The 57,671-nt window shown below is 44.2% G+C and carries 55 protein-coding genes and 2 riboswitches (2 of these 57 only partly in view); of the genes, 42 read left to right on the forward strand and 13 right to left on the reverse strand.

Going from position 1 to position 57,671, the window contains the following annotated elements:
• The 3 genes in view from ACDJ59_RS08160 to ACDJ59_RS08170 are tightly spaced (each overlapping or abutting the next) and all read left to right on the forward strand, a layout consistent with a single transcriptional unit that may run on beyond the window.
• Nucleotides 1-923 carry the 3' portion of a hypothetical protein gene (locus ACDJ59_RS08160; protein ID WP_143781232.1) on the forward strand. It extends 397 nt beyond the left edge of the window, so 923 of the gene's 1,320 nt are visible here — the last part of the coding sequence; the start codon falls outside the window, past its left edge; its stop codon occupies nucleotides 921-923.
• Nucleotides 916-1,614 carry a response regulator transcription factor gene (locus ACDJ59_RS08165; RefSeq protein ID WP_017688086.1) on the forward strand — a complete coding sequence of 233 codons (699 nt, stop codon included), beginning with the start codon at nucleotides 916-918 and terminating at the stop codon, nucleotides 1,612-1,614. The genes ACDJ59_RS08160 and ACDJ59_RS08165 overlap by 8 nt, the downstream gene beginning before the upstream one ends.
• Nucleotides 1,611-3,110, forward strand: coding sequence for an ATP-binding protein (locus ACDJ59_RS08170; protein WP_413408297.1), 1,500 nt, complete (start codon nucleotides 1,611-1,613; stop codon nucleotides 3,108-3,110). The genes ACDJ59_RS08165 and ACDJ59_RS08170 overlap by 4 nt, the downstream gene beginning before the upstream one ends.
• A 123-nt stretch (nucleotides 3,111-3,233) precedes the next feature.
• Here ACDJ59_RS08170 and ACDJ59_RS08175 read toward each other — a convergent pair whose 3' ends face one another.
• Entirely contained in the window at nucleotides 3,234-4,460 is a 1,227-nt protein-coding gene (locus ACDJ59_RS08175; protein WP_340905152.1) for a glucose-1-phosphate adenylyltransferase, read from the reverse strand.
• 193 nt (nucleotides 4,461-4,653) lie between these two features.
• Between ACDJ59_RS08175 and glgB the strand changes: the two genes are divergently transcribed.
• Nucleotides 4,654-6,660: a 1,4-alpha-glucan branching protein GlgB gene (glgB, locus tag ACDJ59_RS08180; protein ID WP_413408298.1), complete on the forward strand. Its 2,007-nt coding sequence runs from the start codon at nucleotides 4,654-4,656 to the stop codon at nucleotides 6,658-6,660.
• On the forward strand, nucleotides 6,657-8,099 hold the full coding sequence (glgA, locus tag ACDJ59_RS08185; RefSeq protein ID WP_413408300.1) for a glycogen synthase GlgA: 1,443 nt from the start codon (nucleotides 6,657-6,659) through the stop codon (nucleotides 8,097-8,099). Before glgB ends, glgA begins: the two co-directional genes overlap by 4 nt.
• Nucleotides 8,100-8,240: 141 nt before the next feature.
• Here glgA and ACDJ59_RS08190 read toward each other — a convergent pair whose 3' ends face one another.
• Together ACDJ59_RS08190 and ACDJ59_RS08195 are read right to left on the reverse strand one after the other, a co-directional pair.
• A complete protein-coding gene (locus ACDJ59_RS08190; RefSeq protein WP_413408301.1) occupies nucleotides 8,241-10,007 on the reverse strand; it encodes an alpha-glycosidase in 1,767 nt (588 codons plus the stop codon).
• A 267-nt stretch (nucleotides 10,008-10,274) separates the two neighbouring features.
• Nucleotides 10,275-11,450, reverse strand: a complete 1,176-nt coding sequence (locus ACDJ59_RS08195) for a M20 family metallopeptidase (RefSeq protein WP_047843367.1) — start codon at nucleotides 11,448-11,450, stop codon at nucleotides 10,275-10,277.
• A gap of 183 nt (nucleotides 11,451-11,633) precedes the next feature.
• Between ACDJ59_RS08195 and ACDJ59_RS08200 the strand changes: the two genes are divergently transcribed.
• The 3 genes from ACDJ59_RS08200 (at nucleotide 11,634) to ACDJ59_RS08210 (ending at nucleotide 14,898) form a co-directional block, all read left to right on the forward strand.
• Nucleotides 11,634-13,097, forward strand: coding sequence for an ABC transporter substrate-binding protein/permease (locus tag ACDJ59_RS08200; protein ID WP_413408302.1), 1,464 nt, complete (start codon nucleotides 11,634-11,636; stop codon nucleotides 13,095-13,097).
• Entirely contained in the window at nucleotides 13,084-13,806 is a 723-nt protein-coding gene (locus ACDJ59_RS08205; RefSeq protein WP_413408303.1) for an amino acid ABC transporter ATP-binding protein, read from the forward strand. Before ACDJ59_RS08200 ends, ACDJ59_RS08205 begins: the two co-directional genes overlap by 14 nt.
• Before the next feature lie 219 nt (nucleotides 13,807-14,025).
• Nucleotides 14,026-14,221: riboswitch (cyclic di-AMP (ydaO/yuaA leader) on the forward strand.
• A gap of 2 nt (nucleotides 14,222-14,223) precedes the next feature.
• Nucleotides 14,224-14,898: a 3D domain-containing protein gene (locus ACDJ59_RS08210; protein ID WP_413408305.1), complete on the forward strand. Its 675-nt coding sequence runs from the start codon at nucleotides 14,224-14,226 to the stop codon at nucleotides 14,896-14,898.
• A gap of 107 nt (nucleotides 14,899-15,005) precedes the next feature.
• Here the strand turns inward: ACDJ59_RS08210 and ACDJ59_RS08215 are convergent, their stop codons facing one another.
• A complete protein-coding gene (locus ACDJ59_RS08215) occupies nucleotides 15,006-15,797 on the reverse strand; it encodes a polysaccharide deacetylase family protein (RefSeq protein WP_413408307.1) in 792 nt (263 codons plus the stop codon).
• Nucleotides 15,798-15,950: 153 nt separating this feature from the next.
• Here ACDJ59_RS08215 and ACDJ59_RS08220 point away from each other — a divergent pair, with 153 nt between their 5' ends.
• The 5 genes from ACDJ59_RS08220 (at nucleotide 15,951) to ACDJ59_RS08240 (ending at nucleotide 18,854) form a co-directional block, all read left to right on the forward strand.
• A complete protein-coding gene (locus ACDJ59_RS08220; protein ID WP_413408308.1) occupies nucleotides 15,951-16,292 on the forward strand; it encodes a hypothetical protein in 342 nt (113 codons plus the stop codon).
• A 111-nt stretch (nucleotides 16,293-16,403) separates the two neighbouring features.
• Nucleotides 16,404-17,075 (forward strand): PspA/IM30 family protein, encoded by a 672-nt coding sequence (locus tag ACDJ59_RS08225; protein WP_253509079.1) that lies wholly within the window; start codon nucleotides 16,404-16,406, stop codon nucleotides 17,073-17,075.
• A gap of 95 nt (nucleotides 17,076-17,170) precedes the next feature.
• Complete coding sequence (locus tag ACDJ59_RS08230; protein ID WP_036613690.1) at nucleotides 17,171-17,572, forward strand: DUF350 domain-containing protein; 402 nt, start codon at nucleotides 17,171-17,173, stop codon at nucleotides 17,570-17,572.
• A 23-nt stretch (nucleotides 17,573-17,595) separates the two neighbouring features.
• Nucleotides 17,596-18,102 (forward strand): DUF4178 domain-containing protein, encoded by a 507-nt coding sequence (locus ACDJ59_RS08235; protein ID WP_076317633.1) that lies wholly within the window; start codon nucleotides 17,596-17,598, stop codon nucleotides 18,100-18,102.
• 11 nt (nucleotides 18,103-18,113) lie between these two features.
• The gene (locus ACDJ59_RS08240; protein ID WP_017688102.1) at nucleotides 18,114-18,854 is read left to right on the forward strand and encodes a DUF4247 domain-containing protein; all 741 of its coding nucleotides are present in this window, start codon (nucleotides 18,114-18,116) and stop codon (nucleotides 18,852-18,854) included.
• 112 nt (nucleotides 18,855-18,966) lie between these two features.
• Here ACDJ59_RS08240 and ACDJ59_RS08245 read toward each other — a convergent pair whose 3' ends face one another.
• Nucleotides 18,967-19,257, reverse strand: coding sequence for an HNH endonuclease (locus tag ACDJ59_RS08245; RefSeq protein WP_413408310.1), 291 nt, complete (start codon nucleotides 19,255-19,257; stop codon nucleotides 18,967-18,969).
• Between the two features lie 221 nt (nucleotides 19,258-19,478).
• Between ACDJ59_RS08245 and glp the strand changes: the two genes are divergently transcribed.
• Together glp and mobB are read left to right on the forward strand one after the other, a co-directional pair.
• Nucleotides 19,479-20,747 carry a gephyrin-like molybdotransferase Glp gene (gene glp, locus ACDJ59_RS08250; RefSeq protein WP_413408312.1) on the forward strand — a complete coding sequence of 423 codons (1,269 nt, stop codon included), beginning with the start codon at nucleotides 19,479-19,481 and terminating at the stop codon, nucleotides 20,745-20,747.
• Between the two features lie 6 nt (nucleotides 20,748-20,753).
• Complete coding sequence (gene mobB / locus ACDJ59_RS08255) at nucleotides 20,754-21,314, forward strand: molybdopterin-guanine dinucleotide biosynthesis protein B (RefSeq protein WP_413408314.1); 561 nt, start codon at nucleotides 20,754-20,756, stop codon at nucleotides 21,312-21,314.
• A gap of 218 nt (nucleotides 21,315-21,532) precedes the next feature.
• Here the strand turns inward: mobB and xerS are convergent, their stop codons facing one another.
• Entirely contained in the window at nucleotides 21,533-22,624 is a 1,092-nt protein-coding gene (xerS, locus tag ACDJ59_RS08260) for a tyrosine recombinase XerS (RefSeq protein ID WP_256975421.1), read from the reverse strand.
• A 193-nt stretch (nucleotides 22,625-22,817) separates the two neighbouring features.
• Between xerS and ACDJ59_RS08265 the strand changes: the two genes are divergently transcribed.
• The 4 genes from ACDJ59_RS08265 (at nucleotide 22,818) to ACDJ59_RS08280 (ending at nucleotide 27,233) form a co-directional block, all read left to right on the forward strand.
• Nucleotides 22,818-23,306 carry a GNAT family N-acetyltransferase gene (locus ACDJ59_RS08265; RefSeq protein ID WP_413408316.1) on the forward strand — a complete coding sequence of 163 codons (489 nt, stop codon included), beginning with the start codon at nucleotides 22,818-22,820 and terminating at the stop codon, nucleotides 23,304-23,306.
• 163 nt (nucleotides 23,307-23,469) lie between these two features.
• Nucleotides 23,470-24,243: an SDR family NAD(P)-dependent oxidoreductase gene (locus tag ACDJ59_RS08270; protein ID WP_127550538.1), complete on the forward strand. Its 774-nt coding sequence runs from the start codon at nucleotides 23,470-23,472 to the stop codon at nucleotides 24,241-24,243.
• Nucleotides 24,244-24,371: 128 nt separating this feature from the next.
• A complete protein-coding gene (locus ACDJ59_RS08275) occupies nucleotides 24,372-25,265 on the forward strand; it encodes an aldo/keto reductase (protein WP_413408317.1) in 894 nt (297 codons plus the stop codon).
• Between the two features lie 621 nt (nucleotides 25,266-25,886).
• Nucleotides 25,887-27,233 carry an amino acid permease gene (locus tag ACDJ59_RS08280; protein ID WP_413408318.1) on the forward strand — a complete coding sequence of 449 codons (1,347 nt, stop codon included), beginning with the start codon at nucleotides 25,887-25,889 and terminating at the stop codon, nucleotides 27,231-27,233.
• A gap of 56 nt (nucleotides 27,234-27,289) precedes the next feature.
• Here the strand turns inward: ACDJ59_RS08280 and ACDJ59_RS08285 are convergent, their stop codons facing one another.
• The 6 genes from ACDJ59_RS08285 to ACDJ59_RS08310 form a co-directional block, all read right to left on the reverse strand.
• Nucleotides 27,290-28,051 carry a YqcI/YcgG family protein gene (locus ACDJ59_RS08285; RefSeq protein ID WP_413408320.1) on the reverse strand — a complete coding sequence of 254 codons (762 nt, stop codon included), beginning with the start codon at nucleotides 28,049-28,051 and terminating at the stop codon, nucleotides 27,290-27,292.
• Between the two features lie 82 nt (nucleotides 28,052-28,133).
• Nucleotides 28,134-28,760, reverse strand: a complete 627-nt coding sequence (locus tag ACDJ59_RS08290) for a LysE family translocator (RefSeq protein ID WP_091029439.1) — start codon at nucleotides 28,758-28,760, stop codon at nucleotides 28,134-28,136.
• A 116-nt stretch (nucleotides 28,761-28,876) separates the two neighbouring features.
• Nucleotides 28,877-29,494 (reverse strand): DUF1989 domain-containing protein, encoded by a 618-nt coding sequence (locus tag ACDJ59_RS08295; RefSeq protein ID WP_413408321.1) that lies wholly within the window; start codon nucleotides 29,492-29,494, stop codon nucleotides 28,877-28,879.
• A 148-nt stretch (nucleotides 29,495-29,642) separates the two neighbouring features.
• Nucleotides 29,643-31,136 (reverse strand): amidase, encoded by a 1,494-nt coding sequence (locus tag ACDJ59_RS08300; RefSeq protein ID WP_413408322.1) that lies wholly within the window; start codon nucleotides 31,134-31,136, stop codon nucleotides 29,643-29,645.
• A gap of 317 nt (nucleotides 31,137-31,453) precedes the next feature.
• Nucleotides 31,454-32,434, reverse strand: a complete 981-nt coding sequence (locus ACDJ59_RS08305; RefSeq protein ID WP_413408323.1) for a DMT family transporter — start codon at nucleotides 32,432-32,434, stop codon at nucleotides 31,454-31,456.
• 144 nt (nucleotides 32,435-32,578) lie between these two features.
• A riboswitch (FMN riboswitch) is annotated at nucleotides 32,579-32,732 on the reverse strand.
• 84 nt (nucleotides 32,733-32,816) lie between these two features.
• Nucleotides 32,817-33,317, reverse strand: coding sequence for a DinB family protein (locus ACDJ59_RS08310; RefSeq protein ID WP_017688116.1), 501 nt, complete (start codon nucleotides 33,315-33,317; stop codon nucleotides 32,817-32,819).
• Between the two features lie 143 nt (nucleotides 33,318-33,460).
• On the opposite strand from ACDJ59_RS08310, the gene ACDJ59_RS08315 reads away from it, so the two are divergent.
• From ACDJ59_RS08315 to ACDJ59_RS08335, 5 genes are all read left to right on the forward strand, one after another.
• A complete protein-coding gene (locus tag ACDJ59_RS08315) occupies nucleotides 33,461-34,012 on the forward strand; it encodes a CGNR zinc finger domain-containing protein (protein ID WP_413408326.1) in 552 nt (183 codons plus the stop codon).
• A gap of 111 nt (nucleotides 34,013-34,123) precedes the next feature.
• Nucleotides 34,124-35,503, forward strand: coding sequence for an amidohydrolase family protein (locus tag ACDJ59_RS08320; protein ID WP_413408327.1), 1,380 nt, complete (start codon nucleotides 34,124-34,126; stop codon nucleotides 35,501-35,503).
• A gap of 519 nt (nucleotides 35,504-36,022) precedes the next feature.
• Complete coding sequence (locus ACDJ59_RS08325; protein ID WP_413408328.1) at nucleotides 36,023-37,459, forward strand: amino acid permease; 1,437 nt, start codon at nucleotides 36,023-36,025, stop codon at nucleotides 37,457-37,459.
• Nucleotides 37,460-37,717: 258 nt separating this feature from the next.
• The gene (locus ACDJ59_RS08330; RefSeq protein WP_413408329.1) at nucleotides 37,718-38,797 is read left to right on the forward strand and encodes a hypothetical protein; all 1,080 of its coding nucleotides are present in this window, start codon (nucleotides 37,718-37,720) and stop codon (nucleotides 38,795-38,797) included.
• Between the two features lie 275 nt (nucleotides 38,798-39,072).
• Nucleotides 39,073-39,993: a tyrosine-type recombinase/integrase gene (locus ACDJ59_RS08335; protein WP_413408330.1), complete on the forward strand. Its 921-nt coding sequence runs from the start codon at nucleotides 39,073-39,075 to the stop codon at nucleotides 39,991-39,993.
• Nucleotides 39,994-40,266: 273 nt separating this feature from the next.
• Here ACDJ59_RS08335 and ACDJ59_RS08340 read toward each other — a convergent pair whose 3' ends face one another.
• Nucleotides 40,267-41,196 carry an L-lactate dehydrogenase gene (locus ACDJ59_RS08340; protein WP_036613729.1) on the reverse strand — a complete coding sequence of 310 codons (930 nt, stop codon included), beginning with the start codon at nucleotides 41,194-41,196 and terminating at the stop codon, nucleotides 40,267-40,269.
• A 337-nt stretch (nucleotides 41,197-41,533) separates the two neighbouring features.
• Here ACDJ59_RS08340 and ACDJ59_RS08345 point away from each other — a divergent pair, with 337 nt between their 5' ends.
• The 18 genes from ACDJ59_RS08345 to ACDJ59_RS08430 all read left to right on the forward strand — a co-directional run.
• Nucleotides 41,534-42,811: a YCF48-related protein gene (locus ACDJ59_RS08345; protein WP_413408332.1), complete on the forward strand. Its 1,278-nt coding sequence runs from the start codon at nucleotides 41,534-41,536 to the stop codon at nucleotides 42,809-42,811.
• A gap of 146 nt (nucleotides 42,812-42,957) precedes the next feature.
• Nucleotides 42,958-43,167 (forward strand): hypothetical protein, encoded by a 210-nt coding sequence (locus ACDJ59_RS08350; protein WP_091029464.1) that lies wholly within the window; start codon nucleotides 42,958-42,960, stop codon nucleotides 43,165-43,167.
• Between the two features lie 197 nt (nucleotides 43,168-43,364).
• Nucleotides 43,365-43,871 carry an IS200/IS605 family transposase gene (gene tnpA / locus ACDJ59_RS08355; RefSeq protein WP_413409746.1) on the forward strand — a complete coding sequence of 169 codons (507 nt, stop codon included), beginning with the start codon at nucleotides 43,365-43,367 and terminating at the stop codon, nucleotides 43,869-43,871.
• Nucleotides 43,872-44,146: 275 nt separating this feature from the next.
• Nucleotides 44,147-44,569: a hypothetical protein gene (locus ACDJ59_RS08360; RefSeq protein WP_413408333.1), complete on the forward strand. Its 423-nt coding sequence runs from the start codon at nucleotides 44,147-44,149 to the stop codon at nucleotides 44,567-44,569.
• Nucleotides 44,570-45,186: 617 nt separating this feature from the next.
• Entirely contained in the window at nucleotides 45,187-46,980 is a 1,794-nt protein-coding gene (locus ACDJ59_RS08365) for a serine hydrolase domain-containing protein (RefSeq protein WP_413408336.1), read from the forward strand.
• 57 nt (nucleotides 46,981-47,037) lie between these two features.
• Nucleotides 47,038-47,817, forward strand: coding sequence for a phosphotransferase (locus ACDJ59_RS08370; protein WP_413408337.1), 780 nt, complete (start codon nucleotides 47,038-47,040; stop codon nucleotides 47,815-47,817).
• Between the two features lie 57 nt (nucleotides 47,818-47,874).
• A complete protein-coding gene (locus ACDJ59_RS08375) occupies nucleotides 47,875-48,300 on the forward strand; it encodes an NUDIX hydrolase (RefSeq protein WP_340914311.1) in 426 nt (141 codons plus the stop codon).
• A gap of 119 nt (nucleotides 48,301-48,419) precedes the next feature.
• Nucleotides 48,420-49,490: a CHAP domain-containing protein gene (locus tag ACDJ59_RS08380; RefSeq protein WP_405169880.1), complete on the forward strand. Its 1,071-nt coding sequence runs from the start codon at nucleotides 48,420-48,422 to the stop codon at nucleotides 49,488-49,490.
• A 95-nt stretch (nucleotides 49,491-49,585) separates the two neighbouring features.
• Complete coding sequence (locus tag ACDJ59_RS08385) at nucleotides 49,586-50,008, forward strand: NUDIX hydrolase (protein WP_413408339.1); 423 nt, start codon at nucleotides 49,586-49,588, stop codon at nucleotides 50,006-50,008.
• Nucleotides 50,009-50,042: 34 nt separating this feature from the next.
• Nucleotides 50,043-50,789 carry a class I SAM-dependent methyltransferase gene (locus ACDJ59_RS08390; RefSeq protein WP_413408340.1) on the forward strand — a complete coding sequence of 249 codons (747 nt, stop codon included), beginning with the start codon at nucleotides 50,043-50,045 and terminating at the stop codon, nucleotides 50,787-50,789.
• A gap of 133 nt (nucleotides 50,790-50,922) precedes the next feature.
• Nucleotides 50,923-51,417, forward strand: coding sequence for an AAA family ATPase (locus ACDJ59_RS08395; RefSeq protein WP_413408341.1), 495 nt, complete (start codon nucleotides 50,923-50,925; stop codon nucleotides 51,415-51,417).
• A 43-nt stretch (nucleotides 51,418-51,460) separates the two neighbouring features.
• Nucleotides 51,461-52,003 carry a GNAT family N-acetyltransferase gene (locus ACDJ59_RS08400; protein ID WP_253437016.1) on the forward strand — a complete coding sequence of 181 codons (543 nt, stop codon included), beginning with the start codon at nucleotides 51,461-51,463 and terminating at the stop codon, nucleotides 52,001-52,003.
• A 42-nt stretch (nucleotides 52,004-52,045) separates the two neighbouring features.
• Nucleotides 52,046-52,639 carry a C39 family peptidase gene (locus ACDJ59_RS08405; RefSeq protein ID WP_413408342.1) on the forward strand — a complete coding sequence of 198 codons (594 nt, stop codon included), beginning with the start codon at nucleotides 52,046-52,048 and terminating at the stop codon, nucleotides 52,637-52,639.
• 316 nt (nucleotides 52,640-52,955) lie between these two features.
• Entirely contained in the window at nucleotides 52,956-54,032 is a 1,077-nt protein-coding gene (locus ACDJ59_RS08410) for a collagen-like protein (protein WP_413408343.1), read from the forward strand.
• Nucleotides 54,033-54,285: 253 nt separating this feature from the next.
• On the forward strand, nucleotides 54,286-54,855 hold the full coding sequence (locus ACDJ59_RS08415) for a hypothetical protein (RefSeq protein ID WP_413408345.1): 570 nt from the start codon (nucleotides 54,286-54,288) through the stop codon (nucleotides 54,853-54,855).
• Between the two features lie 208 nt (nucleotides 54,856-55,063).
• Nucleotides 55,064-55,456: a DUF2500 domain-containing protein gene (locus tag ACDJ59_RS08420; protein WP_017688132.1), complete on the forward strand. Its 393-nt coding sequence runs from the start codon at nucleotides 55,064-55,066 to the stop codon at nucleotides 55,454-55,456.
• A gap of 147 nt (nucleotides 55,457-55,603) precedes the next feature.
• Nucleotides 55,604-56,353, forward strand: coding sequence for a glucose 1-dehydrogenase (locus ACDJ59_RS08425; protein ID WP_017688133.1), 750 nt, complete (start codon nucleotides 55,604-55,606; stop codon nucleotides 56,351-56,353).
• Between the two features lie 204 nt (nucleotides 56,354-56,557).
• Nucleotides 56,558-57,671: the 5' portion of a hypothetical protein gene (locus ACDJ59_RS08430; protein WP_413408347.1), read on the forward strand. Its footprint extends 572 nt past the window's final position; only the first 1,114 of its 1,686 coding nucleotides appear in the window; the start codon lies at nucleotides 56,558-56,560; the stop codon falls past the right edge of the window.

Here is a 57,671-nt window from a genome sequence, read left to right on the forward strand (position 1 = left end):
TTACGAATGACGGAAATCCGGATATTATTCTTGGTGTAAGTCTGCAGGAACAGAAGGCCCTGACTGCATATTCCTACAAGGGCGGGGCACTGGAGCAGGTCTTGGGTGGAGTTCCGTATAATCAATATATCATTGATGATGCGCAGGGAAACACACTGGATTTGAGCGGAGATGGTAAGAGTGATTTTGTTATCATTTCGCTGAACAACAGCGGTTTTGCAACGATTGCGTTATACCAGTACGAAGATGGCAGCTTCAAGGAAGTTGATCGGGTGCAGACCGATTATACCGTTAAAGAAGTTTATAATGCTCTGGGCGGAGAGATCGCCAAAGGACAGATGGGCATTGTACTGGATGCCGAGCTGGATGATCGGAGTTCCTTCTCGCAAATTATGTATGTTAAAGATAACAAGTTAGTCAATGCTTTCAAATCACCGGATCAAACGTATAGAGATGACAAAATTTTAAGCGGTGATGTCGATAATGATGGTATTATTGAGTTTGGACTTAAAGAGACTCCAAAAGGCTGGGAGCATTACGTATTTGACTCTCGGTTGTGGTTTTACACCTATTATCAGTGGGATGGCAAAGACAGCAAGAAATTTGTCTCATTCCAATTCCGGGATGATGCTGATTTATTTCATCTAAACCTTAAGCCAGAGTGGTACGGTAAGATCACTATTGACACCAAATCGGAAAAGGAAAAATATATTCGATTTAAAATGATTGATACGGACGAAACCGTAGCAGAGATCAAATATTTCACCCTTTCCAAGTGGGAACAGGAGAAGGGTAAAAGCTGGAAGGAAATTACGCGTACCAAAGATCGGGTTATTGCTTCACGAGTAGCACAATCAGAGGCGGGTAAAGATGCACTGAGCAATACTTCTCAGCTGAATAGAAAGGGAGAACTTAATGAGTAAAGTACTTATTCTTGAGGATGAAGAATCCATCCGCAGTTTTATAGTGATTAATTTAAAGAGAAACGGATTCGAAGTGCTTGAAGCGGGTGACGGTCATGAAGCGCTTCGCATACTGCAGACAGTACCGGATATTGATCTGGCTCTGCTGGATGTCATGGTACCAGGTATTGATGGATTCGAGGTGTGTCGACGGATCCGTGAAACCAATGAACGTCTGGGCATCATCTTTTTGACCGCGAAAGTGCAGGAACAGGACAAAGTGTATGCACTTTCCGTTGGTGCAGATGATCACGTCAGCAAGCCTTTCAGCCCAACAGAGTTGATTGCACGTATTCAGTCATTGTTACGCCGCGTGAACGTGCATCGGGAAACTGCGGCAAAGGTTACGTTCCAGTCCGGGCCATTTTCCCTGGATCTGATCTCGAAGCAATTCAAAAAACAGAATGAAGCTATTGAGTTGACTCCAACGGAGTTTTCCTTGATTCAGTTTTTCCTGGAAAAAGAAAACACACCGCTCAGCCGTGATGTATTGTTAGATCACGTATGGGGAAAAGAGTACATGGGTGATCCGAAAATTGTGGATGTCAACATTCGTCGTTTGCGTCAGAAAATTGAGAACAATCCTTCCGAGCCCGAATACCTGCAGACAGTATGGGGTCACGGGTACAAATGGAAGGGCCGGGAGCAATGATTAAAAAAGGCATTACACGGCAGATCGTACTACATTATTTCTTTGTAGTTTTTCTCGCTCTGCTGTTGGTCGAATTCGTATTTATGTTGGCAGTTCAAAGGTATTATTATGAGAGTATCTACAATACGATTAGTACCCACATTTCTAATTCAAAGGACTTTTTCGAGCCGATCGCTCGTGAGAATACTACGGAGGATGGCAATAATCTGTCTAGACTCCTTGTGAACTTGGCATTGTCCAATACTGAATTGGAAATTTTGGATCTGAACGGGCGCGTATTGGCGAGTTCGACTGCTTTTGAATCTGACCGTGCTGTGCTGCAAACCAGTGATATTATGCAGGCTCTGAATGGGGATATGGGACGCTGGATTGGAAGACAACCAGGTACTGGAGAATCCGTCATGGCCGTTTCACACAAGTTTGATCTGGGCGGCGAAAATACTTATGTTATTCGATATTTGACATCACTTGAAGATGTGAATTCAAAGCTGTTGAATATGGGACTACTCGCCGCTGCCGTCGGTGTTGGAGTGCTTGCTATAGTGTTGATCATCAGTATTGGTATGGCAAATTCCATTGTACGTCCAATTAACAACATCACCGCAGTATCTGCCCAAATGGCTAGAGGACGGCTGGATGTCAGGGTTAAAGGGAATTATAAGCACGAACTGGGCGAATTGGCATCAACACTTAACTTCATGGCACATGAGATTGTGCGGAGTAATCAGATCAAAGATGATTTTATCTCTTCGATATCACATGAATTAAGAACACCTCTGACCAGTATCAAAGGCTGGAGCGAGACACTGGATTCAGGCGGTTATGATCCGGAAGAAACCCGTATCGGTATGGGTATTATCTCCAAGGAAACCGAACGACTGATTGGACTTGTTGAAGAGATGCTGGATTTCTCCAAATTGCAGCAGAATCAGATGAAGCTGGTCAAAGGAACCGTCAACATTCGTGAAATTGTACAGGAAACGATGTTGAATGTCTGGGCCAAAGCGGAACAAAAACAGGTCCATCTCAAGTTGGAAACGGACGAGACTCGTGCTTATAATGTCCATGGAGACGGCAACAGACTGAAACAAGTCTTCTTAAACGTTGTGGATAATGCGATCAAATTTTCACATGAGAATTCCTGGATCTTCTTGTCCGTCAAAGAGGAGAATGGTCAGATTATTGCAGCTGTTCAGGACACCGGTATCGGAATTAGTGAAGAACACCTAATCAAAGTACGGGACCGTTTCTTCCAGGTAAATCATCAAAATGGGGGAACGGGACTGGGTCTTGCGATTACGCAGGAACTGGTAGAACTGCATGAGGGAACCATCACGATGCAAAGTGAACTCGGATCGGGGACAACCGTTACGGTTACGTTACCGGCTGTGGCTGAGGAGATGGGTCCAGAAGAATCTGTAACCGCGTCTGGTGATGCTGAAGTCACAGATGAGCGAACAGCAAGCGATGCTAAATCGGATCTAGAAAAGTCTTAAGGTTTTAAAAGATAAGAGATTTTTCTACCTGATGATCGAGCATGTACGCTTTATAACATCCATATCAACACAAAAAAAGGCGAGCCATCTGAGGCTCGCCTTTTACATCCTATGTTTACTTCATTATGAAGAAAGTTCACCAGCGCGCAGGCGCCCACTTTTCTCATATACTTCTTTCAACATACGAACAGGTTGCGTACGGACTGCTGGTTTGGCAGAGACGATCTCGTTTGGTCCAACGACCACAATTTCATCCGCCGTACCTTTAACGATTGCACCATCCTTGATTATTGCACCTTCACCGATGATGGCGCGTTCGATGTGAACCCCACGGCCTATGCGTGCGTTAGGCATAACGACACTGTCTTTAACCTCAGAGCCTTTACCCACTTCAGCACCGCAGAAGATAACGGAACGTTCTGAACGACCTTCAATTGCACAAGAGTCGTGAATCATGGAAGTAACATGTTCTATCTTTGTATGTCTTGCTTTGTAAGCACTTGGTTTGGAGCGCCAGTCGCGAGTAAACATCGGCCAGTTTTCTTTTTGCAGACTCCAGTCTTCCTCGTTGTGTAACAGATCCATATGTGCATCCCAAAGGCTCTTAACCGTACCTACGTCTTTCCAATAACCATTAAAGTTATAGACAAAGAGGGGATTATTTTCGTTCAACATTTGAGGAATAACATCTTTACCGAAGTCATGGCTGGATTCAGGATTAGCGGCATCTTGCAAGAGATGGCGTTTCAGATAATCCCATTTGAACATGTAAATGCCCATTGAAGCCAGATTACTTTTTGGTTCAGCCGGTTTCTCGGCAAACTCGGTTACACGCAAATCAGCATCGGCAGCCATAATCCCAAAGCGATGTGCTTCATCCCATGGAACTTCCATAACTGAAATGGTTGCTGCGGCATTATTGGCTTGATGAGCCTCCAACATATCACGATAATTCATATGATAAATATGGTCACCCGACAAAATTAGAACATTTTCGGGGTTTTGTTGATCAATATAGTCGATATTTTTATAAATAGCATCCGCCGTTCCCAAGTATTCGTCATTTCCTGTATGATAAGATGGAAGCAAGGATATTCCTGCCTCACTTGAGTTGCCATGTCCCCATGGTTCTCCTCCACCGATGTGATCGTGTAAAGATTCCGCCTGGTACTGCGTCAGTACACCTACAGTGTCAATTCCTGAATTAACGCAGTTACTGAGAGGAAAATCGATGATCCGGTAGTGCCCGCCAAACGGTACAGCGGGTTTTGCGAGACTTGAGGTTAAAGGGGCTAATCGTTTCCCTTCTCCTCCCGCCAACAGCATAGCGATGCAATCTTTATTAAACATAATCGTTTCCCTCCCAAAATATTGTGCATTGTAGTACATCATTAACGCAAAGTAGAGCAGATGAAACGATTGTTACTGTAAAAATTCTGAAAATGTACAACATTTTCTAATTCACCGCATTTTTCTTTTCAACTTGGCTAGAATGGGGTAATGGTTACTGTTATATCTATTTTCTTGAGAAGAAGGTGATCTCTTGGCCATTCAACCGTTAGCACACCCGGACATATTGCCGGAGCATATTTATTTATTTCATGAAGGTAACCTTCATCACAGTTATCGAATGTTGGGCGCGCAGCCTGAGACTTGCGATGGCCTTCAGGGGTATCGCTTTACCGTGTGGGCACCAAACGCCGTAGAAGTAGGACTGGCTATGGACCGCAATGAATGGAAAGGCGAAAAGGAACCTTTATATAAGATACCCGAATCAGGATTTTGGAGTCGTTTTTTCCCGGAAATTAGCGAAGGAACTTTATACAAGTTCCGTATATTAACGGAAGATGGAACAGAATTGCTCAAAGCGGACCCATATGCGTTTCAAGCAGAGGTTCGACCTCAGACAGCCTCTGTCACCAGTTCAATCGAAGGGTACAAATGGAATGATGGAGCCTGGAGACGCAAACAACGTGCCATGTATAACAAACCTCTACATATTTACGAAATGCACATGGGAACCTGGAAGCGCAAAGAAGATGGAAGCCTCTATAGTTATCGCGAGATGGCTGATTTGCTTGTTCCTTATTTATTAGAAATGAAATATACACATGTTGAAATGATGCCCCTTAGTGAGCATCCATATGACCTTTCGTGGGGCTACCAAAACACAGGTTTTTATGCGCCAACCAGTCGTTATGGGCATCCAAAAGATCTGATGTATCTAGTGGATACACTACATCAGGCCGGGATTGGCGTATTGCTGGATTGGGTACCTGCACATTTTGCCAAAGACGCTCATGGGTTGCGTATGTTTGATGGTACGCCTTTGTATGAGTATGCAGATCCGATGTTAGCAGAGAAGCCAGGCTGGGGTACACTTAGCTTTGACTACTCTAAACCTGAGATTCGTTCATTTCTGATCTCCAATGCATTATATTGGATGGAGATGTATCATTTTGACGGACTCCGTGTTGATGCGGTTACGAGTATGATTCGGCTTGATTTTGAGAAACAGCCAGGACAATATCGTACCAATGATGAAGGTGGTCTTGAGAACAAGGAAGCTGTAGCCTTTTTGCAGCAGCTGAATGAGACGGTGTTCAAGTATTTCCCTTATGCGTTGATGATGGCTGAAGAATCTAGTGCATGGCCAATGGTGACTTTACCTGTAGATGAAGGTGGTCTGGGTTTTAACTACAAATGGAACATGGGCTGGATGAACGATACGCTTGATTACATGGAATCTGATTTTCATGAGCGTCCTTCCAAACATCATTTGCTGACTTTCCCGGTCGTATACTCCTTTGCTGAAAATTATGTGCTACCTCTGTCACATGACGAGGTTGTTCATGGCAAAAAGTCGCTCCTCGACAAGATGCCAGGAACCTATGAGCAGAAATTTGCCGGCATGCGTGCTTTTCTGGGTTATTTTATGACTTTCCCAGGGAAAAAGCTGTTGTTTATGGGTGGAGACTTTGGCCAGTTCATCGAATGGAAAGATGAGGATCAACTGGATTGGTTCTTGCTGGATTATGACAGTCACCGCAATTTGCATAAGTTTGAGCGTGAGCTGTCTAACCTGTACTTGAGTGAAAAAGCTTTGTGGGAGCTTGATCATTCCTTGGACGGTTATGAATGGATCACTCCGGATGATCAGGACCAGAGTGTCATTTCATACGTACGCAAAGGAAAAAAACCTGCGGATACACTCCTTGTGCTCATTAACTTTCAGCCGGTCAAGCGGGAGCGTTACCGGATTGGTGTCATGCGTCCCGGTATGTATACCGAAGTACTGAACAGTGACCATTCCGTTTACGGCGGTTCAGGCATTACTAATGATATGCAACTGCCTACCGAAAAGATTCCTTTTCATGGGCATCCGCATAGTCTCGAATTGGTATTACCTCCGCTGAGCATCGTGATTCTAAAAAAGAACACACGTCGGAAAACGGATGAATCACCTGCGAGTATAACTTCCGTCAGTTCAAAAACGAAGAATAAAAATGAAAGCAACACGCTCAAACCGAAGAGGAGGACAAAGGCATGAATATTCTATTTGCTGCTGCTGAAGTACATCCATTTATCAAAACAGGAGGCCTTGCTGACGTAATCGGTGCTCTCCCGTTTGCATTGAAGAAGAGCGGGGCAGATGTGCGGGTGATTATGCCTAAGTACAAGGGGATTCCCGCTGAGTATAAAGACGCGTTACAGCCCGTAATTACAACGGATGTGCCTCTTGGCTGGCGCAGACCCTATTGTGGAATAGAAATGCTGGTTCATGATGGGATTCCAGTATATTTTGTAGATAATGAGTATTATTTTGGGCGTGATGGAGTGTACGGTTATATGGATGATGGCGAGCGTTTCGCCTTCTTCAACCGTGCAGTTCTCGAAGTGTTGCCACAGATTGAGTTCAAGCCTGACGTGCTGCACAGTCATGACTGGCATGCAGGAATGATTCCTTTGGTGCTTGAAGCGCACTACAGACACGATCCATTCTACAGTGATATTCGTACGGTATTCACCATACATAACTTGTTGTACCAAGGGGTATTCCCGCATGAGTTATTCAGTGAAATCCTTGAGCTGGACGATCGATATTTCACCGTGGATGGAGCCGAATATTACGGTAACGTCAATTTTTTGAAAGCAGGAATTGTGTATGCTGACCATGTGACAACCGTAAGCCCAACATACGCACAGGAAGTGCAAACGTCTTATTATGGATATGGTCTGGACGGACTGCTCAGTTCACTTGGAGATCGATTCAGCGGGATTGTAAATGGTATTGATACCAAGAGCTACAACCCGGCTACAGACACCAAGATCCCGGTGAAATACAGAACAAGTCTGTCCAAGAAAACGGAGAACAAAATTGAGCTGCAAAAGGAACTTGGACTTCCTGTTCGTCCTGATGTACCACTCATGGTGATGGTGACAAGGCTCGTGGACTCTAAGGGGCTTGATCTGGTCTGCCGTATCCTGGATGAATTGCTGTATTATGATGACATTCAATTCGCGGTACTTGGAACAGGGGAGCAGTCCTATGAACACTGGTTCCGTGAAGCTGCGAATCGTTATCCGCTCAAAATGTCTGCTCAGATCACGTTTAATGATGGGTTATCCCGCCGTTTCTATGCAGGCAGTGATATCTTCCTGATGCCATCGAGGTTCGAGCCATGTGGTATTAGTCAGCTACTGGCCCTGCGGTACGGTAGTGTGCCTCTCGTAAGGGAAACAGGCGGTCTGAATGATACTGTGCAGGCATACAACGAGTTTACTGGAGAAGGGAATGGTTTCTCATTCACAAGCTTTAACGCACATGACATGATGAATACCATTCGGCGTGCTGAAGAGATCTACAAACAGCCAGAACACTGGAAGAAAATTGTGAAAAATGCAATGGGCGGAGAATACAGCTGGAATGTCTCAGCTGAAGAATATATGGACATTTATCGTCGGATCACACTTGACCCTGTAAACTGATGCAATCCTGAAAAAGCCACAGCATATTATGCTGTGGCTTTTTTTAATCAAATAAAGAAAAACACTTCCGTCTCAGATGATGACTTTCATTCTGAACTTTTGGAAGTGTTTTTCTTTTATATGACTGTCTGAATTTAAACCTCAGTTGTGTAGGATAGTTGCCGGATCAAGCTGTCTGTACAAAATGCGGTACCCATAGGGGTCAAGCTTAATATTCATCATCCCTTCGGTTGGAAACACAGGCTCTTCAGTTAATGCATCTTTCCAGTCTTTTGTTTCCATAGGATGAGAAAGCGTTCGATCTTGAGGTGTATTGTTCATCCATACAGTAAAGTGAAGGTTGTCATCCACACGCTCGTACACGATACAGGGATCATTGTGATCAGCCTTGAGGAATCGGAAGCGTCCTTTGCGCAGGGCTTCATTGCTTTTGCGTAAATCGATCATCAGACGATAGAAATCATACAATTCTCTGTCTTGCTTGGCCGGATCCCACTCCATACATTTTCGACAATCCGGGTCAGCATCACCACTAATTCCCACCTCATCGCCGTAGAAGATACAAGGTGTACCGATATAGGTGAAAAGAAATACAACCGACAATTTTAAACGGCGTTTGTCTTCTCCTAACCGGGTGAGTAGTCGTGGGGTATCATGGCTGCACAGCATATTAAAGATCACTTCGTTGGTTTGTTGCGGATAGCGCATAATCAGTGAACCCATCTCGTTGGCAAAGTTATACCCATCCATTGAACCGCAGAAGAACTGAAGTACTTTGTCGGCAAATGGATAATTCATGACGGAATCGAATTGATCCCCCATGAGCCATGTCAGGGAGTCGCTCCATACTTCACCAACAATATAGGCTTCAGGATTCGCTGCCTTAACAACCTTGCGAAAATCACGCCAGAAATGGTTGTCCACCTCATTTGCTACATCCAGACGCCACCCATCCAGCTTAATTTCCTTGATCCAGTACTCAGCTACATCGAGTAGATATGCCTTAACCTCAGGGTTGGCTGTATTGAACTTGGGCATGTTGCCATAGAACCCAAATGTATCGTAGGTTGGTATACCATCCTTGATCTGAACCGGATATTCATTGATGTGGAACCAATCGGCATACTTAGAGTTTTTTCCATTCTGGAGAACGTCTTGAAAAGGAGGGAAGTCTTCGCTGCAATGGTTAAACACCGCGTCAAGCATGACACGTATACCCAAGCGATGACATTCTTCTGTCAATTGTTTGAGCAGGGCATTATCACCGAAATGGGGGTCGACTTTTTTATAATCAATCGTGTCGTATTTGTGGTAGGAATTGGCCTGGAATAACGGGGTAAAGTAAATGGCGTTCACGCCAAGTTCAGTTAGGTCATACAGATGATCCAGCACACCTTGCAGATCTCCACCAAAATAATTGTCCAACTCAGGTTTGCCACCCCAGTCATGGGTTTCTTTTGGATTCAGCTTAGGATCTCCATTAGCAAACCGTTCCGTCATGATCTGATAAAAGACGGCTTCTTTGGCCCACTCGGGCACCTTAAACACATCAATTTCATGTATATACGAGAACTCATAATATCCTCCAGTTGGATAGGGGGTCTCATAATGAATTCCATTATCCGCTAGAAACACATCTTCTGAACCGGCAGTTATCCGAAATATATAGGTGAGACGTTTGAATTGTGGCTTGACGGCAGCCTCCCAATAATCAAACATGTTGTCTGAAGCAGCCTTCTCCAATTGAATTTCCTTGTACGTTCCATTCCAATCGTACTTATCTCCGGTCAGTGCAGTCACGTATTGCACATCATTACGTTTGGTTCGTACGCGCAGATGTATGGTAGACGAATTATAAGCATAAGCCCATTTGTCACGAGGAACATGATACATGGCTTCGAGCAGCATGACAGCACCTCCTGAATATAGGATAAGTTATGAAAACCAGTCTTTTTGAACACGCACTTATAGTTATAATTAACCAAGTTAGACAGCAAACGAATCACATTTACTGTAATAAAATGTATTATTTTCATCGTTTTCAAAGGTTTCTTTCACAGCATTTCCAGCTTTGTGTTGAATATACTTACAGCTAATTTAGAAAAAGGGTGCCCTGAACAGCTTGGAATTCAAGATTGTTCAGGGCACCCCTATATAACATGTTGAAAGTGAATTTTAGCGAATAGCTTGCTCAAACTCCGTGCGGATGGTTTGAAGCAGCTCTGGCTGGCTCAGTACGTCATAGGCTGTTGTAGCAAGTGCCTTGGCTCCCAGAATCATGCCATCCAGCGCACGCTCCTGTAGTGCAAGGTCACGGAAGGCTATGGAGTGCAGTGTATGCACCTCGTCTACAACACGAATGTAGGGATGGATTGCAGGACATTTCAGGGAAACATTACCGATGTCCATAGAGCCGTGATCATTACCACTCACAATCTCTTCTTGCGGGATACCGAGTTCCATCAGATTTTGACTAAACGCAGCTGAGAATGCTTCATTGGTAACCATCTCGTCATAGGATGTTTCATAGTTGGATGTCACGAGCTTACAACCTGTCTGCAAAGCAGAGCCTTCAGCGATCTGAATCACACGTTCTGTGAGGATATTCAGTTCTTTACGAGTTGCTGCCCGTACATAAAATTGCGCAGAAGCATAGTCAGGAATGATATTTGCTGCCTGACCTCCGTTGTTGATCACACCATGAATCCGAACGGTGCTTTTCACTTGTTGACGGAATGCATTAATCCCGTTGAACGTTTGAATGACAGCATCAAGTGCATTAATACCTTCGTGCGGACTTGCAGCAGCATGTGAAGATCGGCCATGGAATTCAAATTGCACAGCATCAATAGCCAGCGAGCTGCCTGACTTTTCGTAGGCATAATATGGATGCGCCATGAGAGCGACGTCACAGTCATCGAACAAACCTGCTTCAGCCATCGGAACTTTGGCACCACGTGTCTCTTCAGCGGGGGTACCAAACACTTTAATGGTTCCACCTACTTCATCCAGAATAGATTTTAGCCCAACAGCGGCCCCAAGACTCATCATACAGATCAGATGGTGACCACAAGCGTGACCGATCTCCGGCAAGGCGTCATATTCGCACAATAAAGCAATGGTAGGGCCGGGTTTGGCGGCTGAATAGGTTCCGATAAAGGCTGTCTCCAGACCGAGGATTGGAGCCTCTACAGTGAAACCGTGGAAGAGCAGTTCTTCTTTCAAACGGGCAGAAGCGAGATACTCTTCATTTCCCAGTTCGGGGTTGGCACCGATATATGATGAAATGGCTTTAAAACGGGAAGCATATTGATCAATAACCGTCAGAATTTGTGATTTGTTAGCTGTCATTAGTAAACTCCTTATGCAAAAATGAAAATAATTTATTGATTATATCATGTTTGCTTTATTTTTTCAGAAACAAGTCAAGATTTGTAATGTCAAAATGCATTGCATAATCATGCATTGTACTTTATAATGACTCAGTCATCAACATGAGAAGCATACAAAGTATTGTAAGGGGAGAGAAAAAGGTTGAAATTAATAAGTCGTTACACCATGATGCTGTTGACCTTTGTTATTCTGCTGACGACTGCCGTTCCTGTGGCACTTGCAAGTGGAACTACAGATAATTCAAGCAGTAAAAAGCTGGTGCTCGGTACAAGTGCCGATTTTGCACCATACGAATTCCATAAAGTGATTAATGGCAAAGATGAAATCGTCGGCTTCGATATTGAGATCGCCAAAGAGATTGCCAAAGATCTTGGCGCTGAGCTTGTGATTGAGGATATGGGCTTCGACGGTCTTCTGCCTTCATTGCAGAGCGGGCGTGTTGATCTGGTGATTTCAGGTATGACACCGACGGATGAGCGGAAGAAAAGTATTGATTTTTCCGACACCTATTATAAATCAAAACAAGTGATTATGGTTCGCAATGTGGATAAAGACAAATATCCAACCATGGCAGAACTTGAAAATGCGAAGATTGGCGTTCAGAAAGGCTCCATTCAGGAAACGATCGGACAGAGTATTCCAGGAGCGAAGCTTACTGCGCTGGATAAAATCTCGGATATCGTGCTTCAACTGCAAACAAAACGCATTGACGCGGCAATCGTTGAAGATACCGTTGCTGCAGGTTATCTGGACGATATCATTGGACTTGCTGCTGCTGTTCCGGACGAAGAGCAAGCAGAAGCGGCAATCGGGATTCGTAAAGGTAATACCGAGCTGCTAGCTACAGTAAATGGAACACTGGAGCGACTGAAAAGCGAAGATAAAATCAATCAGATGGTGACGGACGCAAGCCTCTTGATGGCGGATAAAGCGAACAAATCACAAAATATTTTCCAAGTATTCTGGGAGTACAAAAGTTTCTATGCTACAGGTGTAGGATACACACTTCTGTTGTCTGCACTTGGGGTTATCTTCGGGGTAATTATTGGATTGATCATCTGTTTGTTCCGTTTGCATGACGCTGCAATCTTGCGCTGGATCGGTACGGCTTACGTTGAAGTGATCCGTGGCACACCGATGCTGGTACAATTGATGATTATTTACTATGGTTTTTCCCTGAGCTTTGGCATTAACTTCACTGCACTTCAGGCAGGTATCATTACACTTTCAATCAATAGTGGTGCCTATCTGGCAGAGATTTTCCGTGCAGGTATCCAAGGTGTGGATCGTGGTCAGCTGGAGGCAGCGCGTTCATTAGGTATGGGAAGAGGCGCCGCGATGCGTTATATCATATTGCCACAAGCCTTCAAAGCTGTATTACCAGCGATCGGTAATGAATTCATAACTATCATTAAAGAATCCTCCATTATCTCAGTTATCGGTATGGTGGATATTATGTATCAGGCAAGTGTAGTCAAAAACATTACGTATCAAGGCTTGAGTCCATTTTTGATTGCAGCAGCCATCTACTTTGTAATGACGTTCATTTTGTCCAAGCTGCTGGGACGACTGGAAAGGAAGTTGAGTGCAAGTGATAGACGTTAGACAATTACACAAATCTTATGGAAATAACGATGTGCTTAAGGGCATAAACGTGACAATTGGCAAAGGTGAGGTTGTCGTGGTCATCGGTCCTTCCGGTTCAGGTAAAAGTACATTCTTACGTTGTCTGAACCTGTTGGAACAGCCTACCTCGGGTGAGATTGATTTTGAAGGCGTGTCAATCACCGATCCAAAGCACAACATTAATGCAACTCGTGAGAAAATGGGCATGGTGTTCCAGCACTTCAACCTGTTCCCACACAAAACGGTAGAGCAGAACATCACGATTGCTCCGATTAAAGTGAAGAAACAATCCAATCAGGAAGCGGAGAAAATTGCTGCTGATCTGCTTAACACCGTGGGCTTGTACGATAAAAAAGATACATTCCCGAATCAGCTGTCAGGTGGACAGAAGCAGCGGATCGCCATTGCTAGAGCATTGGCCATGCAACCGCATGTGATGCTGTTTGACGAGCCTACTTCGGCACTGGACCCCGAGATGGTCGGTGAAGTGTTGGATGTCATGAAACGTCTTGCAGAAGGCGGGATGACCATGGTCATCGTGACACATGAGATGGGTTTTGCACGTGAAGTGGGAGACAGAATCCTGTTCATGGATGGCGGGGTTATTGTGGAAGAAGGAACACCTGATGAGGTGTTTGGAGCACCCAAAAATTCACGTACACGTGATTTTCTTGCCAAAGTACTCTAAACGATGTGATCAAATAGCGTTACTGACTTCGAGTCGGTAACGCTATTTTTTTATGGATAATAATGACGTATGCATTCGGAAAAGTAACTATTCTGTTACCAGATGTAAAGGAATCGGGTCGTCCAACTTTTCTGAATTATCCAGTATTCTTATAGTTGCTGACATGCTAAAAACCATTTGGTAAGAATTACTACAAGTTCAGGTTACAAAATTGTGATATATTGAACTCTGCCGAAACTTCCGGACAGGAAGTGCGGGGGATGTAACGATGCAGATTGTGCAGGGGGAAGATCTACGGCACACTGCTTGGGGTGAATTAGGGGTACATAACGTTTCAAATGTAATGAAGAACCTATAGGGTGGCTCCTCATCCGAATCCGACAACTAACTTCGCAGGCACAATGAGGGAGGAAGACCATGATTAACAAGAAACGTATAGCCAAAACAGCAGTAGCATTAATGACAACAGCAATGCTCATTCAAGCCGTTCCGGCTCACGCCGATTCAGTTCATGTGGCCAAAGAAGGGGATACCTTCTACACCTTATCAAAACAATATGGAGTAGCACTAAACACGATGGTTAAAGCAAACAACGACATTTCGGCTTACAACATTTATGGTGGTTTGAAAATTAAAATTCCCGGTAAGGCAAACAATGTAGCAGCCGCTGCGGCTACGGAGAGCAAGTCCCAAGCGAAGACTGTTACTACAGCAAGCTTGGACGTTAACGCTGATAACAAAGTTGTTCAAGCCTGGGGTAAAACATTCGATTACAGCAAAGCTGTGAACGTAAAAGCAACGGCATACTCTGCAGATCCGTCTGAAAATGGAGGCTGGGGTGCAGTCGATTATTTCGGAAATGACCTTGAACTGGGTACGATTGCAGTTGATCCAAGTGTAATCCCACTTGGAACCAAAGTACTGGTAACTGGTCACAGCCATCCAGGATTGCCAAAACAGGCTTTTGTAGCCACAGCGCGAGATGTGGGCGGTGCAATCAAAGGTCACCGGATTGATATCTTTATCCCGGGTAGCAAACAGTCTGTAAGTTCATTTGGTTTTCAGGATATCGAGCTGTACATTCTGAAGTAGAGAGAAAATAACATTTAAAATGAATTCAAACAGGGTGTCTGCCAGTCGCTAATTTGCGATTGAACAGCACCCTTTTAATATTCTCATTATTTGTTATCACGGTCATCCTAATCTTTGGCCTTTGGCAATCCCAACATTTCGTCCAAGGTGACCAGTTCATATCCCCGTTTACGTAGTTCCTCAATAATTTCAGGCAAAGCCTCAATCGTGCCGTTCAGGTTTGATCCTACACCGCCTCCAGCATGTTGCAGAACGATGGAGCCAGGTTTCACGGCGGACAGGATGTTATCTTTCACCTGTTCCTTTGAAAGGCCTTTCCAGTCCAGGGAGTCTACATTCCAGTTCACAATGCTATAGTGTTGTTTGGCAGCCCATCTCAGCTGTTCTTCATTAATATCTCCATAAGGCGGCCGAATCATCTTGGGCGTATATCCCGCCAAACGTCGAATAATATCCCCGGTATGTAAAATTTGTTTGCGAAAGGCATTCATCGACAGCTTACTGAATTCAGGATGATTGTAGCTGTGATTACCAACCATATGCCCTTCCTTAACAATGCGTTTCACCAGATCCGGATGTTTCTCAGCACGACTACCCACGATGAAGAATGTAGCTCTGACATTGTATTTCTTCAATACATCCAGCACTTGTGGAGTAAACCGTGGATCAGGTACATCATCAAAAGTCAGTGCAACCTTCTTTGTTGAAGGACCATTGGTTTTGAACGTATCGGCATATTTTTGACGTAACTGTCCCAATGTCAGTTGTTCTTCTTCCGTAGAATCCGAACCTGATACTGATTCACTTGGCGGGCTTGAAACATCCCGCGATGAAACTGGAGCATGATATCCTCCGAGAAAAATAACGATAACCATCAGCATAATGAGGCGTACGCGCATAATAACGGCCTCCTTTTCCAAAATGACGTTCTCCTTGGTATGCCCGGGGGTTCCATAAAATATGCGCAGTGTGAGAAGTTTCATTGCCGATTTAGCTCATGACAGCCATAATTCCTCCATATATAACATATAGAAAAGGATAGGTGGATGGGTATGAGTACATATGATTTAAAATCCATACGTTTACAGGTGATTGAAGCAGGAAAAGATAAGGTTTTTCTCGTTACCGGAGGAAAGGCGCATATTGGCGCCGTAGCCACGTTCTACGTGGATCATGAGCGCGTAAGCGGGACGACGGTACATATTCCTGGGCATAAAGAACAAGAGCTGTGTGAGCGGCTTGCCCGAAAGGCTGCCTTGCAGCTGAAAGTAACCGTTACGGTGATCATGGGTATTCATTTTGATTCCATCACGCGGATGCAGATCGACGAAATCGTGCAGACTGCAGAGAGGTTGATGGAGGATCATCTGAACAAAGATAAACGATCTTCCTGACATAAGAGCCATCGAATGTTTTGATTTTATTTGCTAAAATTGAAACGAGTTGTAGATTGTTACGTATGTATGTTTATATACGATGTAATATCGACTAGGAGGAATAACATAATGTCCATTTTCAAACGTTTGCGTGATCTAACTATGTCTAACGTCAACGCCATTATTGACAAGGCGGAAGATCCAATCAAGATGACGGACCAATATATCCGTGACATGCAAGAGGATCTGGAAGATGCGGAGAAAGCAGTAGCTCAACAGATCGCCATTGAGAAGAAATTCAAGCAGTTGTTCGAAGAGCAGGAAGCTCTTGTGAAGAAACGTGAAGAGCAGGCGCATACGGCGGCACGTGCTCAGAATCTGGATTTGGCTCGACGTGCTCTGGAAGAGAAAAAGGCTGCTGAAGAGAAGATGGCTGAGTACAAAACCAGCTATGACCAAAACAAGGCTTCTGCAGATAACCTGCGTGGCAAGCTCGACGAGATGCGTAAGCAACTGACTCAAATGAAGAACAAACGCGAAACACTGGTAGCCCGTTACAATGCAGCAAAAGCCCAAACGGAAATCAACAAAGCGTTGAATGGGTTTGGCTCTGATACCGCAAGTGCTGGTATGAAGCGTATGGAAGAGAAAATGATGCAGATGGAAGCACAGGCAGAAGCAAGCAACGAAATGTCTTCCAAAGGAAAGTCTTTGGATGATGAGTTCGAGAAGTTGGGTAAAGATCAGGCTGTTGAAGACGAACTCGCAGCATTGATGAAACAGTACGATAATAAGAACTAATATCTTGGTTGTCAACAAGGTTAACCAGCGGAGGAGAAGAGTATTTCTCCTTCGCTTTTAAATGCGGTTCATGTTGATATGTGGGGGCTGTGTAAATGGATTTGAACATTTTGGCGATGCTGGTCTGGACCGGATCTGGTTCGGTTTTGCTGTTTGTCCTGATGTATGTTGATTCACTGTTCACTAAATATAAGGATTTTGCTGAAGTTAAAGCCGGCAATATGGCCGTTACTACACGTATGGTTATGAAATTATTTGCACAAGGATATGTACTCGCTACGTCCATTTCTACGGCCGGTCACCTGGGAGAAGCACTGCTGGTCTCCGTTGTATCCTTTATCATTTTGTTGATTCTGGAGAGTGTTGTACACTTTATGATTCGCAAATGGGCCAATCTGGATCTGGATACGGGAATTCAGCAAGGGAAGACAGGGTACGGGTTGTTCTCTGGCGCTTTACATATCGTGGGCGCACTGATTATTGCAGCTTGTTTATAAGATAAGGAACAGGAGTAATTCTCATGAGTGTATGGAAACGAATTAAAGGAATACTAACGAAACCTGAACCACCGCAGGCAGAGAAAACGATGCTTCAGCTTGCACCTGGTGATATCTGTGAGGTTTCTCTGGTCACTTATGAAGTCGTTGGTCGGGTGCAAAATCGTGCTCGAAATGCAGTTGTGCTCACACTGCAGGATGGTACCGCATTTCGATATTTGCATATCGAAGAACGGGAACTCACACGTTACGCCCTATATACACCAATTGATGGCAGGCTTGATGCGCCTGATGAGGTGCCTACATTGCTGGACCTGGATGGACGCGCATATCATCTGGAGGAAGAGTATGGAGGCATGGTATCAACGGCAGGTAGAACTCCATATGGCCAGGCTGGAGAACAATTGGTATGGCAGTATCAGTCGGATGATAATATGCTTCTTCGCGTGGAGTGGCAAGACAGAAGATTTACACTGTATGAGGGTGAGTCCATTCTTCCTGCGGATATCAAAGTGATTCGTTCGAGCTAGGAGAGGTTCCAATGAAAAAACGCTTGGCACATGGATTAAAATTAATGCTGGTCCTCAGCCTTGTCATGTCTCTGTTGTCCGCGTGCGGAGCAGCACCTTCTGTTCAGGACACATATCCGCTTGAATCGGTTAACGGCAGTGGTAACTCAACGTCCTATGTGTACCGGGCTTCGGACCGCACCGTTCCGGAAGTGGCTCAGGAATTGTCTGACCAGCGGCAACCGGATCAGATCTCGGCAGAGAACACAGAGCGTATGTTCCTCGTCTATCAGGACGAGTATTATCACCTGCAACAAGACCCGAACAAGCCGGAGGATACCTTGGTTGAGGTGGACTCCAAGGAATATGTTCGGCAGAACTACGATTCATCTTTTTTACAAGGTTACCTCACCGCTACATTAATTGGTAATCTGTTCGATTCTTTTGGCGGGCGAGGTTATGGCAACTATCGGGGATACACCAATAAAGATACGTATAAACCGAGTGCAGGATCTTATCGTGCACCAACAAGTAATGACAAGAAGCTTGCTCCACCTATTACTGTTGATCGGAAAGGTACGATTACAAGGCGCGGAAGCGATAAAGATTCAAGCGTGGGATCTGGCGGAGGATTATTCAACCGCAACAAGGATCAGAGCAAGGGAACCATTGATCGCAACAAGAGCAGTGGTGGGTTGTTTGATTCACCTAAGAAATCCTACAAAAAACCAAAAACCAGAGTGGGCGGCGGCCGAATCAAGAGGCGAAGATAATAAACATCTAATCATAAGCATCGTTGTTAAACGCAAAGTTCATTTAAGAACAGTGACAAGGGAAGGCGGATTCACCTCGCCGGCACATGACCTTGGAGCTGTTCTTTTTGGTTTACGATTTGCGAACATGATTGGATTTGCGTACACGTGGAATCGTTGTAGCAGGCTGTTTGCGAATCCAGCGGATAAATGGAATCATTCGTTCATCCTGTCTCAGGGATTGAAGGTCCGTGAGACCAAGGGTTACAATGTCGCAATTGGTGTATAGCGAATGAATCTGTTTGTGACAGGGGATACACAGGTTGGCCGTTGGCAGAAATGTTCCGCCCATTTCTTTGGGTGTCAAATGATGAACGGTCGTATTCACAGGTTCTCTTCCGCATAATTCACATCGTTTACTCATGATCATCGCCTCCCTTTGTCAATTATATTATGGGCAGACAAGATGCCTTTCATGTTGAATATAGATCAAGGGATGTTACACCTGTAAGAAATAAGATTTTGTCACAGGATTCAATAAGTGATGTACTTGTTATCTTACAGTATTCGGGCTACACTTTCTTAAAGGATGATAGTCTTTAGGAGGTAAGAATACTTTTGAAAATGAACTCACATTCACATGATATGACAACTGCCAAATTCAATCGTACAGCTGTACAGGTACCGGATGCCCAGGCCCAAATAGCTGCAAGAGTTACTGTAGGCTCCATAGAGAAAGTTCACCTTGAATCTGCTCATGGCCGCACACTTGCAGAGACGATTCAGGCACCCCATCCGTATCCATTCTTCCGGAGATCGGGTATGGATGGATTCGCGATTATAAGTACAGACACCATAGATGCATCGAGTGATCATCAAGTTTGGTTTCGAGTAATTGATGAAATTCCTTGCGGCTACACCTCGGATCACACCATTGTTTCAGGTACGACGGCTCGCATCATGACCGGTGCACAGGTTCCGGAAGGTGCGGATGCGGTAGTTATGATGGAGATGACCGAGAGCAAGGTAGAGAATGGAGAACAATGGATTGCATTGAAACGGCACATATTGTCGGGTGCTAACATCACCCCAATCGGACTGGAAGTCCAAGAGGGACAGCAACTGCTCGAAGCAGGAACGATCATCAGGGCAGGAGAGCAGTCCGTGTTAGCTACTTTTGGCATAGCAGAAGTTCCTGTATTTCAACGTCCAAAGGTGGCGATATTCGCAACCGGCACGGAATTGCTTGATGTAGATGAGCCATTACAACCAGGTCGAATTCGGAACAGCAACAGTTACATGCTGCGCTCTCTGGTTGTTGAAGCAGGTGGAGAGCCTGTGATGTACGGTTCTATTGCAGACGATGTGAATACGGCAAGGGCCAAACTGGAAGAAGCCATTCAAGATAATGATATCGTGGTGACCACAGGCGGTGTATCCGTCGGGGATTATGATATTATGGGTGAACTTGTGCTGGAAGAACATGTGGAGATGTTGTTTAACAAAGTGACGATGCGACCAGGCAGTGTGACCACAGCTGCTATATATAAAGATAAATTGCTTTTTGCACTTTCGGGTAACCCGGGGGCTTGTTTTGTAGGTTTTGGTCTGTTTGTTCGTCCAACCATTCGTTCCATGCAGGCGGATGCTCATCCTTATATGGAAGAATGGACTGCGATATTGGAAGAAGAGTACACCAAAGTTAATAATTTTACACGGTTCGTACGTGGAACCACAGAGATCCGCAACGGCATGGTGTACGCGATACCGGCTGCTGCCCGTGTAGATGAATCCAGCGTGATGATCACCATTAAGGACAGTGATTGCCTGATTGTTGTTCCACCTGAGAAAAAAGGCATTCCTGCGGGTGAGCAGGTACGCATTCTCAAACTGCCCTCAGGTCATGTGAGGTAGTGGTAGATGACTACAATGAGTGATACAAAGCCACATATTATACAGATTGTTGGATACAAAAACACGGGCAAGACAACCCTGACAGCCGCGCTGATCGGGCACTTTTCTTCTATGGGACTTAAAGTAGCAGCAATTAAGCATGATGGACACGACCACTTTGAGATGGATCAAGAAGGAACGGATTCGTATCAATTTGGGGAGGCAGGGGCCTCGGCGGTGGTTGTTATGTCGGAGAAACGTACTGCAATTATGGAGCGACAGGCAACCAAGCTGGAGGATATGCTGAGCTATCTGTCGGGTTATGATTGGATTGTTGTTGAAGGATTCAAGGATGCTTCTTATCCTAAATTCGTGATGGTTCGAGAAGAGAAGGATCTGACCTTGATTGATCAGCTTAAAGGGGTAGTGGGTATGATCTCATGGTTACCTTCAGAGCAGTTTATAGAGCGGAGCACCGTAAGCAGAGATATAACATGGTACTCAGTTCATGTCACGGAGGATATAGCCAAAGCATTGTTAGCGATGGTTGAGAGCGAGTGTAGGCAGAATGGTGAAGTCGAATCGTAGAAACGTCAAGAAGTGGGATATTATGGTGGCTAGACATGATTGAATTTACAGAGAGCGTGATTGATTGCTTACGGATATAACGTAATTATTATTATGTAAACCTAATTATTTCTGCTTATGCTTTTCTCCTTGAATAATGCAAAAAAACAAAAAAGCAGCAGACCTTACTCGGATCGAAATCCTTGATGTGGTTTGCTGCTTTTATTATGTTCGGGATGTTACATCCCGTCTTCGGTACGACGTTCGATGGCTTCTGACATCGTTTTGTCGGTAAGGTGGGCATAGATCTCGGTCGTTTCCGTAGAAGCGTGTCCAAGCTGCTCCTTTGTTTTGTAAATATCATTTTGCAGATAATAGTCAGTTGCGAATGAATGGCGTAATTTGTGCACGGTCAAGAATGGTTTTCCAAAGCGCTTGGCGTATTTCATAATCATGGCCTGGATCGCTCTTTTGGTCATTCGACTGCCTTCTGAATCTCCGTTACGCAAAGCAATGAACAGACCTTTCTCCCGCTTGGGCGTACGGTAACGTGATTGCCGCAGGTTCATATAAGTTGCGAGTTCGTCCTTGGCCTGTTCCCTGAAATAAACGGGAGTTTTGTACGTCTCATCATTGTTACCTTTGCGATAGACATACAGGAGTTTGTTGTTCAGATCGAGGTCATCAACGTTCAGGTTCACAACTTCCGACACCCGTAAACCTGAATTGAGAATCAGGCTGGCAATGCAGGCGTCCCGCTCTTTGTTGAGCTCATGGGAATACAGTGCCTGTTTGTTCTTTTCCATATCGACAGCGTAACCTTCAAGGATATAGCCGATAAATTCCAGCAGTTCCTCTTCCTCCAGGATTTTACCTTTGAGTTTGGCAGCGGTGTCCTTGGGTTTATGGGTACGCTTGATCTCAATTTTGGCCATAATGTTTCGCTTCAGCAAAGGATAAAAGTCTTCATCTTCCGCAATCTGGCTCAGGTAATGAAAAAGGGAGCGAAGGGAAGAGAGTTTGCGAGATACGGTAATTCTGGAATTGGTTCCTTCCCGTTTGGTTGTGAGAAATAACCGATAGGCGGTAACCGAATCCATGCGGAGGACTTCCAGTTCAGTCAAGGTAACTTCTTTATTAGAGCTTGCCTCGGACAGCCCTTCTGCTCGCAACCATCCGAAGAAAGCTTCGTAATCTCTCAGATATTCGAGCAGGGTAGAGGGGGACAGGTCAGGCAGCTTGTAGTCCATGAATTGCTGAACGAACCAAGGCATGGAAGGTAGTTTATCATCCAGCTTGCGTCGATCAATCTCTTTTTGCACGTTGGTCAAGTTCGACACCTCCATGTGAAAAACATATAAAATAAATATTCAATTTAATAGTATTCTATGCTCTAGTGTACCATAATTTACATGCTCACAGCTTGTTCACCAAAGCAGGCAGTAAGTAGGGTATGCTTCCTTGCCCTTCGGCGCGTAAACCTTTAAAGTAATTAGTATACGTAAAGCAGAGGAGGTGAACCGGATGAATATGAAAATAGAACTGGTTCCCCAGGAACGCAGTCAGGTGATTCGGCATTTAATGCAATTTTATCTATATGATTTTACCAAATATCTGAATATTGATGTGGATAGTAACGGTATTTTTCCGGAATATCCCGGTCTGGAGGCATTCTGGGCAGAAAAGGACCGTAAGTTTCCTTTTTTGATAACAAGTGATGGGGCACCTGCAGGGTTTGCTCTGGTGGAGAAATTGGAGCCTGGTAGTAAGGATAATGACTACTATTTGACTGAGTTTTTTGTGATGCAAAAATATCGACGCAGTGGGGTGGGTACTCGGGCAGCCTATGAGCTGTTCAAACGTTTTCCAGGAAGATGGAAAGTGACCCAGGTTCGTAACAATGTTATTGCGCAGGCGTTCTGGCGAAAAATTATAGGGGATTATACCGGAGGCCGTTTTCGAGAGAAGTTCCATCCGGAGCTAGGCAATCCAAGCCAGTATTTTGTAACCTGATTCCCATCAGGGTTCACCTACATATAAAGCATTTGCATGATTGCGATATAAGTTGAACTAATCATTTACACGATAACAGCGATTGGAAGGTTATTCTTTCATCGTAGTGTCAGTGTAAATAATCTTTAGTTCAACTTCTAAATCTGATGAAGGAGTGAGTAACATGAACGTACCCACATTCCATCTCGATGGACAGACAGCACTGGTGACAGGTGCGGGGAGAGGAATCGGAAAAGCAATTGCGATTGGACTTGCCCAGTCAGGTAGTGACGTTGTACTTGTATCCCGAACGATGAAAGAAATTGAGGAGACAGCCGCCTACATCTATGAACAGACAGGGCGTAAAGCGCTCGCTCTGACTGCGGATGTGACATCAAAAGAACAAATGGAAGAGACGTTTCAAGAGGCGATCTCGGAGATGGGTAGTCTGGACATTCTGGTGAATAACGCAGGTATGAACATACGGACACCAGCACTTGAAGTAACAGACGAGCAGTGGGAGACCATCATGCAGACAAACTTAAAATCGGCTTTCTTCGCTTCGCAATTGGCGGGTCAGCATATGAAAGAACGTGGGACTGGGAAGATCATTAACATCTCTTCGGTAGGCGGTCACACGGCTTTGCGGACAGGGGTTGTATATGGCGCGACCAAAGCTGCGTTAATTCATATGACCAAAGTGCTCGCACTGGAATGGGGCAAGTATGGAATCCGTGTCAATTCAGTAGGGCCATGGTATTTCCGAACACCTCTGACTGAAAAACTGCTGGATGATCCCCAGTATTTGCAGGAAATTGTAAGCCGCACACCGCTACAGCGAGTGGGAGAACTGGAAGAAGTGGTAGGGCCGGTTGTATTCCTGGCATCAGATGCAGCGGGATACATAACGGGTCAGACGTTATTGGTTGACGGTGGAATGTCCATTTATGGCTTTTAAATAAATGAAGTTGGTTGCAGTTTGGAAAAGTGGGTGACATAACCAACTCATGGGTAATAACATAGGGAAAGTTAATCTGTATTTCTATTTATCTGTACCCAATTCACTGAACTTGGAGGAAGATAACCATGGAAACGCGCAAGTACGGTAATACTGGCATGAACGTAAGTACACTTGGATTTGGCGGAGCGGAAATAGGCAAAAATGTATCCAAAACGGATGTAGCGACATTGCTGAATAGTGCCCTGGATGCTGGATTAAACGTGATAGACACGGCTGAATGTTACGGTGACAGCGAGGAATTAATCGGTGAGGTGCTGTCACATCGGCGTGATGACTACTATTTGTTCACCAAATGTGGACATGCTGCCGGGATCGAAGGTCCGGATTGGGATGCCAAAGTACTGGAGCAAACGATTGACCGTAGTCTGAAACGGCTGAAAACGGACTATGTGGATGTTATCCATTTGCATAGCTGCTCCGAAGAAATACTCCGACAAGGAGCAGTAATCGAAGTACTACAGCGTGCCAAGGAAGCAGGAAAAACCAGATTTATTGGATATAGTGGGGATACAACAGATGCGCTATATGCGATTCAGACCGGAGTATTTGACAGCCTGGAGACTTCATTAAATATCGCAGATCAGGAAGCAATCGATCTTACGTTGCCTGAGGCAAGGAAGAGAAACATGGGTGTCATCGCGAAAAGACCAATTGCCAATGCGGCCTGGACGTATGATACACTTTCGGAAGAGGCTTATCCATTTATATACTGGAAGCGCTTAAGCGAACTTAACTATGGTTTTCTGGGTGAAGATGCCCAGGCAGCGGTGGAGACAGCACTGCGTTTTACGCTGAGTACCGAAGGTGTAGATACGGCTATTGTAGGAACAGCCAAGCCCAATCGCTGGCAGCAAAATGCCGACCTTGTGGCTAAAGGCGCACTTCCACAGGAATTATATGATGAGATTAGAGCACGATGGAAAGAAATCGCCGGAGCAGATTGGACTGGCCGGACTTAATTTGGGGTATTAGCGAAGTCGCCATTATGGCGGCTTTTTTTATGACCAACATAAAATATTTTCATCATATGAAAAATTCACAACAATGACTGGAAAAGAGGCTGTAAAAATACTAGAGAACAATACCTATACGTCAGCTTAGTCCGAAACGGGTGAAAAAGGATGAAAGAGGAAAAATCCCAGGAAATGGCCCTTCTTATAAACGACTAAATTTATAAAAAACGACGAAGATATTGAGAAAATACGAAAAATAGGTAATCTACGTTCAATTTAAAAGAAATAATGACCAAGTTATAATATTTCAACATATGAAAAATTCACAATAGAAAGATCATTTTCTCATCTTAGTTACCATTTCTCATATAGCTACATTGACGCACCACCAGTTTAAAAGGAAAACCATTCTAAGCGATTGAAGTCAACCGCTTTTTTGCGGATTTAAATAGAATTGAAAATATATCTTTATTCTGATGCTTAGAAAGCATACAGCTTAAATTTATCCTTAGAATGATTTTAACATATTCAATATTATGTAAACTAATAATATTTCTTTTGGCAATACAGACATAAAACCTCCATGACCTGTAAATCGTAAGGGGATAAGGTAGAAGGAGGAGCTTCATGAAAAGTCAGCAACACCGTAAAAACGACGACGAAAAACTAAGTTGGGTCAGCCTATCCTTGTTTGGCGCGGGTTGCACACTGGGAACGGGATTTTTTCTAGGAACGAGTCTGGCGATTCATTGGGCTGGCATATCCGTACTTATATTGTTGGTGCTGGCGGCAGCAGGTACTTACTTTGTATTTGGTGCGCTAGCACAGATGACGGCAGATGATCCAAAGGAAGGCGCTTTTCGAACGTATGCGGGCGAAGCATACGGACCTTGGGCTGGTTTTGGTAGTGGATGGATGTACTGGTTCTCTGAAATGCTCATCATGGGCAGCTCATTAACGGCACTTGGGCTGTTCTCTCAATTCTGGTTTCCGAAGTTTCCGCTGTGGGCATTTGTTGCGATCTATGCCGCTATAGGTCTGTTCATTGCTGCACTGGGAGCGAAGGGATTAACCAAAACGGAGAATATTCTTGCTGTAATCAAACTTGCTGCAACGGTTGCATTTATAGCTATAGCAGGAGCGGCTTGTCTGGGTTGGTTACCTGTAAAAGTAACACCAGAGCAATTGAAGAATGAATGGTTCCCGCATGGGGGTAAAGGGGTATGGACCGGTTTCATCTATGCATTCTTTGCTTTTGCCGGGATCGAGGTTATGGGCCTGATGGCAGCTAACCTGAAAGAACCAAAAGATGCAGTGAAATCTGGTCGAGTAATGTTATTATCGGTGAGTACACTCTATGTGATTTCAATTGCGTTGATCCTGTTGCTTGTGCCTTCAGCTCAGTTAACTCCAGATGAAAGTCCGCTTGTCAAAGCCATGTCAACCATTGGATTCACTGTTGTGGTCCACATTCTCAACGGAATTCTGATTATAGCCGGATTCTCGACGATGGTGGCTTCGTTATATGCCATTACGTCCATGTTGGTGAAACTCGCGGAAGATGGAGATGCACCAAAGCTGTTCACAAAGACCTGGGGAAAAAAGGACATGCCACTTCAGGCGTTGTGTTGCACAGCGGCCGGATTAGTCCTGTCTACGTTGATGGCATTATGGATGCCCAAGAGTTTGTTTGAATATGTGACGACAGCAGGTAGTCTGGTATTAATGTATACATGGCTGCTCATCTGCATCACGTACATTAAAAAAATGAAACCCGTGAAGTGGAATCGCATCAAAGTGTGGATTGCCATAGTATTAATTGTGGCTGCTGTGGCTGGGACAGCGATGGAAAAAGCCAGCAGAACGGGTCTGCTGGCAAGTGTGGGACTTTTGGTGTTCCTTGGGATCATCACGTATGTTGTTCATAAGGTACGTGGCTCGAAAACACCGCAGTCAGCACCATCCAAACCATAAGCAACTCTCAGCAACTTTCGTGGAGGTCGTAGAACGGATTAATGAGTGCTTTAAGATTATTTCGTCAACTTGCCTATGGCTTGCTTCATCCGCATGAATGGACATTTGGAAGGTGTCTGCTCATCATCAGGAAGGAAATACTGTTTCCATTCCAGATTATCTTGCTGACCATACCACATCAGCGAAGGGTGAGCAGGTACAGCATCATACGCAGCGAGACGTTTGCGAATTAAGGTTTTCATTTTACGGCCAAGAGGGGTGTTGTCATTAATGGATTCGAATACCCACCGTGGTTGAAAAGCAAACATGAGATAAGGAAAATGCCGGCTGGCTCGGAGTTCATGTGCAGGAGTTGCACAGAAACAAAAGTAAGGCTCTCCGCCAAAGCAAAACTCCCATGATGAATCATGAGGATCGGTTGAAATATGTTCCGGCCACGGCTCGGTATCGTGTGAACTTACCCGATTAAGCATTTGCCAGAATAACGTCTGATATTGCTCCACCGTTGTATGATCTTTCAGATCGCTTGGTGTCTCACAGATTACCACCATGGAAGCGTAGTGACCTGTGTCTCTGGAGACAGGACCATACTGTCTGAGCAGATCAGCCATATCTTCAGCAGCGTGTTCAGATCGGGGGTCACACGTAAAGCCGTACCTCAAATGTCCGGACAGAAATCCCATTCGTCCAGGTACACATGGATACGTATTATTTTCATCGGCGATCATATCTGCAAATTGCGAATAAGCGTCCTGCTGCCAAGATGGAAGACGCTCAAACAAGGTATTTATTTCGTCGGCACTATACAGCTCCGCCATTGATTCCCAACTCCATTCCACATGATACCGTTACAGTATTAATGTGGGGGAAGTTGGGTGACTGTCCAGCCTGATTTTGTTGTCAGAAAAAAATGGAACGTACAGCTTCGTACCCAAAATACAAACCAAATCCGATCAGGCAGATTCCCGATATGATGGAGATCCAGCGTAATACATTTTCACTGCTATGTTTGTGGAATCGACTGGCCATTCCAGCCATAATGACATCCCACACCAGGATACCAATGAATATGCCTGAACTGTAGAGCAGCAAATGAGCCATGTCCGTATGTTTCACAGTTGTCGCGAGAATAGAGCCATAGATCCCCAGCCAAAATAAAATATTCAGTGGATTGGACAGGGCCATCAAAAATCCGGATATAAACGATTTCCGAACAGTTGCTTCCGCAGTTGATGTACCTTGAATGCCTTGCTTTAGCTTCGAGAGCGTTTCCACTCCCGTGTAAATCAGAATAAAACTGCCAAATGACCAGAGAAAAGAGCGCATAAACGGCGTGTCCAGAAAATGGGCAACTCCAAAATAAATCAGCAGCATATACACCAAGTCTGCAAACATAGCTCCGAGTCCTAGAATCCAGGCATGCATGAATCCATGTCGAGCTCCACGGTCCAGTTGAGCAGCATTAATCGGACCGATTGGAGCGGACAATGATATTCCCAGAATAATATAACTGAACAGTACAGACATAAACACGTCCACTCCTTAACGGGTTCGATGAATTGTACCAGTGTCACAGAAAATGGGTACAAGTCATCGTATTCCCGCAAGGAGCGAATTAGAACAAACTGTGAGGATATAGCACTTTAAACGGCAGGCGATTCCACATCGAGTTGAATAGGTGTACAATGATAGCCATTGCAAGAACTTTCCTCGCACGGACAAGCCGATAAACCGATGATCAGATCCATCAAAGCTTCCATTTCAACATAATCACCTGCACATGATTCGGGAGCGATAACATCAATTTTGCCTTCACCATCTACTACGGAATTCATAAACAGATTGAAAGGATAATGCTGATCCGGGGGAGAGATACCGAAAGGTTCAAGGGCCGTGTTCAGATTATCATAACAACTGGGGTGGTCCTTCTTATCATACAAGACCTCATACATTTCCGGACGACAGGCCGAATTGAAAAAATCATGAATGCCTACAGTTTCACTGATAATGGAAATGAGAGGTTTATAACGGTTGGAATACAGGCATTGCCCCGGTTTAATTCTGTAATTGCGCAGGACATCGAGGGTTACCCCGGGATCAAGGCGATTATTAATATTCTGTGCATCATAAGCGACAAAGTCAACCACTTGCTGCCCCTCCAGATCAGTTATACGAATCAGTGAGCCTTTTTTCACTTTAAGAGCGTAGCCTGTCTTGGCAGGAATGTGAATAGATTGCTTATGAGATTCCGTTGAATTCATCACTGTCTCCTCCGAGGGCTTTTTACTTCAGTATGCGGAGATGACATTGCTTTCATGCACTATAGCAAGTAATGTAGGCATGCGAATATGAAGAATAAGAATAGGGTGGATGAAAGATTACTCATCAGAGACGTGTGAAATATTGCGTTTATGCTGGGAACAGTGGATTACCTCTCATTCCGATCCAGAGGTCTGATTGTTCAAGTTGTCCAGCCAGATGTAATAACCAATCTTCACGTCCCTTGGTTGCCATCACTTGAACGCCCATTGGCAAACCTTCAGGTGTCATATGCAGAGGTACACTTATCGCAGGCTGGCCTGTCAGATTTGCAAGCTGGGTGAACGGTGTATACGTAAGACTTGGCTCAAACATTTCATAAATGAGTTGCTGCTGGGTCTTGTCCAATTCACTAATTCGCATCAGATTACGGATCTGTTCGTCATGAGGTGTTAATTCACCAATCTTAGGCGCTGGAAAAGCATTAACAGGTGTGACGTAGAAATCATAACGCTCAAACAAGGTGGACATCTGAGCTGCAGCTACATCCCATTCAGCTAAGCTATGTACAAATTCCGCAGCGGACACCTTTTTGCCTGCTTCAGCCAGAACCCAAGATTCGATCTCCATATCATCGGAGGTCAGAGCCCGGCCCATGGATCGTTCCATGGAAGAGATCATCGCGGCCATCTCACCACTGTTCATCATGTAATAATTCTCCATCAACCGAACTCCGTTGACGGGACTCAGCTTTTCTTCAACATGATGACCTTGATCTTCCAACCAGCGAACGAGTTTGTAAACAGACTCTTTGGCTTCTGCGCTGACAGGTGTTCCCACGGGCGAATCCGTTGTGTATGCAATTTTCAGTTTGCGTTGATGTGGATAGCTCATATCTGCCAAGTAACTGCCTGGAAAGAGTGGAGCATGGAACGCAGCTTCGGGCTGAATGACTTGTAACGTATCAAGCAATGCAGCACTGTCCCGAACCGAGCGAGAGAGTGCAAAATCAATCGATGCGCCTTGCCATTGACGACCAACTCCCGGTCCTACAGGTGTGCGCCCGCGGGTTGGCTTTAATCCAAACAATCCGCTAAAGGAAGCCGGGATACGAATCGAACCTCCGCCGTCACTGGCTCCGGCAAGAGGAACGATACCCGAAGCTACAGCAGCAGCGGCACCGCCACTTGAACCACCTGGGGAGTGATTGATATTCCATGGATTACGAGTTGGACCATGAAGACGGGGCTCGGTAATATTTTTCAAACCAAATTCAGGCGTATTGGTATGTCCTATGAAGATAAAGCCTGCATCACGCAGTCGAGTGACAAAATTGGAATTGCGTAATGCACGATGCTCGCTGAACAAACGGGAGCCTGAAGTCAGAAATTCACCTTCCAAGGATTGCGAAATATCTTTCAAGAGCAGGGGCACACCGGCAAAAGGTTGTTCTCCAGGGCGAACCAAACCGGCTTCCACACGTGCGCGATTTTCATATGTACGAATAACCGCATTAAGTTGCGGATTCACTTCTTCAAGGCGTGCAAACGCCGCTTCCACCATTTCGACCGGGGATACTTCCCGGGATCGGATCAGTTCAGCCAAACCTACGGCGTCGTAGGAGGTATATGAGAATGAAGACATTATGATCGTTCCTCTCTGAATATAATTCATCTGTTTATTCCATATGTCATCGTACCACCGGAATGGACAAAAGACAAAACATAGAAGAGACGTAGTGCGATGATATGCATATTCGTTATGAGGTTGGAGGGAAAAGAGGGGAGGGTTTGCCACATAGAAATAAAGCACAGGGTTAATAGCTCATATTGCTAATTGAGAAAATGATCGAGTATTATCGAGAAATGGAAATAAAAAACCACTGCTCATCTAATTTGATGTGCAATGGTTTTATTTTGTATTTCACTATTTGTTTATATGTGAACCTCGGATATAACCACTTACTCTGTACGAAGCTTAGGTGCCGCATCGGCCACAGTTGATGATCTTTCCTGCTGTCTGGAAATGGCAAAGAGGGCCACCCAGATCAGAATAAAACCAAGCAATTGCTCCCATGTAATCAGTGTACGGAAAGCAATCCAGTTCACCAACACACCCGCCATCGGGAAGCTAAGTTCTGCGAGAGTTGCAACAGATGCTTTGGTTGACGACAGACCTTTGTAATACAACAGAAGACTGAGCAAACCTGGTAACAATGCCTGACCGAGAATGTTGAGGATGACAGCAGTCTGTTCACCCGTTCCGGACGGAAACGTCCATGCCGCACCTTCGTTCCACGTCATAAAGATCAGGAGCGGGAGAGCAACGACAAAGCGCAGGGAGGTGACCGTTTCATAACGCGCCTGCCCCAGCATTAATCGGCCCATAACGGTTGAACCTCCCCATAAGGCAGCAGCCCCAAGGGATAACAAGCTTCCGGCATGAATCCAGTTGTCCCAGTTGCCTAATGGCAACGTGAAGCCAAATGTAAGCAGGTATGTTCCTGCTAATGCTATGAAGAACAATCCACCGAAGCGACGTGGTAACGTTTCTTTTAATAACAGTTTAGCCAGTACGATAGCAAAGAGTGGTTGCATTTTTTGCAATAAAAGCACCGTATTCGGATCGTTATGTGTTAGTGCCATGGTGAACAATACCGTTGCAAGTGCTGATCCTCCCCATGAGATAAAAATCACGGCAATCCAGTGGCGAGCGCGCAGGTTTTTCAGATCAGCCCGAAATTTCCACAGCACGGGAATGGCAATAAGACTGACGATGATGTGTTCCACAAGTACAATCTGCGTAGATGTCATCGTATTTAGCAAAATAATGCGGAAGAGTGGGTCGACACCCCATAAGGCGGCGCCGAGAACTACAAGCCAGAATCCGGTATTACTTCGTTCCTTGCGGTAAACCGTTGATGTTGCTGATGTCTTTTCCATATTCAGGACTCCTTCGTCAGAACACGGAATCTTCAGTTGGCAAAATCGACAAAAGCCCCCGTTTTGGTATAAACCAAATAAACGGGGGCTCATCCAAGGACATGCGTCAGGAAATAGGCCTTCCCGTGAACGGCATGTCAATGTGTTGATCTTCTCTCATCCGGACTGTACCGTCGGCCTTGGATTCACACCAAGTCAGTCGCTGAATGTCCTTCGTTAAGAACATATAGCGAGTCGCGGGCTGGTTCCGAAGAACATCACCGCCGGTTGGGAATTGCACCCTACCCCGAAGATCCTATTCAATTATATAGTGTGTTGAACAAGCTGTAACATTAATAAGTTCATCTTATTCCTGTAAGCGCTAGCAGTTCAAGCATTTTTTTTAGAATACGATTTTCCAGCTTCCTTGCTGTCTGCGAAGGAGCACGATCTGACCTGCGTGATAGGCATCATGGAGTACCCAGCGAGCTAGTTCGTGTGCCCATTTCTCTTCGGAGTCCATATAAGCGGCTTCAAGATCTGACTCTTGTAATGCAGCTAATTGATCTCGCAACTGTTGGGCTAATCGAGTTGTACCCTGTAGCAGTGTATTCCATCCGGCTGCGTCCGTTGCATCTCCAGGATTCCCAAATGTGTATTCATTGGAGTCTACAGCAGGAAGAGTAGGCTCCTTACCTTGCATGCGACATAATAAGCGATGGTTGTAATAATACATATGGTTAACCAACTGCCAGATGCTTAATCCCCCTGAGGGTGGAATCCAGGCTGCTTGTTCTGCTGTAAGACCCTCCAAGGATTTCGACAAAGGTACAATCCAATTACATTGATCCCAAGTATCATCCTTTTGAATAAGTAACACATCTAGTGCTGTTGTTTTTGTCATTGCCTTTTCCTCCTTGCGTATAATTGTGATTTGTGATGTAACTAGCTAAAACTGATTAGTAAGGTTACACTTAATATAACACATCAAAGATGAGTTGTAACCCTCTTTATTTAATTAGGTGGTTACACTGAACGGAGGTATATATGGACAGGTTATGGACCGATTTTGTAAACAGCGATTATCATGACTGGCGTGGGGGAGATCGATCGGAGGACAGACTGGGGAAGGCGAGCTGGCAGCAAGACTTTCTGGAACGATGGCAACTTAACGCTTCTGTTCCTGCATCTCCAGAAGATGAGTTGTCGATGACAAACTTCAGGAATGAATTGTTGGCTCTTGGAGTCCGCGTGTCATCAGGAGCATCATTAACGGATATAGAAAAACAGTGGTTGAATGGCGTTATGGAAGCAGGGCACGTGAGAAGAATATTGACTACAATTGATCAGGAACTGAAACTCCAACTGGTAGCTGTAGAAGCACATTGGCATCAGGTTATGGCTGAGGTAGCTGCTGACTTTGCTACGACTTTGGTCGAGGGAGAAGGGCGTAGGATTCGGATCTGTGATAATTCGGATTGTCGCTGGATGTTCTATGATGATACCCGAAGCAGAACACAGAAGTACTGTGATGATAAGATGTGTGGAAATCTGATGAAGGTCAGAAGATTTCGGGCGAAACGAAAATCCCAAAATTGATAAATACTAACAATAACTATATAATGTATATATACTAGCGAAAAAATAGTCAGAAGCAGTACGGATTCGTAAGCAGGATGTGATCGTCTTTCAAACCAAAATAGATGGGAGATGTGTCTTGTGCGGACAAGTTATCTGTTGAAAAATGGCTGTGTGTTGTCGATGGATGCTAAAATTGGACAGTATAAGAGGGCGGACGTTCTGATTCAGGATTCACTGATCATGGCGATCCAGCCCGACCTGGATATTCCGGATGCGGAGGTCATTGATGCTTCATCGATGATTATTATGCCTGGGCTGGTGGACACACATCGGCATATGTGGGAATCACTGGTCAAAACAGCGGGAACCAATTGGTCGTTACCAGTTTATTTGCAAAATCTCTATTATGGTGCGATGGGAAGCAAGCTCCGCCCACAAGATAGTTATATTGCCAACCTGCTCGGTTCCTTGGAAGCGCTTAATGCAGGAGTGACAACGGTGTTGGATTGGAGCATGCCGTATTCCCCTGACCATACGGATGAACTGATTCGTGGACTTCAGGATGCTGGCATTCGGGCGGTATTTGCTCACGGAGTCCCTGGTGAGACGGACTACTGGAATCGGGATAGTCAACTCACGTATTCGAATAATGATGTGAGAAGAGTTAAAGAACGTTATTTTTCATCACGGGATCAATTACTTACTTATGGGCTTGCCATTCGTGGTCCGGAGTTCAGTCATTGGGATACAACCGTGAAAGAGATCGAACTAGCACAAGAACTGGATGCGATCTGTTCCATGCATGCCGGATTTGGCAGTTGGGGATCTGTGGATCGCTCGATTAGTCACTTGTACGAAGCGGGACTGTTAAGTCCACGGGTGAATATCGTTCATGGTAACACCATGGGCATGGATGAATACAAAATGCTGGCAGATAGCGGCGCTTCCTTGTCGGTCACACCTGAGGTTGAAATGATGATGGGTCATGGATATCCGGCCACCGGATATTTTCTTGAACATGGGGGGACACCTACACTTGGTGTAGATGTAGTGACGTCTACAGGCGGAGATATGTTCTCGCAGATGAAGTTTGCACTTCAGGCTGAACGATCCAGAGCCAATGAACAACTTTTGCAGCAGGGTGAGATGCCTGGTGAGTTGAACTTGCAGTCCAGCCAAGTGCTGAGATTTGCAACTTCAGCTGGTGCCCAAGCATTGGGATTGGAGCAGAAGGTGGGTACGTTGACCCCAGGGAAAGAAGCGGATCTGATCATGATTCGTACCACCGATCTGAATATGTTCCCCGTTCATGATCCAATCGGCGCTGTCGTGCAATTTGCCAATCCATCCAATGTGGATACGGTCTTTGTAGCAGGTAGACTTGTGAAGCGAGAGGGCAAGCTTTTGAATGTTGATCTGGATGCGATTCGTCATACGGCGATGCAGAGCAAAGATTATTTGTTAACCCAATACCGGATGTCGGACGCGGAGAGAATTACGTTCTCATAATTTACTTTTTCATAAAAACCTGAAATGAAGTCAGTTCGTATTTTTATATACACCTCTACTATAGTAAGAAATGAAGGGCCGCATAATGCTATGTGGCTCTTTGACATGTCTGCATATCGTCGAATTAGACAGGATAAGGTAGGAAGATACAGCGGAAAAAGACGAAAAGAGCTCTCTTTTTCTTAACTTCAGATAACAAGGAACTAAAGATGCTTTTCGTGGAAAATTAGGCTCATAAAAACTGCGCATAATATAAATTATACGCAGTTTTGTTTTAAATCCATTTTCATATTCATCCACGTGCAACAGATCATGATAAATTTCGCGGAAAAAGAACAAAATAAGTGATCTTCAAAAATAAATTTAACCAAGCAACGCGATAACGTGTAGAATTCGATAGGTTTTTATAGGTGATCGATAAGATAGAACAAACGACTTTTTCATAGAACAGATGGGAAGCCATCCAATAGCTGCTACATCCATAGCACATTCAAGATTCATGACGAGAGGAACATGACTATGCGTGAGAACAAACAACGATCTTCATTATTTCGCAAAAAACCAATTGCCTCAGAGGGCAATAACAGCAGTGCATTGAAACGGGCGCTCGGTCCGTTGGACTTAACCACACTTGGCGTAGGAGCAATTATTGGTACCGGGATTTTTGTGCTGACTGGTGTAGCTGCCGCAACGTATGCCGGCCCTGGACTTGTACTGTCATTTTTGCTGGCAGGTATCATATGTGCATTCGCTGCATTATGTTACTCGGAATTTGCATCAAGCATACCGGCCTCGGGTAGCGCGTACACGTATAGCTATACGGCTTTTGGAGAAGTGATTGCCTGGGTTCTGGGATGGGATCTGATATTGGAGTATGGATTCGCAAGTGCGGCGGTAGCCAGTGGATGGTCTGGATACTTTCAAACGTTGTTGTCCGGATTTGGGCTGGAGTTACCACATGCTCTTACGAGTGCGTTCAGCCTGGAAAAGGGAACCTATTTTGACATCACAGCTGCGGTCATTACGTTAATTATCACATTCCTGCTCACCCGAGGAGTGAAGGAAGCAGCCCGTGCGAACGGCATCATGGTAGCGATTAAAATTATCGTGGTGCTGATCTTCATTGGTGTAGGTGTTTTCTATGTAGAGCCAACCAACTGGCAGCCATTTTTGCCTTTTGGTATCTCGGGTGTAACAGCTGGAGCAGCTACGGTATTTTTTGCCTACATCGGATTTGATGCGGTCTCCACAGCGGCAGAAGAAGTTAAGCAGCCACAACGGGATTTGCCGATTGGAATTATTGCGTCACTGGCAATCTGTACGGTTCTCTACATTGTTGTATCATTGATCCTCACAGGGATTGTGCCTTATAACATGTTGAATGTAAGTGATCCAGTTGCGTTTGCATTTGAATTTGTTCAATTGAAGGGATTGTCCTGGATTGTATCTCTTGGAGCGATTGCTGGTATTACGACCGTACTGCTGGTCATGATGTATGGTCAGACACGTTTGCTCTATTCCATGTCTCGTGACGGACTGCTGTCTCCGGTCTTTTCCAAGGTTAGTGGCAAGAGTCAGACACCAGCGGTAGGGACATGGGTTGCGGGCATTATCGTCGCTTTGTTCTCCGGGTTCATCTCGCTGGGACATTTGGCGGAGCTTACGAACATCGGAACGTTATTTGCTTTTGCAGTCGTAAGTCTGGGCATTATTGTATTGCGTAAAAATAACCCGGATCTCAAACGCGGATTTCGCGTTCCACTTGTGCCACTGATTCCGATTCTGAGTGCCTTGGGTTGTGTATACTTGATGACACGCCTTGCAGCGCTGACATGGATTACGTTTTTTGCTTGGTTGATCATCGGATTGATCATCTACTTTGCGTATGGACGGCATTACAGTCATCTGAATCCGGCGCGCCGGATCTCGAGTGCTTTCAGAGCAAAGGATAAATAGATTAGTCGAGAACATCTTTAACCGAGAACATCTTTATTTTTCCTCATTTCGTATCGCTTAGGCGAAGCGGGATGGGGATTTTTTTATATAGCAAGATAAAGGAGATAAAAGCAGGGGAAGGTTGGAATTTTCTTCATATATGGGTAAGTAATAAGGGGCGTGACGAACTTAATCAAGGGGCCGGGGTTGCGGCTAAGCCAAATATGAAATATATTTGGGGATGTGACATGCCATCAGACATAAGAGAGGGGATGTATCATGAACACACCATTACATACGAATTCAGATCATCAAAATGCAGCTTTTGGATTTGCATTAGCTGACTCATCCGTACTTGCAGAGGCGCAATTAATTGTTTCACAATCAGGAGGTGCAGGTGACCTACAGTTAGATATTGATCCGCAGCGCTTTCTGAAGGATGGACGTAAAGTATCTGTCATTGCACAACAGTTGGATTCACCCGTCAATCGTCAGGATGCCAATATCATCTATGGTCAGGAGCTAGCATACGTGCAGTATGCTGTTAACCTGAAACCAGATAGCACAATCTCCATTGCATCTATTGAAGGCGTTGAACAGTCTGTTAATCTTGGTTGGGCAGCATTTCAAGAAGGGGAATACGAACTTCGAATCTCCATGCATATGAAAACACCTCGTATTGCTGAAGGTACACTCGAACCTGAACAACTTGCAATGGTTAAGTATGCGCAAGTTATCACCGTATATATATCGCTTTTCCCGGCAGAAGCAGCGTCGTTGAGTTCACCGTCTCAAGCTGTGTGGAGCAGAAACCATCATGTGTTTGACTCCTACGGCAGAGGGGGATTCATTCTCGCTGATCTGCCTCGACTCGCTGAACGTGTAGAGGAACTGATGGGACTAGGTAACCATAATCTAATTGAACAATTTGCTGAAGGGGATCTGTCGAATACCTTGCTGGAAGAGGGGATGATGGCGATTGCTTGGGGCGTGACTCCGTGGTGTTATTCACTCTATTCTGCACCAGATGAGCAGTCTGCTCGAATACTTGCCGTGGACAAGCTGGGCGATGAACCTGAACGGAAAGGGATTTACCGTCTTGATCCGTCCATTCAGCAATTAAGTATCGTACCTGCGAATGAGCTGGCTTACTGGCCTGCCTGCGTTCAGAACGATTGGCCTGTCATTGATGTGGCGGGTGAAGGCGAGACGTTGCACATGGATTTATATACTCAGATCTGTGAATCCGTGAATGGCCTGCACGAGAATCCATTGCCATCGTTTGTACTTACCCGTAGTCAAGGCAAACCCGAAGCGATCCTTCCGTTGATTAACGTTGTCATTGTGCATGAAGCGTAGAGCACTGCTTTATAATAAATATATAAATTGAACTAATCATTTACACGAAAACGGAGAGGACAGAAAGAACCTGAAAAAGTGAAGCTAAAAGTTTTCTGCAAGAAAGCTACTTCGGAAGCATACGCTTCGCCTTTATCCCCGGATTTTCCCCTTTAGAAAAGGGAATCAGAAAAATCTGGGAATAACAGCGATTGGAAGGTTGTTCTGTCATCGCAGTGCCCGTGTAAATAATCTTAGTCAATTTATAAAGAACCGAATTGAGGTGACGTAGACAGATGATGACCGAGGAGATTCAGGAGCAATATGCGGACGAGCTTGAAGCTTTTCACATATGGATGAAGGACGCCGGATATACAGGCCATACAGTAAAATCATACACGCGTGACGTGGTGGAATTCCTGATCTCCATTCAAGGAAAGTCACTGGAGCAGGTCAAAAAGCTGCATGTGTTGTCTTTTCTGTCCCGTGCGCGGGAGCGTGGGGTTAGTGATGCTACGAGAAATCGCAAACATGCGGCGGTGAACTGTTTTTACAAGTCCCTCATTGAACTTGAATTGTTAACCAATAATCCGGCGTTTGGGATCAAAAAATCCAAAACCGAGAAAAACCGTGCACCCGTTTTCCTTGATGAAAGTGGGCTGACACGTTTCCTGGAGTCGGTAGAAGGCAAGTATCGCACACGTAATCTGGCTGTTTTTCTACTGATGGGATATATGGGATTACGGGTTGGAGAAGTACATGCGTTGGATTGCAAAGACTATAATGCGGAGCGACGTACATTGGATGTATTCGGTAAAGGTCGGAAATGGCGCTCGCTTCCTGTACCGGAGACTGTGGCAAACGTGTTATCTCAAGCGATGGCTGAGCGTCTCGATCCTTGGCGGCCAAAAGAGGAAGCGTTATTTGTCTCGCAGAAAGGGAAGAGACTGTCGATTCGCAGCATCCAGCTCATATCTACAGAAACCTTTGAACGTTTCCAGCAGGAATCACCAGTCAATCAACGTCAAAACTACTCCAGTCATAAGCTGCGTCACTCGTTTGCGACCATGATGTTACGGCGTGGAGCCGATTTGCGTACCGTGCAGGAGCTGCTTGGTCACGCGTCGATTCAAACAACAACCGTGTATACACATGTCACCAGTAGGGAGAAAGAAGAGGCTATGGCTCTGCTGGACGTTAAACTTCCGACATATTAGAAGAAAAAAGCCAATATTTAATCCGAAAAGTAGTCTGTCCAAGTGACAGGCTTTTTTTGTTATTGATTTGAATGGTGGAGATTTAAACATAATTAATATTATGTAAACTAATATCTGAAATCTAAATAGGCCTATAATAGAAGTCAAACCAAAGAACCATTCGCTTCTTCTCTCTGGAAGAAACAAATGGTCCTTTTAGCTAGTACAGATATCTTAATTTACAACTTTTAACGTGCTGAATCGTTCACGATATTAAATGATTGCGCGATTGAATTACTCGAGTCCAGCGATCTGTTCTTTTAATTTGTTAGCAGAAGCCTGGAAAGCCACTTTTTCGGTTTCATTCAACGGAAGAGGCAGAATTTCGCGCACACCGTTGCGATCGACAACACAGGGAACACCCAGATAAACATCCGATACACCATTGTAGTCTTCAAGGTACGTGGATACGTTCAGAACGGAGCCTTCGTTGCCGAGAATTGCAGCTACAATGCGGTCCAGAGCAAGGGCGATTGCATAGGAAGTCGCTCCTTTGGCATTAATAATCTCATACGCTGCATTTTTGGTGCGGTCGAAGATATCCTGTTGTGTTTCTTCATCCAATTCCAGATCTGTTCCTGCAACGTTAGCCAGGCTCCATACCGGTACTTCGGAATCTCCATGCTCACCAATAATGTGTGCGTGAATACTACGCGGGTCGATCCCTTTATTCTTACCAATCAAGTAACGGAAACGTGCGCTATCGAGCAATGTACCTGAACCGATGACACGGGAGGCAGGCCATCCGCTTTGTTTCCATGAAGTATAGGACAAAATATCTACAGGATTGGTTGCAATCAGCAAAATACCATGAGAATTCACTTCAGTAATACGCTCGATAATATCTTTGAAAATGCTTGCATTTTTCTTGAGCAGATCAATCCGGGTTTCGCCCGGTTTCTGGGAAGCACCGGCTGTAATAATAATGATATCTGCATCTTTGCAGTCGGAATAATCGCCAGCCCATACTTTCACGCCTCCCGTAAATGGAAGACCGTGGTTCATATCCAGCATTTCGCCGGTTGCTTTATCATGATTCACATCCACAAATACCAACTCGGACGAACGCTGTCTCAACATTAGCGTGTATCCCGTTGTTGTTCCCACCGCACCCATGCCTACAATTACGACACGACTTGGTTTCAGAGCTGCACTATTTGTCATGTTCAATATCCTCTCCTTTTTGGGTTATACTCCCATCCATATTAAGGGATTAGAGAATATAAAGCGAGTGTTGTCTATAAAATAGTTCACATTTCATGTCTTTTTACCAAGTATTCCGTCGAAAAACAGTTTAGGATGAAATTAATGGTAATAAATGTGCGACCTATAGCCCAAAGTATGAACTGGAAAAAGGGAGCGGGCCAACCATGAGTGGGCAATGAGCCTTTTACATAAGGTTTGTGGTAGAATAGGAGCAGTGGATTCTGATGAATCGTAAATAAAACGCCATAGGACAGGCATGCGCGCCTGTATATTGGATGAGAGAGGTGGAACCCACTTGCGTTTGCAATGGATTAAAATCGCGCAGACAGCATTGCTGTCTATTGGTATAGCAGCTGTATTGGCTGCATGCACCGACTCAGATCAACCTCCGGTAGCAGAACCTCCGCAGCAGCAGGAGGACGCCGGGAATACAGGGCAGACGTTAACTGTCGTTCCCCCTGTGAACAGTACAGAATCTGCAGATATGGCCAAGTACCAAATACAGACCCGTTTGACCGATTTTCAGTTGCTCAATGACAACGGAGGATTGGCGTGGGGTGTGACGCGGAATGCCCTGCGCCTGTACTACACTCAGGATCAGGGAAAGACCTGGACCAATATTTCACCTTCGGAAAATGTACAGTTTCCGGCTAACCCTAAATATGGACAAAGCATTTATTTTGTAGATCGTGCACATGGTTGGATTGTTCGTGAAGGCATGGGTGGAACAGATACCATGGTGCTTCGCACCAACAATGGGGGCGTAACATGGAGTCTGTCTTCTCTGTCCAAGACGGATAAAGTGACTGCGATCTCATTTGTATCTCCTGAAAAAGGCTGGATTCTCACTACGGTCGATACCGCTATTGGTAAACAGGAGAAAAAACTCTACTTTACCGAGGACGGTGGAATCACCTGGAACCGCATGTCATCGAGTAATGAAGACGGCAAACAGGAAGCAGAAGAGATTTCCAAACGTGGGTACACCACGGGGATGACTTTCTCGGATCCAAAGCATGGTTTCTTAACAGCGCTTGAGTTCGGTACACCGAAGTTGTATGTAACATCAGACGGTGGAGAGAACTGGGATACTGGACCATCCTTCTTTGATCGAAACAAATTCAACGGGTGTGGTAATTTCAGTGTCAGTTCACCACAATTTTTTGGACGTGAAGCGCAGTCAGCCTGGATGTCAATGTCCTGTTCTAAAGGGGAGAGCACGACATTCAATGGATTCTTTACCACCGATGGCGGAAAGAGCTGGAAGCTGTCCAATTTCACTTTGAATAAACAAACGGGTGCGAATCGTAACCTTTCACCGGTATTTCTGAACGCGTCAGAAGGTTGGGCGATGCAAAAGGGCATAACCTACCACACCAAGGATGCGGGCAAAACATGGAGTGCTCTTCCTGCAAGCAGTGTACTGGAGAAAATTCTCGAAGACTATCCGGAGATTGTGAAGATGCAGATGGTTACCCCCAATCTTGGCTGGATATTGGTTGAAAATACAGATGCCAAAAGATCGTTGTTATTGCAAACGGTAGATGGCGGTGTACATTGGAAAGTACTCTAAAGTAGAGTGTTATCGATGTGAATAGATAGGAGAAGGGAGAGGAGCCTAAGGGTTCCTTTTCTTTTTTGCTTAGTTTGTGAAATAAATCACAAATAAATCCACTTGAAGGTGATATATTTAACTCAACAAGAGAAGGAGTGATGAAGATGAGAACCAACGGTCAAACTCAATTCACGCAGGCGGATGAATTAACCAGATATATGCTTCAATTATGCTATACATGTGACGATGCCAATCGTTGTACGACAGAGGAGGCAGTGAAGGCTTGCATGGCAGAACACGCACAGGCAGACCAGCCCGAACCAGCCGAAGGTGGAGAGGTAACTCGCGGGTTTATGGATCTGATGTACGCTTAGGCTTTGGACAACACGTAAGTCATATCGACTCAGCTGTTAGAAACTAATCAATTACGAAGAACGCTCCGGTTGGAGTGTTCTTTTTTATTATGGCTTTAGCCAGTTGAGTGCGTGAAACGCGCGAAACAAAAAACCACCCGCTATGCGGGTGGAGGAATCGAGGGTTTGACCAACAAGACCATTCCGATAAAATTGAGATGTTCAGGCTCAAAAGAAAGGAATGGTCTAGGGTGGCAAACAAGAGCTATAGCCTAGCTCACACAAAGTGGATGTGCAAATACCACATTGTATTCACCCCGAAGTATAGACGGAAAGAAATCTATAATCAAGTGAGAAAAGATTTAATCGAAATTTTCAAACGTCTATGTAAGTACAAGGGAGTAGAAATTATAGAAGGTCATATGATGCCCGATCATGTCCACATGCTGGTAGCGATTCCACCGAAGATTGCAGTCTCAACATTTATGGGCTATCTAAAGGGGAAAAGTTCGCTCATGATCTTCGAGAAGCATGCCCAGCTCAAGTATAAATACGGCAATCGAAAGTTTTGGGCAGAAGGGTACTATGTGAGCACAGTGGGTCTAAATGAAGCAACGGTAAGAAAATATATTCGTGAACAAGAAGCACATGATCAAGCGTTAGATAAGCTGAGTGTAAAAGAATACGAAGATCCATTCAGCAGTAATCGGAGCAAAAAGAAGTAAAACCAGTTTAACTGGTGAGTGAAAGTGACAAATAACACTGAGCCTGAACAGCCCTGCTGTCAGGCTAGCGTCTTTAGGCGCAGTTTGGCAACAGGGGGTTATACCCCAAGAGCAAACCACCCGTTGGACGGGTGGTCCTGATTAGGACGTCCCTCAAAATTAAGCAATCGCTATACCGCTGGCAGTGCCTTTTTTTTGTTTTATGGCAAGGTGTCCATGCACACGAGTAACTAGCGAATATACTATCTTATCTCAACCATTAGGAGGTAGATTCAATGACAACATTTCTTGATGCAAGAACATCGCAAAATGCAAGTTTGGCCAACTCCATCGCTATTCCGATCACCGTCCTCAATACTCCTCAACTGTTTGGCCAAATCGGTCTACAAACTGCAGGAGCTGGAGCAAATCCACGGGTCCAGTTTAAAGGAACGGTATCTGTACAATTACCGTTAGCCCTAGTGGGTATTACAATTACCATAGTAAGAGGTACTTTGTCTACTGATCCGGTTATATACTCAGCAACATCCACATTTGGCTTGAGCGTGCTTGCACCTCAAATTATCACATTCTCAGCAGATGACTTCAATCCACCAATTACACCTCAATTGACGTACACTGCATTTGTTAGCTCTAATTTGTTGGGCACAGTTCGTGTAGGTCCTGAGAACTTTGATGGACTTGTTGTTTCTGATTAAATTCGTAGCTATAAATGATGTTTCTCCTTATTAAAAGTAATGACCTGTTTACCCTATCAGTTTGATACTGGTAGGGATTTTTTTATCTTTTGAATATTTAAGGATGTTTGCACACATCCTTGCTTTTCTGCATAACATATTAATGTAGACCATGAGTCTACCTCTATGGGAGAACTTAGCCCGCCGTGAGTCATACGGCGGGCGATGCTTGTGTGAAATATATGATAATTGTTATTCTAACCTTTTGATGAAGTACGACGAATATAAGACATTATTAACAAGGTGATGCAGGAAAATTGAGCTTCATCAGCTGTAATCAGGGAAAACAGGTCCACACATCCAAAATCAGCATCCTGGAGGTTTGAAACGAGAATCGATAAGCCTAAGCTTCCTCAGGTACCGCGCCCCTGTATGTATGCGCTTCTATTATTACTTCGATAATATAGCAGAATGGAGTATGATATAAATAATTCAGGTATTTCAATCAAAATGTGGAATTTTAGAGAGTTTTAAGATTTTAGATGAAATGTTCCCATGTCAGAAAAGTCCTAAATTGCATTTGAAGTACATAGCTGAGTCAGATCGTTATTATTTTCAATATTAAAGGAGAGTAGCCAATGAAGATTAATCAAAGATATTACTATGTTTATAAAGCAATTACTTGTTTTCTCTCACTCGCTTTAATCATTATGACATGTGCGGTACCTGTAAACGCTGAGGTAGGGAATGTGGAGACTACGCCCTCCAGGATTGCGTTGTCTTCGCTAGAGGAAACGATTGATTCATATGTGGCCACGAATCAGAAGAATACCGCTGCTGTTTCGGTTGTAGCTATCAAGAACGGTGAGACCATTGTGAATAAGGCCTATGGATATGCAGATTTTGAGCTACAGAGAAAGGCAGACACCTCTACTGTATTTGAATGGGGTTCAACTTCTAAACTATTGGTCTGGACGAGTGTTATGCAGCTTGTAGAACAGGGAAAGCTTGATTTGGATACCGATATTCAGAACTATTTGCCGGAAGGATTTCTAAAGAAGCTTGAATACGATGCTCCCATTACCCTATTGAACCTTATGCATCATAACGCAGGATGGGAGGATAGATTGATCGATTTATGGTATTCATCCGAGAGTGATATTGTGGAATTAGGTGAAGCTTTACAAAAATTTGAACCAAGGCAGATCGATAAACCTGGGAGTGTTGTTGCTTATTCAAACTATGGTACGGCTATGGCTGCTTACATCGTTGAATTACAAAGCGGACAACCCTTTTACAAATATGTCAACGAACATATATTTAAACCGCTGAATATGAAAGACACATCGATTCACCCGTCACAGTATGATAATCTAAACGTCTTGAAACGAAGAAACGAGATTCAGGGGTACACTACGAGACTGAAACTCATCCCTAAGAATAGAGCATACATAAGCTTGTTCCCTGCGGGGGGCGCCATGGGCACAGCAGAGGATGCAGCTAGATTTCTTGCAGCCTTAATGCCGGTGGATCGTAGTAATTTATTATTCGAGAACAATGACACCTTAGACGAGATGCTGTCAACAAGTCTATATTACGATGGGACTTCAACTCCTCGTATTGCACATGGTTTCTTTGAAGTAGAGTACTGGGTGCCTGCACTGGAACACGCTGGAAGTACGGCTGGATTTACAAGTAAATTTGTTTTTGATCCGGAGTCTAATTTTGGGTTCGTGGTCATGACAAACCAGTCAAATGAAATGGCTTATAACGTTGGTCTTGTCCAGAAGGTGTTTGGAAGTAGTTTCAGCACGAATTCAGTTGAATCTGAGAGTGGAGGATATTATCTGCCTGCGCGACGGGTTGTTTCCGGTTTTACGAAGGCATATTCAATGTTAAGTCTGCAGAAGTATACAACATTTGACCTTAGTAACTTTGCAAGTGTTGTTGAGCGTAACGGCACTGTTGAGAAGGTCTCCATTTCTTATAATGACTTTTTGCCCGTATCCAATTTAACGATAAACTTGATCAAAGCATCTTTTATTGCTCTTGCAGTAGCCATCCTGCTCAGTTTGAGAGCGATAATTGGCTATTTTATTCGGTTATCCAAATACAAATTAAAAAACTGGGAAAGGCCCGGTACGGGATTTGATAAATATCATATAGTTATTAATATTGCCAGTATGGTATTAATTTTGAATACGATCCTATTGTTCATGCGCGCCTTAGGCTTCTCCCCCTACTCTTCATTGCGCATACATCTCATTTTGAACCTGGTTTATGTGATTCTAGCTGTGGCGTATCTTGTCTTGTTGTTCTACAAACTGCTGAAAAGAAGCTATAGTAAAAAGCAAAAGGCGGTATACATCATGTCTGGCATGTCTGCTTTCCTATTTGCTGCTTTTATTATGGGATGGGATTTGTACTTTTAGAGCGGAATGACGAGAACATGATCAGAAAGAGCATGAGATAGTAGAAAGGATGAAACCATGAATATTCAAGATCTCCCAATTGAAATAAAAGAACATATAGGGGAAGTCCAGAAAATCACTTTTCCTAAGCAAGGTCATACTTCTACTGTGGCTATACTGGATACGTTTGATCAAAAGTACATCATCAAGAAGACAGAAAACGATCTTTATAATGAATGGTTATCCGATGAATATAAGGTGCTCCAATACCTTTACCATACGGGACTCCCTGTTCCAAAGGCATATTCATTTCATATTGAGGACACATCGAGATGGCTTCTGATGGATTACATTGATGGAATAAGTTTAAGAGAATTTCTCTCTAAGATGCCGGACCTCCAAAGTAAAGAAAAAGCGATTTTTAACTTTGGGCTTTGTTTAAAGAAAATACATGAATGCTCTTGTCCTGTTGAATTATTGAACAATAACACTCCTTGGTTAGATACAATGCTTAACAAAGCAGAATATAATCTAACTCACTTTGCTGTAGACGGATCAGAAGAACTACTTCAACAGTTGAAAGAAGGAAGACCAAAACCAATAGAGAACACTTTCATCCATGGAGATTTTACTATTGATAATGTGCTAGTTAATGATTGCAATATTGTTGGAGTTATTGACTGGGCAGGAGCAACTTATGGCGACCCAAGATATGATGTAGCATTAGCCATTAGACCGAAACATAATGCGTTTGATAATGAAAGAGATAGAGAAATATTTTATAACGGATATGGAAAGTTAAAAATAACGGATGAAGAATATAATTATTACGAAGATGGGATATATAACTTCTTTTAGTCTGGCTATAAATTGTTCTTCCAACGTATATTAATCTATCTAGAAGGAGTCGAATAAATGAGCCCTCCAAAACATATCTTATCTGCCGCTGCAATCGTAATCAACGAACAAAATGAATTATTACTTATTAGAGGACCACGAAGAGGATGGGAAATGCCAGGTGGTCAAGTAGAAGAAGGAGAATCCCTAAGTCAAGCTGCGATCAGAGAGACGAAAGAGGAGTCCGGAATCGACATTGAAATCATCAAATTCTGTGGAATATTTCAAAATATCGAAAATTCAATATGTAACACATTATTTCTAGCCAAACCAATAGGAGGAGAATTAACGACATCATTGGAAAGTTTAGAGTCTGGTTTCTTTCCAATTGAAGAAGCCATTTTAAAAGTCGAATGGAAAAACTTCAGAGAAAGAATAGAGTATTGTTTAAAACCTGAGATGCAACCTTTTTGCATTGAGTTCAGTGATAAGAATAATATTTAAGCGTGTTACATATTACAGTGTATTCTCTAATATTACTTTTAATTGCAGATTCATCATAGATATGGGTCTAGGAATAAAGCCGAATATGACCCAGTCAAGAAAGGTAGGGAGGCCAAAGTTTGAGTTCAGGAAAGAAATCTAAACGGCTGGACACTGTTCGTAGTCTCGTTCATGAAATGCTTCTTGAGGAAAGTAATAACAAGGAAGGTATGTTGGTTCATCTTTATGGGGTTTCTAATTTTGCTTCCATGCTTGCTATGAAAAGAGTACAGGATTCGGAAATTACTGCGATTGCAGGGTTACTCCACGGTTTTTATTTCTACAAAACAGGAATCGAAGACTTTCCTGGTCCTAATAGTGCGGATGCTGTTAGACCGATATTACGCAGTGCTGAAATTTTTACGACAGATGAATTGTCTATCATTCTTAAATCAATCTTTTATCAGGAAGATACACATCTAGTTCATGGCCCATATGAAGAAGTTATTAAAGATGCCATACTGTTTCAGATATACTTCCAGAATCCAAATAGAAACTTATCAAAGGCAGAGATAAGTAGAATACAGAATGTATTTACTGAATTGGGGATTTCGAAGGAGAATATAAAAGCAGACGTTAATGTTAATGTGCAAACAGTTCACATAAATACTGAAGAGCGGCGTTCTAAGTTAGCTGATTTAGCAGAAACGCTTGCAAGGCAAAATATTATTGGTACTTCAGGGGATCAACGATATCAGGAAATTTGCAGGTATTGGCCGGATTCTGATATCTGTAAAGTACTTGAAGCCAATTGGTGTGCCGCATTCGTATATCATTGTTGTATGAAAGTTGGAATAAAACTCCCTATTAGATATCCTAATCGAATGTATCGATTAGCTGGGGTGGGTGCTTGGTTGGACTGGGCTCAGCTAGCTGAAACAGAATTCTTTTATCAGGATATGCAAGAAGGATTTGAACCAGAGCGTGGTGATATAGTCATTTATGAGAAGCTCTTAACGGATAATTCTCACGATCACATTGGAATTGTTTTGGCCTGTGACGGTGATCAATTATTGGTTGCAGAGGGGAACACAGACAATAAAAACTACTCTAGCGTTTTATACAGAGAAAGAGGACATTGTATTCTCGGATATATCCGTGTAGATGAAAGCTATCAATTTAATTTTCAAGGAGAGTATAGACCAACTTAGTTGATATACATGGGTGTGCTAGTTTATGTATCTTGAGGTTATGAATTTTATATCAAAAACATAGGAAGATCAATATCAGAAAGGAAGTTCAATCAATGAAACGAGTCGATGTAGTATACTCACTACTAACCAATCCATCCAAATCTAAAGTGCTTGCAGTAAGAAATGTAGGGCGTTCAAGCTGGTCGCTGCCTGGCGGAGCTGTTGAAGCCGATGAATCATGGGAACAAGCAGCAATCAGGGAAGCCAAAGAAGAAACAGGACTTGATGTTGGCGTCCACGGCATTGTAGCAATAAACGAGTGTAAATTTGAAGAAATTAAAGAACATGCCATTTTCATCACATTCAGAGCGGAAATCGTCGGAGGGAGAGAAGAGATATCAAGACCAGATGAAATCTTTGAGATTGCATGGTTGGATATAACACAGGCAGATGAGCTTATGCCTTATTACAAGAACGGCTTTAAAAGCTTACTTAATGGCAATGAGATTACATATTTCAACGAAGGTAACAAGTAATGTTCTGAATGTAGTGTATAAAGGAGGCTATCAGATGAACAAGCACAGTGTTTATGAAACAAACAGCTTCTATTGGGATACAAAAGGGAATGACTTTTTGAGTGCAATCGTGCTTCCAAATTATGGAGCATTTATCTCAGAAGAAAAACACCAACTTTTTGGTGATGTCTCAGGATTAAAGATGTTAGAGGTGGGCTGTGGAAATGGTCAATCCTTGCAGTATCATGGGGATCGCAAAGCAGGTGAGCTATGGGGTATGGATATATCTCAGAAACAGATAGAAAAGACACAACAACACTTGAGGACATACGGTATTTCTGCAACATTGATATGTTCACCCATGGAAGAGGAATGTGGGATTCCTACTAATTATTTTGACGCTGTGTATTCGATTTATGCCATAGGTTGGACAACTGATCTTGAAGGTACTTTCAGCCGAATCGCTTCTTATTTAGAGAAAGATGGCATTTTTATTTTCAGCTGGTCTCATCCAATTCATAGATGTGTCGTTGAAGAAAATGATAGATTTGTCTTCAATAAGCCATATTCTGATGAATCGTGCTATGCGGTATCTCCTGACTTTTGTCATGGTGAATTAACCTTGGCTGATCGTCAACTATCAACCTATATCAATGCGTTAGCGAAAGCGGGATTTGTCATTGAACAAATGATAGAAGAATCCGATGAGGATATCATGCAATTACATAATAATAGCGATAGTCTCCTTAAAAGAGCAAAGATGTTACCTGTATCCTTTGTGATTAAAGCAAGAAAACGGTGATTAAATGAAATGAATCGGAGAGTGGACTATGTTTAAATATCAAATGGATACTGCTACCTATATATCGCTATTATTTATGGGTTGAAAGCAGATCAATGGAGAACGTAATAAATTTTAATTAAAGGAGCTAGTTATGAGAAGATTACCGCTTTTTGTAGTGACAGGCGCGAGCGGAACAGGAAAAACAACGATCTCTTCGCTTGTTCGGAAGCAACTTCCCGAATTTGACGTCTTTGATATGGATATCATCGATAATGTGGATTGGCAGGTTGCCAAAGAGAATTGGTTGAGGATTGCGTATAACATATCGCTAAGTGGACGAGGGACTGTTTTATGCGGAACGATGGTGCCGGAAAACATTGCATCGTCCGATTACATAGATCGATTTGATCGGATTCTATATATGAACTTGCATTGTGACGATGTTACTCGCGAGACGCGTTTAAGAGCCCGTGGGTGGGACGTGAACTTGATTGAAGATCACAAAAGTTTTGCCAACTGGTTACTCCAGAATTCGATAACTGCGTTTGACCCGCCAATGCAAACAATTGATACGACAGAACTTACAGCAGCGGGAGTAGCTGAACAAATTAAAGAATGGGTTTTAAAGAACTGGTGCGAGGAATGAACACCTAAAATAACCTCATAGTTAGATTGAGTGGAGGAACAGGATGCTGCCTTTTCAAGTGAATGAATCTATTGTATTAAAGCTGATCCAATCTCGAGATAGAGATGAGTTGTATGCGTTAATTGATGAGAACAGAAAGTACTTGAGAGCGTGGTTACTCTGGGTTGATAAAAGACAATCGCCCAGCGATTTAGATTCTGTAATAGAAGTATGGACACATAATTATGAAGAGAAAAACGGTTTTGATTCCGGGATATGGTTCAATGAACAATTGGTCGGGATGTTAGGGTTGCATTATATTGATTGGAATAATCGAGCAACGAGCATTGGATATTTTTTAGCTGAGTCAGCACAGGGCAAAGGAATCATTACCAAATCAATAGAGCAATTGCTTAAATACCTCTTTAACGAGTTGAAGTTAAATCGTGTCATTATTCAATGTGCAGAAAACAATTTTAAAAGCAGGGTTATACCTGAGAAAATCGGATTTTCAAATGAAGGTACATCCAGAGAAGCTCAATGGGTCTACGATCATTATGAGAATATTGTGACGTATAGTCTGCTGTCTAGTGAATGGCATACTTAAACGGTAGAGTACATCGTCTGATGAGACGAAGGAGGTCACGAATTGTTTCTCAATGTATTACTTTGGTTGATTATTCTCTGGGTGATCTCCCTTTATTTCAGTTTTCCTAAGAAAGATCGCATGTACACAGTCAATGTGCCAAGCACATATTACATTCAATCTTCAAATCGGTTGGATATTCAGAAAAACTACGAATGCGCTGCATTTTCCAGTGCGTTTGTCTTGAGACATTTCGGTTTGGAGTCCAAGGGAACAAAGCTTTATGAAACCTATCCTCGCAAATTATTGGATGGGACGGTATATCCCAAAGCGGTCGTTGTTTTTTTCAGGAAGCTAGGATATCAGGCAATGTACTTACGTGGAAATGTGAACACGTTGAAGAAGCAGATCAGCCAAGGGGTGCCTGTTATTTTATTTATTAGAGTACATCCCAAACAACGTTATTTGCATTTTGTTCCCGTCGTTGGTTATGATGAAACGCATTTTTACTTGGCAGAATCGTTAGACCACAAGATTAATTGTGATGAAGAATATTACAATCGAAAAACCAGCATAAATGAACTCAACATGTTATGGAGGTCGTGGTTACCTTTTTCTCAAAACTCCTATATCGTCATACACCCGATGCAGATTTAAGACGGCTCTCTTTCAAAGGGCATGATATATTAGCTTTAAACGAACTAATCTGCTTTATTCGGAACGTCTGCGTGGTTAAACCAAGCAACTCATGCCCAAATGGCATGAGTTTTTTTGAACAAATATCGTTACGTAAACCAGCTCGACTCAATTAATGGTTATGAACAATTTAGATCAACCGTATGGGCGGTGTGATATAAATTTTATTGTTTTTCCTGGGAATTAGCTGAGTTTTTTACTAAAATGGTTGTTCGTCCACGCACCTTTTCATTTACATACGTACATTAAACTATGTCTGTAGGGAGGTGTCCGCACTGTGAGTTATTCAGAAGTGAAGAAACGTATGAAGAGAAAAAAGGCAACATTCCATCCGTGTAAAGTTAAAAGAAAAGAACGCCGATTGAAAGTGGTCAAAAAATTCGTTCAAGTAAAATGCCCGCCTCCAGAAGTGAATATATCTACCCCTACTGTTGTTGGCCCAACAGGACCACAGGGTATACAAGGCGTACAGGGCATCCAAGGTATTCCAGGTAAACAAGGGGTTGAAGGGCCACCTGGAGCTCAAGGACCAGCGGGGGGGCCACCTGGACCACAAGGGCCTCAGGGACAGCCAGGTCCTGCTGGAGCGATAGGCTCTCAAGGTCCGGTCGGACCCGCTGGACCCATGGGAGCTCAGGGGATTCCAGGAGAAGCAGGAGCCGTAGGGCCGCAAGGTCCGCAAGGTAATCCAGGTCCTGCAGGTGCCATTGGACCACAAGGTTTCCCGGGTCCCACTGGAGCCACTGGCCCAGCAGGTGCGACAGGAGTAATAGGCACAACAGGAGTAGCTGGTCCTGCTGGAACCACAGGAGTTACAGGTACAACAGGAGTAGCTGGTCCTGCTGGAGCCACAGGAGTTACGGGTACAACAGGAGTAACTGGTCCCGCTGGTGCCACAGGAGTTACAGGTGCGACAGGAGCAGCTGGAGGCGTACTGGGGTTTGCTGACTTTTTCGCGCTGATGCCACCTGATAATGCTGCAACGGTTGCTCCAGGTGCAGATGTTAACTTCCCTCAAGATGGTCCAACAAGTGGAACGACGATCTCTCGCACGGGCCCTAGTTCATTCAATCTGGCAGCCATTGGTACGTATTTAGTTATGTTCCAGGGGAGTATGAATGAAGCTGGGCAACTTATGTTAACACTCAATGGTGCTGATCTTTCCACTTCAGTAGTGGGACGGGCAACAGGTACAAGTCAGATGCCAGGAATGGCTCTCGTGCAAACAACAGTAATAAATTCAATTCTAACCATACGAAATCCAGCCGGTAATTCCACTGCATTAACCATGACGCCTCTTGCAGGCGGAACAAGACCTGTATCGGCACATCTTGTGATCACACAAATAGCGTGAATCCGTTAAGAGGCTAGCAAACTCTCCTCAACTTTATTAAATATGCGTCCACAACGGTAACATGGGTTTGCTTGAACTGAGATAGCAGTGCTTTACCTGAGGCTGTTATCTCAGTTGGAGCGGATAATGGTACAGGAGTAACTACATATCGGATACCCTTTTTATTTTGTGAGGAATGGCAAAAACTTCACCACTAATTATTTTTTCAGTAGTTAATATGATAAAATATTGGAAAAACATCAGAGGTGAGTACATGAAGAACGGACACTGGAGAAAAATAACATGGGTTGTTGCGGCATTATTATTAATCATGATCACGGCTTGCGGCAATAGCAAATTCAATCCAAACGAATTTTCAGAACAGGATCTGGCTGTGACGAAGACCGACAGTGAGGATAAGATTACGTATGGAATGAGTCAGGAAGAGGCGGAGAAAATTCTCGGTGAGGGAACATCAACCGGTGTGGGTCAATCCTATCAATACAATAACGGGATCACGATTGGTTATAGGGATGCCAAAGTCGTTAGTATCATCTTGAACAAGGACTCGAAAGGGTACTTTAAGACGGCTCGCGAGGCAGAGGCGGGGATGACACATCAAGAGATTCTTGATCTGTATGGCAAGGAACATGTTTTGGTCGAATCTGAACGTAATATCGATTATGCCTATCATATTCAGAAGGAAACATTCCTGGATGAGAAGTCGCTGCAAGCGGAAAAAGATGATCTGGCTATCTATCGTGCATCGTTTATGCTGACAAAAGAGGGACAGGTTAATCAGGTTATATTGTCGGATCAACGATTTGCAACAACCTTTAAGTAAAACATGGCTGCCAGGCAGCAGGGTATTAGATAATGAAATAGTACTTATTTTCGTATAAAGCAACCCTTCGGTATTCTGCCGGAGGGTTTTTCCCTTCACATCGTTGGATTTCAATCCGGATAACAAGTTCCTTGTTTACGAGCATATACATTACTGGAGACGGGTCAAGACTCCGGCTGTCCTAAGTTGTATGAACGGAGGGAGAGACATGGGCATTGAATCATCCTGGATGTTTGATTTGTTTGGAACCGTCTTTCCGGTTGTATTTGTTCTGATTATAGGTATAGTTCTTCTGTCGATGGGAAAGGAGGTATGGAGGTGGGGACGCAACAACTCGGAGCCCCTATTGACCGTGCCTTCACGAATCACCAGCAGACGGATGAAGATGAGTCAGTCGCAATCTGAACCGGGCAGTACAGCACGAACGTTATACTACGTCACCTTTGAAGTAGAAAGTGGAGATCGGCTCGAATTCAAAGTCAATGGCGAAGAGTATGGCCTGTGTGCTGAGGGGGATGAAGGACGGCTCTCGTTCAAAGGAACGCGTTATGTAGGCTTCGAGCGATATAATCGCGTATATTCTGAACGCCTACGGGGTTAAACTGAGCAGCTTGCGCCAGAATGGCGTGAGCTTTTTTTGATTATTTACTGGACAAGCGTTTCTTAATGGGCCTAACGTGTTTTTATATAAGAAGAGGCTTAATGAGATTATGATCAAAGGATCATTACCATAGAGGAGGCAATCAATATGTCATTTACAGATCAGGTCGTTGTTGTAACCGGGGCCGCTCAGGGAATAGGACGAAGTGTGGCTGAGGCTTATGCAGTCGCTGGAGCCAAAGTTGTACTTGCCGACTACAAGGAAGCAGAAGGAGCGGCAGCTGCAGCTTCCATTCGTAATGAAGGCGGAGAAGCCATCTTTGTGCAATGTGATGTTCGGAGCGAGCAGGATATTACGAATCTTTTTCGGACAACCGTGGAAGAATTCAAACAAATTGATGTTTTGGTGAATAATGCAGGACTCGCCAAGTGGAAGTCACCCTATGAGCTGACGCTGGAAGAATGGGACGATGTACTCAATACCAATGTGAGAAGTTGCTTTTTGGCGAGTCGGGAAGCAGCCAAACATATGAAAAGCAATGAACACGGGGGTGCCATTATCAACATGGCTTCAACTCGTGCGCTGATGTCTGAGCCGGATACCGAAGCTTATGCCGCATCCAAAGGAGCGATTGTAGCTCTGACGCATGCGCTGGCGGTCTCATTGGGCAAAGACCAAATTCGGGTCAATTGTATCAGTCCGGGATGGATTGAGACAGGTGACGTGGAGAAATTGAAAAAGGAGGATCATGAACAGCATCCCTCCGGTCGTGTGGGTGTTCCTTCGGATATCTCCCGTGCTTGTTTATATTTGTCTGATCCAAGCAATACCTTTGTCACAGGGACCAACCTCGTTATTGATGGAGGCATGACCCGAAAAATGATATATGAGGACTAGAACCGGGATTTAACCGGGCGAGCCCTAAGCTGTCCCAACTTCAGAGTGATAAGCCCAAGTTAAGCACTTGGGCTTATTTGTTTTTAATAACTCGGTTGCTATAATAAATGTGATTTTACAACAGTAGAGGAATGGAGGGAGTATATGTTCGGGAAACAATCCCGGAAGGTATTTTGGCTGTTACTGCTGATCGGAGGGATGATAATGATAGGGAATGAGTCACCTGCTGAAGCTGACGGCGCAGATATACGGGCGGCCTGGGTATGGCAGGCACAGTCTGTTAGCAACGGAGATGAGCTGTTGGCCAATGCAGCTAAACATAAGATAAACAGGCTGTACGTGAATGTAGACCTGACGCTGTCCAAGGAGGTATACCAGACGTTTATAGCCAAAGCAAGCCGTGCAGGTATTGCGGTTGAAGCGCTGGGAGGCGATCCATCCTGGGCACTCAGTGGTCGTGAAGGCCCCATGCTCAGATTAGCGTCGTGGGTAAGTGATTACAATCAAGCTGCTGAGCCCAACGAGCAATTTGATGCCATACATCTGGATATCAAGCCCTATGTGTTACCAGCCTGGAAAGAAGATGCTAAGCCACTGGTACAATCCTGGGTCGCCAATATGAATCTGTTATTTGAGCAAGTGAGACAGGATGGCGCAGTTACAGTGAATATTGACCTGCCATTTTGGCTGGATTCCTATACCGTCACAGGAAATAGAGTTTCTGAGGATGCAGATAACGAACCATTGTCACGTTGGTTCATTGAACAAGTGGAGCATGTCACTTTACTCGCTTACCGTGATAACGCGCAAGGGAACAATGGTATCATACGTTTGATTGAACAGGAAATGAACTGGGCAGATGCTAGCAATGTGAGCGTCACGGTTGGGTTGAACACCAAGCCAATGCCTGGTGAGGAGTTCACGTCATTTGCCGGTAAAGGTGCAGCACAACTGGAAAGTGTTATTGAAGAAGTTGCCTCCGCATTCAGCGAGCATAATTCCTACGCCGGTTCTGCTGTACATGACATCGTATACTGGGGACAACTGGAGCCGTCAGAACTGCCATCACCGGAGAATCCATCCAATCAGCCAGAGATTCGGGGAACGTATATCTGGGAGGCCACTCAGGTGACGAATGACGGCGGAGAGCACATACTAGCGTTTGCTAGAGAGCAGAATATTAACTGGTTGTATGTGCGGTTAGATCTGGATCAACCCTATTCCAGTTATCGCAGTTTTGTGAAACGGGCAAAAGCGCAGGGCATTGAGATCCATGCGATGGGTGGACATCCGATCTGGGGCAAGAAGGAGAATCGTC

Origin of the sequence: Paenibacillus amylolyticus (assembly GCF_047302515.1) — a bacterium.
Classification (GTDB): Bacteria; Bacillota; Bacilli; order Paenibacillales; family Paenibacillaceae; genus Paenibacillus; species Paenibacillus amylolyticus_G.

Excerpts from the sequence above, each read along its gene's own strand:
- ACDJ59_RS08165 (WP_017688086.1), top strand. The coding sequence starts at position 916 with ATGAGTAAAGTACTTATTCTTGAGGATGAAGAATCCATCCGCAGTTTT.
- ACDJ59_RS08170 (WP_413408297.1), top strand. The coding sequence starts at position 1,611 with ATGATTAAAAAAGGCATTACACGGCAGATCGTACTACATTATTTCTTT.
- ACDJ59_RS08175 (WP_340905152.1), bottom strand. The coding sequence starts at position 4,460 with ATGTTTAATAAAGATTGCATCGCTATGCTGTTGGCGGGAGGAGAAGGG.
- glgA (WP_413408300.1), top strand. The coding sequence starts at position 6,657 with ATGAATATTCTATTTGCTGCTGCTGAAGTACATCCATTTATCAAAACA.
- ACDJ59_RS08190 (WP_413408301.1), bottom strand. The coding sequence starts at position 10,007 with ATGCTGCTCGAAGCCATGTATCATGTTCCTCGTGACAAATGGGCTTAT.
- ACDJ59_RS08195 (WP_047843367.1), bottom strand. The coding sequence starts at position 11,450 with ATGACAGCTAACAAATCACAAATTCTGACGGTTATTGATCAATATGCT.
- ACDJ59_RS08210 (WP_413408305.1), top strand. The coding sequence starts at position 14,224 with ATGATTAACAAGAAACGTATAGCCAAAACAGCAGTAGCATTAATGACA.
- ACDJ59_RS08215 (WP_413408307.1), bottom strand. The coding sequence starts at position 15,797 with ATGCGCGTACGCCTCATTATGCTGATGGTTATCGTTATTTTTCTCGGA.
- ACDJ59_RS08220 (WP_413408308.1), top strand. The coding sequence starts at position 15,951 with ATGAGTACATATGATTTAAAATCCATACGTTTACAGGTGATTGAAGCA.
- ACDJ59_RS08225 (WP_253509079.1), top strand. The coding sequence starts at position 16,404 with ATGTCCATTTTCAAACGTTTGCGTGATCTAACTATGTCTAACGTCAAC.
- ACDJ59_RS08230 (WP_036613690.1), top strand. The coding sequence starts at position 17,171 with ATGGATTTGAACATTTTGGCGATGCTGGTCTGGACCGGATCTGGTTCG.
- ACDJ59_RS08235 (WP_076317633.1), top strand. The coding sequence starts at position 17,596 with ATGAGTGTATGGAAACGAATTAAAGGAATACTAACGAAACCTGAACCA.
- ACDJ59_RS08240 (WP_017688102.1), top strand. The coding sequence starts at position 18,114 with ATGAAAAAACGCTTGGCACATGGATTAAAATTAATGCTGGTCCTCAGC.
- ACDJ59_RS08245 (WP_413408310.1), bottom strand. The coding sequence starts at position 19,257 with ATGAGTAAACGATGTGAATTATGCGGAAGAGAACCTGTGAATACGACC.
- glp (WP_413408312.1), top strand. The coding sequence starts at position 19,479 with ATGACAACTGCCAAATTCAATCGTACAGCTGTACAGGTACCGGATGCC.
- mobB (WP_413408314.1), top strand. The coding sequence starts at position 20,754 with ATGACTACAATGAGTGATACAAAGCCACATATTATACAGATTGTTGGA.
- ACDJ59_RS08265 (WP_413408316.1), top strand. The coding sequence starts at position 22,818 with ATGAATATGAAAATAGAACTGGTTCCCCAGGAACGCAGTCAGGTGATT.
- ACDJ59_RS08270 (WP_127550538.1), top strand. The coding sequence starts at position 23,470 with ATGAACGTACCCACATTCCATCTCGATGGACAGACAGCACTGGTGACA.
- ACDJ59_RS08275 (WP_413408317.1), top strand. The coding sequence starts at position 24,372 with ATGGAAACGCGCAAGTACGGTAATACTGGCATGAACGTAAGTACACTT.
- ACDJ59_RS08280 (WP_413408318.1), top strand. The coding sequence starts at position 25,887 with ATGAAAAGTCAGCAACACCGTAAAAACGACGACGAAAAACTAAGTTGG.
- ACDJ59_RS08285 (WP_413408320.1), bottom strand. The coding sequence starts at position 28,051 with ATGGCGGAGCTGTATAGTGCCGACGAAATAAATACCTTGTTTGAGCGT.
- ACDJ59_RS08290 (WP_091029439.1), bottom strand. The coding sequence starts at position 28,760 with ATGTCTGTACTGTTCAGTTATATTATTCTGGGAATATCATTGTCCGCT.
- ACDJ59_RS08295 (WP_413408321.1), bottom strand. The coding sequence starts at position 29,494 with ATGAATTCAACGGAATCTCATAAGCAATCTATTCACATTCCTGCCAAG.
- ACDJ59_RS08300 (WP_413408322.1), bottom strand. The coding sequence starts at position 31,136 with ATGTCTTCATTCTCATATACCTCCTACGACGCCGTAGGTTTGGCTGAA.
- ACDJ59_RS08305 (WP_413408323.1), bottom strand. The coding sequence starts at position 32,434 with ATGGAAAAGACATCAGCAACATCAACGGTTTACCGCAAGGAACGAAGT.
- ACDJ59_RS08310 (WP_017688116.1), bottom strand. The coding sequence starts at position 33,317 with ATGACAAAAACAACAGCACTAGATGTGTTACTTATTCAAAAGGATGAT.
- ACDJ59_RS08315 (WP_413408326.1), top strand. The coding sequence starts at position 33,461 with ATGGACAGGTTATGGACCGATTTTGTAAACAGCGATTATCATGACTGG.
- ACDJ59_RS08320 (WP_413408327.1), top strand. The coding sequence starts at position 34,124 with ATGTGTCTTGTGCGGACAAGTTATCTGTTGAAAAATGGCTGTGTGTTG.
- ACDJ59_RS08325 (WP_413408328.1), top strand. The coding sequence starts at position 36,023 with ATGCGTGAGAACAAACAACGATCTTCATTATTTCGCAAAAAACCAATT.
- ACDJ59_RS08330 (WP_413408329.1), top strand. The coding sequence starts at position 37,718 with ATGAACACACCATTACATACGAATTCAGATCATCAAAATGCAGCTTTT.
- ACDJ59_RS08335 (WP_413408330.1), top strand. The coding sequence starts at position 39,073 with ATGATGACCGAGGAGATTCAGGAGCAATATGCGGACGAGCTTGAAGCT.
- ACDJ59_RS08340 (WP_036613729.1), bottom strand. The coding sequence starts at position 41,196 with ATGACAAATAGTGCAGCTCTGAAACCAAGTCGTGTCGTAATTGTAGGC.
- ACDJ59_RS08350 (WP_091029464.1), top strand. The coding sequence starts at position 42,958 with ATGAGAACCAACGGTCAAACTCAATTCACGCAGGCGGATGAATTAACC.
- tnpA (WP_413409746.1), top strand. The coding sequence starts at position 43,365 with ATGTTCAGGCTCAAAAGAAAGGAATGGTCTAGGGTGGCAAACAAGAGC.
- ACDJ59_RS08360 (WP_413408333.1), top strand. The coding sequence starts at position 44,147 with ATGACAACATTTCTTGATGCAAGAACATCGCAAAATGCAAGTTTGGCC.
- ACDJ59_RS08365 (WP_413408336.1), top strand. The coding sequence starts at position 45,187 with ATGAAGATTAATCAAAGATATTACTATGTTTATAAAGCAATTACTTGT.
- ACDJ59_RS08370 (WP_413408337.1), top strand. The coding sequence starts at position 47,038 with ATGAATATTCAAGATCTCCCAATTGAAATAAAAGAACATATAGGGGAA.
- ACDJ59_RS08375 (WP_340914311.1), top strand. The coding sequence starts at position 47,875 with ATGAGCCCTCCAAAACATATCTTATCTGCCGCTGCAATCGTAATCAAC.
- ACDJ59_RS08385 (WP_413408339.1), top strand. The coding sequence starts at position 49,586 with ATGAAACGAGTCGATGTAGTATACTCACTACTAACCAATCCATCCAAA.
- ACDJ59_RS08390 (WP_413408340.1), top strand. The coding sequence starts at position 50,043 with ATGAACAAGCACAGTGTTTATGAAACAAACAGCTTCTATTGGGATACA.
- ACDJ59_RS08395 (WP_413408341.1), top strand. The coding sequence starts at position 50,923 with ATGAGAAGATTACCGCTTTTTGTAGTGACAGGCGCGAGCGGAACAGGA.
- ACDJ59_RS08400 (WP_253437016.1), top strand. The coding sequence starts at position 51,461 with ATGCTGCCTTTTCAAGTGAATGAATCTATTGTATTAAAGCTGATCCAA.
- ACDJ59_RS08415 (WP_413408345.1), top strand. The coding sequence starts at position 54,286 with ATGAAGAACGGACACTGGAGAAAAATAACATGGGTTGTTGCGGCATTA.
- ACDJ59_RS08420 (WP_017688132.1), top strand. The coding sequence starts at position 55,064 with ATGGGCATTGAATCATCCTGGATGTTTGATTTGTTTGGAACCGTCTTT.
- ACDJ59_RS08425 (WP_017688133.1), top strand. The coding sequence starts at position 55,604 with ATGTCATTTACAGATCAGGTCGTTGTTGTAACCGGGGCCGCTCAGGGA.